This is a genomic window from Brachyspira innocens ATCC 29796 (assembly GCF_000384655.1).
GTDB lineage: Bacteria > Spirochaetota > Brachyspiria > Brachyspirales > Brachyspiraceae > Brachyspira > Brachyspira innocens.
On record NZ_ARQI01000112.1, the window covers coordinates 1 to 57,671 of the forward strand.

Consider the following 57,671-nt stretch of genomic DNA (forward strand, 5'->3'; position numbering starts at 1 on the left):
AAATATTTTTAAATTTAATAAACACTTGGGTGGGTGCCTTAATTTGTAATTAGACTATAAAAATAATAAAAATTAAAATGTGAAAATAAAACAATAAAATATAAAGGGTGGGAATGTAATTAAAGCCAAATAAAAAAGAGTACAGATTTTTAAGTCCATACTCTTTTTATGTTATTTTAATTATATATTATTTTACAACTATATTTACAAGTTTACCTTTAACATAAACTACTTTAACAATGTTTTTGCCGTCTGTAAACTGTTTTACTTTTTCGCTTGATAGTGCCTGAGTTTTAGCATCATCTTCGCTTATATTAACATCTGCTTCTACTCTGTCTCTTATCTTTCCATTTACTTGAAATACTAATTCAAATACATCATCTTTACAGTACTCTTCATTATGTTCAACCCAGCTTTCTTCAAGTATCATCTTACCAAAGTTTAATATCTGATAAATCTCTTCTGTTATATGAGGAGCTATAGGATTAAGAAGTATTAAATATCCTCTTATAACTTCTTTAAACATAGCATATTCATCATCACCATTTAATTTTATTGATGACATATCATTTAAAAGCTCCATCAAAGCAGCAATTGCAGTATTAAAATGGAATCTGTCTTTAATATCTATTGTAACTTTTTTTATAGTCTTATGATATTTTTTATAAAGACTTTTAGCTTCTTTTGATAAGTTATTATAATCAAATGATTTATTATTTTTGAACGCTTCTTCATCTTTATATTTTAGAAATAAGTTCCAAATTCTGTTCAAAAATCTAGCAGAACCTTTAACACCTTCATCAGACCATTCTTTATCTTTTTCAGGAGGAGCAACGAACATAACAAATATTCTAACAGCATCAGCACCGAAAAGCTCTATAATCTCAGCAGGGTCTACTCCATTAGCTTTTGATTTAGACATCTTTTCCATTTTTACTATTATATCTTCTTTTTTTATACCGTCTTTCTCGTAGGCTTTATTATTCATCTCTTCCTGAGTATAGAATTTTTTTAGCTCTCTTGATTCATAGCTGTTTGACAAAACCATACCTTGAGTTAAAAGTTTGTTGAAAGGTTCATCTCCTTTGATAAGTCCAATATCTCTCATAAACTTGTACCAGAATCTTGAATATAAAAGGTGCATACAAGCATGTTCAATACCTCCTATATACTGGTCAACTCCAAGCCAAGCATTAGATATAGCAGGGTCAAAAGGCATTTTATCATTATGAGCATCAGTGTATCTTGCATAATACCAAGAACTGCATGTAAATGTATCCATAGTGTCAGTTTCTCTTTTTGCTTTGCCACCGCATTTAGGACAAGTTGTATTAACAAATGATTCAGATTTTTTAAGCGGGTTATCTCCAACTGTAAACTCAATATCCATAGGAAGAGTTATAGGAAGCTCGCTTTCAGGCACAGGTACAATTCCGCATTTCTCACAATGTACAAAAGGAAGAGGATTGCCCCAATATCTTTGTCTTGATATAAGCCAATCTCTAAGTTTGTATTGTACTTTCTCGCTTCCGAAACCTTTTTCTGATGCATAGCTAATTGCTTTTTTAATAGCCTCTCTTGTAGAAAGTCCGTTTAAAATATCTGAATTAACTACAATACCATCTTCAGTATATGCTTCAGTCATGTTTTCAGCTTTCAAAGAATTATCAGCATTCTGTATAACTACTTTTACAGGGATATTATATTTTTTAGCAAATTCAAAGTCCCTTTGGTCATGAGCGGGAACCGCCATTACAGCACCGCTTCCGTATTCAGCCAAAACGAAATTGGCAGCATACAAAGGAGCTTTTTCTTTATTGAAAGGATTAATAACATATCTTCCAGTAAATACGCCTTCTTTTTCATAATCAGTTTTTTGATCTATTTTAGCAGATTTCTTGATGAACTCTTCTACAGCACTTCTTTGTTCATCTGTACACATATCTAAAAGTCCGTCATAGTTCCAAGCTATAGCCATATAAGTAACACCGTAAATAGTGTCTGGACGAGTTGTGAATATAGGAAAATCTTTACCGTCATCTAAAGTAAAATTAACATAGGCACCAACACTTCTTCCTATCCAGTTTTTCTGCATAGCTATAACATTATCAGGCCAATATCCTTCAAGTAGTTTTAAATCTGCATCTAATTGTTCTGCATAATCAGTAACTTTTATATACCATTGTTCAAGTTTCTTTTTAGTAACCTCTCCGTCACATCTCCAGCAAGTTCCTTCTGGAGTAACCTGTTCATTAGCAAGTACAGTATTACAATGGTCACACCAGTTAACATCTCCGCCTTTTCTATATAAAAGTCCTTTTTCATACATTTTTAATATAAACCATTGTCCCCATTTATAGTAATCAGGTAAACAAGTAGTAACTTCTCTATCCCAGTCATAAGAATATCCAAGCAAATTTAACTGCTCTTTCATATTAGCAATATTTTTTAAAGTCCATTCAGCAGGGTGAGTTTTATGTTCTATAGCAGCATTTTCTGCAGGCATACCAAAAGCGTCCCAGCCCATTGGATGCAATATATCATATCCTAAAAGCCTATAGTATCTAGCTATAGAGTCAGCTATAGTATAGTTAGAAACATGCCCCATATGCATTTTACCAGACGGATAAGGAAACATCTCTAGTACATAATATTTTTTGTCTGTAGGTTTAGATACTGTTTTGAAAGAATTATTATCTTTCCAGAATTTCTGCCATTTCTTTTCAATGGTAGTAAAATTATATTCCATAATATACACTCCGTAGTTTGATACTATTTATCAATAAAAAAATTAATTTATTATTTACATATTTTTATGACAAAAATTATATTGCAAAATATTATATTTTTCAAGTGATAATATTATTTTAAATATTTAGCAGTATAAGTTTTCGGACATTTTTTAACATAAAAAAGAGGTATATTTGTCATAATATTTTTTAATGAAAATAAAAGAGTTGTTGTAATTTTGTATTTCTATACGGTTAATATTACAACAATATCATTGTTTTTATTTATAATGATTTTTTATATATTATTTTGTTTTAAATTTGTAAGATAATATTATATTTGTAAGATAATATTATATAAGTTAGATATAAATATTCAGTCATTCTTGTCTTTTGGTATATCAATGGTGCAAAGCGTAACAAAAGAAGTTGGGCAGATCAATCTATGTACTTTGTAATAGCAAAGCTCCAGATATAAAAATATAATTATATTTTTGACAAAATATAATTGTCTATGTATATACTATAAAAGTTTTATAAAAATAATGGGTCTGTAAAAATCCTCTTTTTTATTTTAATTAAAATTATGATTATTGAAGATTTAAAAAATTACTAAAAATATTTTTTATACTATTGACATTATTTATATTTGTATTATATTGATTAATTAATAATAAATGATTTATGCAATAGCTTGAGTAATGGATATTCTTAAGTAAGTGTATCTGTTGACTAAGAAAGGCTGTTTATATTTTTTATTTATACAATAAATAGCTAGAACGAAAAAAACCCTATGCGGGTAAGCGACATGTTATATACATGTAAATTTTACGGAGGCTGTTGCAAATATACGCATAGGGGGTCATTTTATGAGCGATAATATTATCGTGTCTTTAAAAAATATCAATGTTTCATACGATGAAAACTCCATTTTAGAAAATCTCAGTCTCGATATAAAAGATAAAGAATTTTTAACTCTTTTAGGTCCCTCAGGCTGCGGAAAAACTACCATACTAAGAACTATAGCAGGTTTTATAAAGCCCGATTCTGGAGAGGTTCTTTTTGACGGCAAAGTTATAAATGATACTCCTCCATATAAAAGAGAAGTTAATACTGTATTTCAGCGTTATGCATTATTTCCTCATCTTAATGTATTTGAAAATATAGCATTCGGACTTAATCTTAAAAAAGTTCCTAAATCAGAAATTAAAGAGAGAGTTCATCAAATGCTTAAAATGGTAAACTTAGAAAATTACGGAAACAGAAATATAGCAAGACTTTCGGGCGGTCAGCAGCAGAGAGTGGCTATTGCAAGGGCATTAATTAATAAGCCTAGAGTTTTGCTTCTTGATGAACCTTTAGGGGCATTGGATTTAAAACTTAGAAAAGAAATGCAGATAGAGTTAAAAAAGATTCAGCAGTCATTAGAGATTACTTTTGTATATGTAACTCATGACCAAGAAGAGGCTCTCACTATGAGCGATACAGTGGCTGTTATGAAAGACGGAGAAATACTTCAGATTGGCACTCCAGAAGATATATATAATGAGCCTAAAAATGCATTTATAGCAGACTTTATAGGTGAGAGTAATATTATAGATGGTATTATGCATGATGATTATATTGTAGAGTTTGCTGGGTATGTATTTGACTGTGTAGATAAGGGTTTTGAAAAGTTAGAAAAAGTTGATGTTGTTATACGACCTGAAGATATAATAGTGGTACCTCCTGAAAGTGCTAATATATCTGGTTTGGTGGAATCTGCTATATTTAAGGGTGTGCATTTTGAAATGATACTCGATGCTCATGGTTATAAATGGATAATACATTCCACAGAAAAATGGGAGGCTGGTACTGAAATAGGAATTGATGTTGCAAAAGAAAATATTCATATAATGAAAAAGACAGTTGAAGAGGTAATAATATGAAAACAAAAATACCTGCAGTACCTTATTTAATTTGGACATTAGTTTTTGTATTAGTTCCTCTTTTTCTTGTGATATATTTTGCTTTTACAAATCAGAAAGGCGATTTTACATTAGACAATTTTGCTAGTGCTGCATCTTTTACTCCAGTTATAGTGCGTTCTGTTATACTTGCAGCTGTTTCTACTTTAATATGCTTAATACTTGCATATCCTCTATCATATTATATATCAAGACAGGAGAAAACTATTCAGCATGCACTTATAATGCTTGTAATGCTTCCTATGTGGATGAACTTTCTTCTTAGAACTTATGCTTGGATGACTATACTTGAAAATAATGGACTTATCAATAGGGCTTTGATTTTTATGGGGCTTTCTCCAGTAAAACTTATTAATACTCAGGCAGCAGTTTTAATAGGTATGGTTTATAACTATCTTCCTTTTATGATACTTCCTCTTTATTCTGTGATGACAAAGATACATAGCAGTTTGATAGAGGCTTCTCAGGATTTGGGTGCCAATTCTTTTAATGTATTTACTAAAATAATTTTTCCTTTAAGTATTCCTGGTATGGCAGCAGGCGTTACAATGGTATTTGTGGCAGCTGTTAGTACATTTGTTATTTCACGTATGCTTGGAGGAGGCTCTAATATACTTATAGGCGATTTGATAGAGATGCAGTTTTTAGGAATGTCTTATAATCCTAATTTGGGTTCGGCTGTAAGTTTGGTATTAATAGTAATATCTTTATGTGCTATTGCTCTTATGCAGCAGATAGATGAAGATGACGATGGTATGTTTTTATAAGGATATGCTGTTATGATAAAGAAAATTCTCTCAAGAGGCTATATTGCTTTTATATTTCTATTTTTATATGCTCCTATAGCAATACTCATTTTCTTTTCATTCAATAAAGCTAGAGGAAGAGGTGTATTTACTGGATTTACTTTGAATTGGTATAAAGAGCTTTTTTCTAATGACTTGATATTAAGTTCATTTGTTAATACTTTAATAGTAGCTTCTGTATCTTCTATTTTAGCTACTATACTTGGTACCATGGCAGCTATTGGAATAAACAGTTTTAATAAAAAAATGAAAAGTGCTGTTATGGGTATTACCTATATATCTATAATAAATCCTGAAATAGTAACTGGTATATCTTTAATGCTTCTATTTGTTATAATGAAGTTAAAATTTGGTTTTACAACTTTGATACTTGCTCATATAACTTTTAATGTTCCTTATGTCATACTAAATGTACTTCCAAAATTAAGACAGCAGGATAATAGTTTGTATGAGGCGGCTTTAGATTTGGGCTGTACTCCTTCTCAGGCATTTTGGAAAGTAGTGATACCAGATATACTACCCGGTATACTTGCTGGTTTTTTAATGGCTTTAACTTATTCATTAGATGATTTTGTTGTAAGCTATTTTACTTCTGGAATTACTTCGCAGACTTTGCCTATAACTATTTATTCTATGACTAGAAAACGTGTAAGTCCAGAGATTAATGCTATATCTACTGTTATATTTATAGTTGTGCTTGTAAGTTTGGTTATAATGAATCTAAAAGAGATAAAAAAAGAAAAATATTTAATTCAGCTAAAAAGAAAAAGAAATAAATAATAGAAGAAATAAATAAAAAAGATAATAAAAATTATATTTTGAAGGAGAAAATAAAAATGAAAAAAAAAGTTTTTGCTGTTTTAATGTTAATTGCCTTATCAGCAAGTGCTCAAACTGTTGACCTTAGCGTCTTTGATACTAATTATTATCATAAGTTTAAAGGACAAAATCTATCTGTTAATGTTTATAACTGGGGCGAGTATATATCCGATGGTTCTGACGGATCTCTTGATGTAAATAAAACTTTTGAGGAGCTTACTGGAATAAAAGTTAACTATTCAACTTTTGCCTCTAATGAAGAGATGTATGTAAAATTAAAAGTAGGCGGTATTCAGTATGATGTTATTATACCTTCAGACTATATGATAGAAAGACTTATCAATGAAAAATTGATTCAGAAATTAAATTATAATAATATACCAGCTCATACCAATATAGCTAACAGATTTAAAAAACTTCCTTTTGATCCTACAGGTGAGTATTCTTTAGCCTATACTTGGGGTGTAACTGGAATAGTTTATAACAGACAAATGGTAACTGAAAATGAAACTGATATAGATTGGGATATACTTTTTGATAAAAAATATAAAGGTCAGATACTTATGTATTATAATCCTAGAGATGCTTTTTCAATAGCTCAGGCTTATCTAGGTTATTCCTTAAATACTACTAATGAAACAGAATTAAGAGAATGTGCAAGACTATTAAAAGAACAAAAACCTTTAGTTCAGTCTTATGTAATGGACGAAATATACGATAAAATGGAAGCAGGTGAGGCAGCTCTCGGTGTTTATTATGCAGGAGATTCTCTTTCTATGATGGCAAGCAATCATGATTTAAATTTTGTTATACCTAAAAAAGGTGCTAATTTATTCGTAGATTCTATATGCATACCTTCAAATTCAGGTTCTCCAGAATTGGCTGAAATGTATATTAATTTCCTTTGCGAACCTCAAATAGCTTTGGCTAATATAGAATATATTAATTATGCATCTCCTAATGACGGAGCTATCGCTATAATGAGCAGCGAAACTAAAAATAATAAAATAATATATCCAAATCAGGAAACTTTAGATAACTGCGAAGTTTATATAACATTGCCTGATGAAACTAATATCTTAATGGAAGATTTATGGAATGAAATACTTTCTAATGATAATGCTTATAAAGGCTGGGTAATACCTGTTGCTTTGGGTGTTATAGTAGTTCTTTGTGCTGTTATAATAATACTTCGTAAAATGAAAAAAAGAGAAAATTAAATATTAATAAATAAATAGTTTTTATAAATCCAAGTATATTTTTATATGTGCTTGGATTTTATTATTTATAAAAAAAAACAAAATTAATTTTCTTTTTATGTTGACAAAAAATAATAATTAATTAAAATATAGTCAAGTTTAAAATAAATGAAGGTTATAAAAGTCTAATTTTTATTGGGCTTTTATTTTTGAATCAAAATGAACATTGTTCACTTTGATTTGTTTGGGGGTATAATGAATAATATTGTAACTTCAAAAGAAGATATACTAAAAGCAAGCAGAGAATTGATAAGAAAAAAAGGACTAAATTCTATTAACATGCGTTCTGTTGCTGATGAGGCTAATATTGCTGTAGGCTCTATTTATAATTATTTTAAGTCAAAAGAGGAATTAACTATTGCTGTTATTGTAAGTGTGTGGGCTGATATATTTCATTCTTCGGATATTTCTTTGGAGTCTGAAAGTTTTATTAACAGTATAGATTCTATTTTTAAAATTTTAGAAAAAGGGGATAAAAAATACCCTCATTTTTTTGCTTTGCATTCTACTATAATATTTGGAAAAAATAAGGATAAAAGTATAGATATAATGATGAATATGATAAAACATATTAAAGATAGTATGCACAAAACTCTTATTAATGATAAAAATATAAGAAAAGATGCTTTTAATGATAATCTTAATGCAGATAAATTTATAGATATAATATTTTCATTTATAATGGATTCTATGATGAAAGGAAATTATGATAGTTCTTCTATAAAAGAGATTATTAAAAGAACTATTTATTAATATATTTGATAAAATTAAATAAATAAAGGAAAAGTTTATGATTAATAAAAGGCTTATTGCTTTGATGGGATATGCCAAAAAATATATAGCTTGGCATGTTATAATACAGCTTGTTAATCTGGCACTTAATATAACAGCCGTATTTTTTATGGCTGATATTATACAAAAGGCTTCTAATGGAAATATAACAAAAGAAGATATTATAAAGTTATGCGTTGCTATTTTTGTAATAATAGTATTAAGATTCAGATTTACTGTTTTAATGTCAAAAATGTCATACTATGCTTCTGGCAGAGTGAAGCAGACTTTAAGAGAGAAAATATATTCAAAACTGCTCACACTTGGAAGCAGATATAAAGAAAAATTTTCTACAAGCGAAATAGTGCAAATTTCTATGGAGGGAGTTGATCAGTTAGAAACTTATTTCGGCAGATACTTGCCTCAATTTTTTTATAGTATGATAGCTCCTATAGTGCTTTTTGCTGTGCTTTCTACTATAAGTATAAAATCGGCTGTTATACTTTTAATATGTGTTCCTCTAATACCTATATCAATTATTGCTATAGTGAAAATTGCTAAAAGAATATTAAAAAAATATTGGGGAAGCTACAGCGATTTGGGAGAGATATTTTTAGAAGATGTACAAGGTCTTACCACTTTAAAAATATATAAAGCTGATGAAAAAAAGAATGAAGAGATGAATATAGAAGCTGAAAAGTTTAGAATTGCTACTATGAATCTTTTATTTATGCAGCTTAATTCTACAACTATAATGGATATAATAGCATACGGCGGTGCTGCTTTGGGAGTTATAATTTCTGTGCTTGAATATATGAAAGGAAATATTAATATTGCTGGCACATTTACTATAATAATGCTTTCTGCTGAGTTTTTTATTCCATTAAGACTTTTGGGTTCATTCTTTCACATTGCTATGAATGGTATATCTGCAAGCGATAAGATGTTTGAAATACTTGATATGAAAGATGATGATAAAAGAGTAAATAAAATAAATAAAAATAATGAAGAGATTACTTTTAAAGATGTTAGTTTTGCATACAATGAAGATAAAACTATATTAAAAGATATTAATATGACTATAAAGGAAAAATCATTTGTTTCTATAGTAGGTGTTTCAGGCTCTGGAAAAAGCACTATTGCTGGGCTTATATCATTAAGAAATGAAAATTATAAAGGATCTATTAAAATTGGAGATATAGAAATTTCTACGATAGATAAAGACGATTTATATAAAAAAATAGTTGTAGTTGATCATAACAGTTATTTATTTGAAGGCAGTGTGTATGATAATTTAAAAATGGCTGGAGATAATATAACAGAAAATCAGATGAATGAGGTATTAAAAAAAGTTGAGCTTTATGACTTTTTACAGTCTGAAGAAGGACTTAATACTAAGATAATGGAGAAGGCTTCCAATTTATCAGGAGGACAGAAACAGAGATTGGCATTAGCAAGGGCTATACTTCTTAAAGGAGACATATATATATTTGATGAGGCTACTTCTAATGTTTATGTCGAAAGCGAAGAGAGTATTATGAAAGTAATAAGAGATATTGCCAAAGAAAAAACTGTTATATTAATATCTCATAGGCTTTATAACTCTATGCTTTCAGATAAAATATACTTCTTAAAAGACGGAGTTATAAAAGAAGAAGGCACACATAATGAGTTAATGAATATAAACGGAGAGTATGCTAAAGTTTTTAATGAGCAGACTAATTTAGAGAGCATAACAAAAGGAGATAGTTTAAGAATAGCTATATAAAATAGATATATACTAAAAATTTTTAAATTTGTAATTTTTTTTATTGTTCTTTTTCCCGCCGCAAAAAGAACCAAAAAGTGCAAGTATAAAAATAATACTAAATAGTACTAATTTATGTTTTACATGCTGTATAAATTGTATGTTTAATCTAGAAAATGCAGTCCTTTTGCTTCTTTGGGTCACCAAAAGAAGTGGGGGTGTGGGGGCTAGTCCCCACAAATATAAATAAAATTAATTTTTAAACAAGTCTAGTAATTATAAAAATAAAAACAACTTTAAAATTTTATATAACTATATAAATAAAGGAGTTCATAATGAGAAGAAGCGGTATAAGAATTATGGCGGAATTAATCGGATTAATAACTCCGCTTATACATGTTATGATACTTGCAATAACTACAGGAGTTTTAGGTTTTTTATGTGCAATATCAATAACTATATTCGGCGGATATGCCATATTAACATATTTAGGATTAAATAATTTATTTACGATAAAAACAATATTTATAATAGTTTTAGTGCTTGCTGTTTTAAGAGGAGTACTTCACTATATAGAACAGCTTAGCAATCACTTTATAGCTTTTAAACTACTTGCTTTAATAAGAGATAAAGTTTTTAAGGCTTTAAGAAAATTATCTCCTGCTAAACTTGAAGGAAGAGATAAAGGAAATTTAATAGCATTAATCACAAGCGATATTGAGCTTCTTGAAGTGTTTTATGCACATACTATTTCACCTATAGCAATAGGAGTATTAACTTCAATTATTATGACGATTTTTATAGGAAGTTTTAATATTGTATTGGGAGTTATAGCATTGTTTGGATATATTACTATAGGTTTTATAATACCTTATTTTTCATCAAAGTTTGGTAAAAATGATGGAATGGCTTATAGAGATGATTTCGGTAAATTGAACAGTTATTTTCTTGACAGTTTATGGGGTATAAAAGAGATTCTTCAATTTGGATATGGAGAGAAAAGAGCTAAAAATATAGAAACAAAAACTGATAATTTAATGCATATTAATGAAAAGCTAAAAAATTATGAAGGTTTTATATCAGCTCTTACTACTTCTGCTGTAACATTATTTACATTTGCTGTACTTGTTGTAAGCATTATACTTTCAAAAGACATAAAAAATAATTTTGCTGATATTATAATACCTACTATAGCAATGGCTAGTTCATTCGGACCTGTTATAGCACTCAGTAATTTATCAAATAATTTGTTTATGACTTTGGCAAGCGGTGAGAGAGTATTAAACTTGCTTAAAGAAAAACCTATTATTGAAGAAGTTTATAATGGAGAGAAAGATTTAGAGTTTAAGGGATTAGAATGTAAAGATATATATTTTGACTATGAAGGCGAAGAGATATTAAATGATTACAATTTGCAAATAGAGCCTAATAAAATAATAGGTATAAGCGGAAAAAGCGGAAGCGGAAAGTCTACGCTTTTAAAACTATTTATGCGTTTTTGGGATATAAAAAAAGGAAGCCTTCAAATATCATCTAAAGATATAAAAGAAATAAATACAAATTCGCTTCGTGATATGGAAAGCTATGTAACACAGGAGACTTCTATTTTTAAAGACACAATAGAAAATAATATAAAAATAGCAAATCAAAATGCTTCAAGAGAAGATGTTATAGAAGCATGCAAAAAAGCCTCGCTTCATGATTTTATTATGACTTTGCCTAATGGATACGATACTAATGTAGGCGAACTTGGAGATACTTTATCAGGCGGAGAAAAACAGCGTATAGGAATAGCCAGAAGTTTTTTACATAATGCTCCTTTTATACTTCTTGATGAGCCTACAAGTAATTTAGACAGTTTGAATGAGGCTGTTATATTAAAATCAATAAGAGAAAACAGCGTTAACAGAACAGTTGTTTTAGTTTCACATAGGCTTTCTACGCTTAATATAGCCGACAAAGTTTATAAGATGAAGGCAGACAGAGTTAGTTAAAAAATTATAGATAATAATAGACTTGCTTCAAAAGTACTTTAAAATATTAACTTTAAAATTATTTAATCTTAAATTATAAAATACAATGTTTTATAATTTATTATTTTAGTATATACCTAAACAATTATAATTTGTCAAAAATTAATTTTTTAAATTTTGATATTTGCAGGGCTTTGCCCACCACTCTGTGTGCTATGCAGCACCACAGTTCTTTTGTGACGCTGTCCACCTTCGGTGTGGCACAGGCACAGCCCGCCTGCGGCGAGAACCAAAAAGACTGCATATTTATATACTAAAATGATAGTTTGTACAACATGTAAAACATCATATTTATAATTTTAAACATTAAATAATTTTATATTTAATGTTGTCAAGTAGTTTTGAAACAAGTATATTATAAAAATTATAATAAAAAATACTGCAGTATTTATTTATTTTAATAAATCACATATTTAAATATTTTTTTTCTGTTTCATAAGCAAGTTTATACATTTTCTCTTCATCAATAGAAGTAAGTTTTCCTTTTTCTGCTGCAACTTTTCCATTGACTATAGTATAATCAACAGTATTTTTCCAACCTATAGTACATAATATAGATTTAGGATCAAAATCAGCACCTACCATTTCTAAACGCCTCATATCTATCATAAATAAATCTCCAGCTTTTCCTACTTCCAAACTTCCTATATCATCACGTCCTAAAACTTCTGCCCCTCCTTTTGTTGCCATTTTTAATATATCATAAGCACTAGGAGCATTATTACTTGAGTTAAGTCTGTGAAGAAGATAGCATACTCTCATCTCTTCTAACATATTAGATCCGTCATTACTTGCACTACCATCAACAGCCAAACCTACAGGCACACCTAGTTTTAACATCTCTGGTATATTGCATACTCCAGAACTTAATTTCATGTTGGATATAGGGCAATGTGCTACTCCAGTTTTTGTATCAGCTAAAAATTTTAATTCCTTTTCATTAAAATGAATACCATGTGCATACCAAACATCATTACCCACCCAGCCTAGAGATTCCATATATTCCAAAGGACGCATATTAAATTTTTCTTTTACATACACTTCTTCATCTTTAGTTTCGCATAAATGAGTATGGAGCCTTACTTTCAAATCTCTTGCTAGAATTGCAGATTGTTTTAATAATTCTTCGCTTACATTAAAAGGTGCACAAGGAGCTAATGCTACCATATTCATAGAGTATTTTGAATTGTCATGATACTTTTCAACTACTCTTTGGCAGTCTTTTAAAATTACATCTAATGGCTGTACTACAGAGTCTGGCGGAAGCCCGCCGTCTTTTTTACTCAAATCCATACTTCCTCTTGAAGAATACATTCTTATACCCAAATCTTTAGCTGCTCTAAACTGAGAATCTATTATTCCTTCAGCATTATTATTTGGAAATAAGTAATGATGGTCAAAACAAGTTGTGCATCCTGTTTTTAAAAGCTCTCCCATAGCAGTAATAGAACTGTAATATACTACTTCACTATTTAAATTTTTCCAAATTTCATACAGATTGGTAAGCCATTCAAATAATTCCATATTCTGAACCTGAGGTAAATTTCTGCTGAATATTTGAAATAAATGATGATGAGTATTAATAAGCCCCGGATATACAAAATAGCCTGAAGCATCAATTACCATGTCAGCATTTTTTTCTTTTATTAATATTTCCTTTTCTCCCATTTCTCCTATATATGTTATAACTCCGTTTTCTATTAGTATATTAGCTGAGTTATAAACAGTATCATTTTCTGAACAGGTAACTATAGAAGAAGCGTTTTTGATAAAAATACTAGACATATATTATACCTCCGTTAACTAAAAAATAAGGCAAAAAACTTATAGTCAATTATTGAGGTAATTGGTAGAAACGTTCAGCCTATTATGAACTTATATAAGTAAATAAATCGCCTAAAAGAAATTATAAAGTATTTTAATTTTATGTCAATTTATATAGAAGATATTATTTATATAATAAAAAATCATTGCCTATTTATAATTTTAAATAAGCAATGATTAAATTAATTAATTATAGGAGAAATAAAACATTTTTATATAATTTGTATTAATACTTCATTAAAAATAATATTTTTAAAAATAATATCTTCCGCCCACACTTATTCTTCCAAAACCAGCCTTATTTATTTTTTCAGGATATCCTAGCTCCTTTCCATTATGCACCATATGAAGACCTCCTCCGAACTCTAAAACTATACCAACATGTTTGCTTACATTTATATTAAATCCAGCCCCTCCTCCTACCTCCCAATAGTACGGTTTGGCAAATAAAAACTTCCCGCTTCTGTCAGCATCAAAAGATAAAAATCCGAAACTTGCAAAAGCAAAACCATATCTTGCTATAGTTACTTTTCCTACATACTCATCATCATTCCCAAATGTAAATTTCTGCATAAGTCCTAATTCATACATGTGAGGACTGTCATCATATATTTTAGAGCCTGTTACAGCCGTGTAGCTTTTTATTTGAAAATTATTATATTTCATTATCTTAAATCCAAACTCTATATTAACAGTTGTCTTTATAGAATCTGCACTGCTAAATAATCCTATAGAGAAAAATCTGTTATCCAACACAGACTGAAATCCTTTTTTTTCTTCATTATTATTTTCTTCTTCATTTTCTTCTGCTTTAAGTATAGCGAATGAAGATAAAAGTATAATATTTATTATAAAAATATATTTTAATATTTTCATTGACTTTCCTTTAATAAAATATAACTACTATTTTTAAGAATGTTATTTATTTGAGATTAAAAAATTATTCTATATTATCTAAATTATCTAATGTATTTTTATTTATTTTATCTTCTTTTATAGTTTTTATCTGAGTAAAGAAGTATAAATATTTTGAAATAAAAAGTATTACAAGTGTTATTCTAGCATAAATATTGTTTACAAAAATAAATGTTATTATAAGCATTGTACTTACTGGCAAAAGTATTGTAAGTTTAGATTTTAAAGTCATAGCCCTTGATTTTACAAAACTCTCTAAATGTTTTTTATATAGTTTTGTAGACACAAACCAATTATGAAACTTTTTAGAACCTTTTGCAAAAAAGAAAGAGGCAAGCAAAAGAAAAGGCGTAGTAGGTAAAATAGGAACAACTATTCCCACAACACCAATACCTACAAAAATAAAACCTAAAATTATAAATAATACTCTCATATTATACCTTTAAAATTAATTTTCTTATTTTTATTAAAATTATGCTTTATCATAACAATAACATGTTTTAATGCTATTATAGGATTATAAAAAATCATTCTCTTACCAGAGAAACGCATTATATTTTTTACTTTTTCTTTCATATATTTATTATAGCACTGAGATTTACAAGCACTGCAGAAAGTTTTTGTCTCCATAAATCTGCATTTATCAGTTCTTATGCTGGCGTAATTATATATGTTTTCACATTCCTTGCAAATATTTTTACTGCCGAAAGTTTTATTATAAGATTTATGGTATTGTTTATGATTATTTCTGCAGTAAATTTCTATCATACAAAGTATAGTTTTTTTCTCGTTTTCTCTTTTTTTGTATATTTTGTATTCTTCATCGCTATAACATAAAAAACTGTAATAATCTTTTATCATTTTTATAAGCCTTATTTTTTGTATTGGGCATCTTTTTTATAAAGACACCCAATAAATATATTTTCCCAAAGATCTATAAATCAATAATTTAGCAAATTAAAATTTCCAAGTGATACCAGTACTTCCATTAAATGCAAGCGAACTGTCTGCACTATTCCCAATACCATTTACAGTGGTGGCTCCTCCAATCTGAGCTTCAAAATACCATTCCAAATTAGGTTTAGGAGTGATATATAATTCTCCGTATACTAAATATCCAACAGAGTAGAATAATGGAGGTATTCTTACAGGTTTAGAACTGCTTGCATAAGCATTAACTCCCCCAGTAAGCATAGAAAATGAAATAGCAGGTTCTAAATATACACTTATAAACTCACTTTCAGCAGTAAATCCTACAGGCATAGACACACCTATAAACTGAGGTTTTGTAAGATAATATTCTGTTCCTCCAATATTTATTGAAGCTCCTTCTCCAGTAAACATTATATTATGAGCTGTAAAGTCATAATACGGAGCAGCTGGTATTGTACCAGAACTTCCCAATTCAAAAGCACCTATAGGATTTGAAGCATCTATATTATAAAGTCCGAATTTAGCTCCGCCTTCTTTAGCATCCATGTTTGGAGGAGTTACTTTATATGAAGTTCCAGTAAAATCGGCTATTGAACCTTGATATACTACTCTTATTTGAGGTTCTATCAATATGGGGTCAGTTGCTGCTATAAAATATCCTCTGACATCTATACCTATGGATTGTCCTATAGTATCTTTTATAAATCCGTATTGACCATTTTCACCAACTGTTCCCATATTCATAGGTAAATTTCCGCCGCCTGTTAAAGTACCGCTTCTGCTTGAATTGGCTTTTAATCTGTACATACCATATTTAAGATTAACCCTTATTCTGCTGAAAATATCATTTCCAGTGTAGTATTCTACTCTTATATCTGTTGAAACGGCTATGTCTCCTTCATTAACGTTTCCGTTTCCAACTCCTATTGTAACAGGTATATTAATTCTCAAATTATCGTTTAAAGCAGCTGCAGTGATTATAGGAGTATGTGCCTGCCAAGAACCTGATACATATTTGAATTGATAGCCTAAACCTATACCGAAACTTTCTGTTTTATACCCAAATCCTGCTATAGCTGCGGGCTTAAAAGTATTTATTCCTCCTTTTGAACCATTATTCAAATTATCAAGTAATACTCCTGCTGTTTCTCCTTCAACACCTACCATAAATCTTAAATTCTCTGTACCTGCTAATACTCCTAATCTGTCAAGTCTTATAGTAAGCTGATTCTCATCAATTAAAAAATCATTAAAATCTTCTAAAATAGTATAACCAAATATACTATAAACACTTGTTATTAAAGCTGTTAAAATTAAACATAAACGTTTCATAATATTATCCTTGATTTTGTTTATAATTTTTAACAACTCTGTATTTTATTAATACAATATTTTTTATTATAAAACCCTATCACTATTAAATCTGTTTTTATTTTTTACTCTTATAATGGTTTGTTTTTGGTATTGTTTCTTTCTATTGCCTCCTTTAATAATTTTCCGTTTTTGTATATACGTTCACTCATTTCAATGTACTTATTATAATTTTTATCATCTTTTACTTTGAAGTAGTATTGAGAAAGCCATACATATGATAAATATTTTTGGTATTTTTCTTTTGCATTATCTAATGCCTTATTAAAATATTCAAAAGCCTTTTTATTACTTCCGCCTGCTATGGCTGGAGCATGCATATATCCTACAGCTGTACCAAGAAGTGCAAAAAAATTTGAATTATCTTTATCTAAAATCTTCTTATATATTTTTTTACTGCTTGAACCAAAAGAAATTTTTTCTGGTACTTTGCAGTAATAAACTATATAATTCATAAGTTCTGATACGCTTATTAAATAATCAATATCATCTGACTTTATATAATCTGTATTTGTTTCAATTATTTCTTTTAAGTAATTATATTTTTCTTCTTCATCTTCTATTGTTTTTGATTTTACAAGAGCGTATACATTTTGAAATGTTTTTGAATTATTATTTTCTACCACTTTTATATCATAATCTGAAGAGTAATAATCATTATAAAAATTATTAATTTCTTTTGAATTATATGAATATGCTTTATTTGTTATAGCAGTTATTATGATTAAATATATTATAGTTTTTATTTTCATTAAAAAATCCTATTTAGAATTGTTAGTATAATCATTTAATTTGTTAGTATATTCTAACATTTAAAAGAAAAAAATCAATACATCAAAATATAATTTCATTAATTTTTTTAAATATTAATTGTGTTTAAATATTAAAATTAAGTTCGTCAAAAAAATAATAAAAAGTAAAAAAAAATATACATATGATATGTATAATAATTGAAAAAAAAACTATATTAGTATATCATTACTGTAAATAAAAATTCATTGGAGGAAACATGGCTGTATCTAAAAAAAAGTCAGCAGAAAAAGCTTCGTCAAAATCTAGTAAGAAAACTGCAGCAGTAAAGAAAACTGCAGCGAGTAAAAAAGCAGTAAAAACAGCAGAGAAAAAAGTATCTGCTCCAAAATATTATGTATCAGAAGTTCCATTAAAAACAGCTGATAGAGAGATATTTGCTGCGATGAAAAATGAGTATAAAAGGGAAGTTAATGGTTTTGAGTTAATAGCTAGTGAAAATATAGTTTCACGTGCTGTTATGGAAGCTCAGGGCTCAATATTCACAAATAAATATGCTGAAGGCTATCCGTCAAAAAGATATTACGGCGGATGCAGTGAAGTTGATATTGTTGAAAACTTAGCTAGAGAAAGAGCAAAAAAGCTATTTAAAGCACCATTTATAAATGTGCAGCCTCATTCTGGCTCTCAGGCTAATATGGGAGTTTATATGGCTATACTTCAGCCGGGAGATACTTGTTTAGGTTTATCTCTTGATGCAGGCGGACATTTGACTCATGGAAAAAATGTAAACTTTTCTGGTAAGATATATAAGTTTGAACATTACAATGTAAGAAAAGATACTATGCAAATTGACTATGATGAAGTAAGAGATATAGCCAAAAGAGTTAATCCTAAATTAATAGTAGCAGGCGGAAGTGCTTATCCTAGAGTAATTGATTTCAAAAAGTTCAGAGAGATAGCTGATGAAGTTGGGGCTATGTTAATGGTAGACATGGCACATATTTCTGGATTGGTTGCTGCTGGACTTCACCCAAATCCTGTTGAATATGCACATTTTGTTACTGGTACTACTCATAAAACTTTGAGAGGACCTAGAGGCGGATATATAATTTCTACTGAAGAAGAATTGGCTAAAAAAGTTGATAAAACAATATTCCCTGGTATACAAGGCGGACCTTTAATGCATGTTATAGCTGCTAAAGCTGTGTGTTTTAAAGAGGCATTAGATCCTAAATTTGTTAAATATCAGGAACAGGTTTTGAAAAATGCTGAAGCTATGTCTAATATGTTTTTATCAAAAGGATATGAATTAGTTTCTGGAGGAACTGATACTCATTTAATATTAGTTGATGTAAAAAAATCAAAAGGTATAACTGGACAAGTTGCTGAAACAGTTTTAGATAAAGCACATATCACTACAAATAAAAACGGCATACCTTATGATACAGAATCTCCAATGGTTACAAGCGGTATAAGACTTGGTACTCCTGCCATAACTACAAGAGGTTTAAAAGAAAAAGATGTTATGGAATTAACTCAGTATATTGATGAGGTATTAAGCAATAGTGATGATGAAAAAGTGATAAACGCTGTTGCAAAAAAAGTTGCTGCTTTATGTAAAAAATTCCCAATGTATAAATATATATCTGAGATGTAATTTTTATATATTGTAGGTTTATTAATAAAAGGGAGTGCTTTTTTTAAGCCTCCCTTATTTTTTATTAAACTGTTTTTACATAATTTTTATATAATTTCTATATATTCGAGTACCTTATCTATTCTATCTACGGCAATATCCGCTCCGTTTTTTAATAACTCTTCTTTGCTGTAAGTATTTGTAATTGCAGCTGTTTTTATGCCAGTTTTTTTAGCTCCTATTACTCCTGCAATACTGTCTTCAAATATTATTACATTTTCTTTTTGTATATTATTGTTATATTTTTTTAAAATTTCAAAAGCATTAATAAATAAATCTGCTTCAGGTTTTGCCCTTAGTTTTTCATTATGACATGAATAGCCTTTTATATATTTTGCTATAGATTTTTTTTCAGCCATTCTTTTTACATAATCTATATTACTGTTTGAAGCTATAACAATATCAATACTTTTTAATCTTTCTAATGTTTCAATAACACCGTCAAATGTTTCTAAATCTGTTTCTATTATTTTGTGAAAATAAATTTCTGCTTCTTTGAAAAAATTATCAGGCACATAGTACCCATTATTTTTTAGAAAATCATATATATCATCAGTTTGATATCCAGCCAATGATTTAAAATCAAAATCTTTAAGTGCATTCATTTCGGATGCAGTATGAATTAGTGCTTTTGTATAGAGGCTCTCACTATCAACTAAGGTACCGTCAAAATCAAATATAGCTCCTCTTATTTTTATAGTATTCATAGAATTTCCTTAAGCAATTTTTATTATCAAGAATTGTATATTTATTTATATCAAAATCAATAGAAAAAATTAATAAAAAATTTGTATTGTTTGATAATAAATTACATATGTGTTATAATTTTTTTACAGGCTATTTTATGAAAAATATGATAATCCAATTTTTAAAGGAGTATTTTACTATGGGTTTAAAATTAATTATTGCAAAAGATGCTAATGGAGTAGGAAAAAAAACAGCTTTAGAGATTATTAATTTGTTAAAGGTGAAAAAAGATGCAGTTTTGGGTCTTGCCACAGGAGGTACTGCTGAGGCTGTATATCCGCACTTAATAAAGGCGTATGAAAAAAAAGAAATAGATTTTAAAAATGTTAAATCTGTTAACTTAGATGAGTATAAAGGATTAGACCCAAAAAATGAACAAAGCTACAGATATTTTATGAATAAAAATTTATTTGACCATGTAAATATCGATAAGAAAAATACTTTTGTTCCAAGCGGTATAGGTGAAAAAGAAAAAATACTAGATGATTTCAATAAAAAAATAGAAAAACTCCCTAGAGATATACAATTATTAGGAGTAGGTCCTAATGGTCATATAGCATTTAATGAGCCTGATGAAGTTTTGCATGCAAATGCTTTGTGTGTTAAACTTAATGAAAAAACTATTAAAGCCAATTCAAGATTCTTTGCCTCAGAAAAAGATGTTCCTAGAGAAGCATTCAGTATGGGTATGGGCGGAATATTAAAAGCTAAAAAAATAGTTATAGCGGCTATCGGTAAAGGAAAAGCCGCTGCTATGAAAGAGCTTTTAACTAATGATAAAATTACTACTAAATGTCCTGTTACATTCTTAAAACTTCATAATGATGTAGTTGTTGTTATAGATCAGGAGTTATATGATGCTATACCAGAACTTAAAGAGAAAAAAGCTAATAAGAAATAATTAAAAAAATAATGCTTGTAATTTAGGGCAGCTTATGAGCTGTCCTTTTTATTTTATTCTTTGAAAATGGTTATATTTAAAGACGATATAAATTTAATAAATATAGGATTTTGTATATGAAAAAGAAAGCTGTTTTAATAGTGGTAGATAGCTGCGGAGTGGGGGCATTACCTGATGCAGCTCTATTTGGTGATGAGGGAGTTAATACTCTTGCTCATTTAGCTGAAGCTGAAGGGGGAATAAGCCTTCCGAATATGGAGAAAATGGGGATTGGAAATATTATAGATATAAAGGGAGTTGCCAAAAATAATAACGCTTTAGGATATTACGGAAAAGCTATGGAAACTTCTAAGGCAAAAGATACAACTACTGGACATTGGGAAATAGCGGGGCTTGTTTCAGAAAAACCTTTTAATACATATCCTAATGGTTTTCCAGAAATTACTTTAAAAAAAATAGAAGAGTTTTCTAAAAGAAGAATAGTATGTAATAAACCTTATTCTGGTACTGAAGTAATAGATGATTATGCAGATGAACAGTTAAAAGACGGTGCTTTGATAGTATATACTTCTGCCGATTCTGTACTTCAAATTGCAGCTCATGAAGATATAATACCTATAGATGAACTTTACAGCATATGCAAAAAAGCTCTTGAAATATGTAATGAATATTCACCTGTAGCTAGAGTTATAGCCCGTCCTTATATAGGAACTAAAGGCAATTATAAAAGAACAGAAAGAAGACATGATTATTCTGTGCCTCCAAGCGGAGAAACTATGCTTGACAGATTAAAAAATCATAATTTGCCAGTTGTGGGAATAGGAAAAACAAGCGATATATTTGCAGGGGTAGGCATTACAGAAAACAGACTTACAAATAAAAACAATCTTGATGGTATAGAAAAAACTATAAAAGCTATTAAGGAAATTGATGAAGGATTAATATTTACAAATTTGGTTGATTTTGATATGCTTTATGGTCATAGAAGAGATCCTAAAGGATATAAAAATGCTTTGGAAGAGTTTGATAAATATATACCAGAGATGACTAATAATTTGAATGATGATGATTTATTCATTATAACAGCAGATCATGGATGCGATCCTACATACAAAGGAAGCGATCATACAAGAGAGTATATTCCTATATTGGCATATGGAAAAAATTTAAAAAAGAATATTAATATAGGAGTAAAGGAATCATTTGTATCAATAGCTGCTTCAATAGAAAAACATCTTCTAGGCGATACAAAATTAGAGGGCTGTTTCCTATAATTTTTTAATATCATTTAATAACTGGGGTAAACTATCTCCAGTTATTAAATATATTTTTTCTTTACTTCCAGTCATTTATATTTAATGCTTAATTTTATTTATTTTTATCGCTTTAATAATTATACCCGACACAATAGTATTATTTAAATTTAATGTGCTAATTAACGCACGATTGACCTTTTATACCTAAACAATTATAATTTGTCAAAAATTAATTTTTTAAATTTAAAATATTTGCGGGGATTCACAGTCGTGCCCGCTCTGCGTGCCTTCGGCAACCCCACTTCTTTTGTGACGCTGTCCGCCTTCAGTGTGCCACAAAGAAGTAGGCACAGCCCGCAGTCGTGAAAGGCTACATTTTATGCTGAATTTAGCAATTTATCCTACATATAAAACATAATTAGTACTATTTAATAATAATTTCAACGCTTGCACTTTTTGGTTCTTTTTGCGGCGGGAAAAAGAACAATTAAAAATTGACAAACTTAAAAATTTTTAGTATATACAAAATAAGCCTTATTAAGGAAAACAATTTTTATTATACAAAAAATCATCTTATCGTGCGTAGCTAAAAATTTTAATGTATATTTTATATTATGATAACTATTAATTGAAATTTTATTATTTTGATATAATATTATTCAATTAATCGCATTTCATAATTAAAGAGGAATATATGCAAAACAATATAGATAAGGTTTTAATATTAGATTTCGGCTCACAATTTACTCAGCTTATTACAAGAAGAATAAGGGAATTGAATGTTTATTCAGAGATACACCCTTTTCATGTTTCAATAGATTTTATAAAAGAATTTAGTCCTAAAGCAATAATACTTTCAGGAGGTCCTTCAAGCGTATATGAAGAAGATGCTCCAAAAGTTGATAAAGCATTATTTGAATTAGGCATTCCGATATTAGGTATATGCTACGGTATGCAGATAATAGTTTATTCTATGGGCGGAAAAGTTGAAAGTGCTTCAAAAAGAGAATATGGAAAAGCAGAAATTGAAATAACTAATCATGAAAGCATATTCAAATCATTTGATAAAAAAAATATAGTATGGATGAGCCATGGAGATAGTATCAAATCTATACCAGAAGGTTTTGAACTTATAGCAAAAACACCGAATACAGAACTTGCTGCTATAGAAAATAAACAAAAAAATATTTATGCTATACAGTTTCACCCTGAAGTAGTTCACACTGAAAACGGTATAAAAATTATAGAAAACTTTTTATTTAATATTTGTAAATGCGAGAAAAATTGGAATATGGGCTCTTTTATAGAGTATGAGATAAAGAGAATAAAAGAGAGAGTAGGGGATAAAAATGTAATACTTGGGCTTTCTGGAGGAGTTGATTCTTCAGTGGCTGCTGTATTAATAGAAAAAGCTATAGGAAAACAGCTAAAATGTATATTCGTTAATAACGGTCTTTTAAGAAAAGATGAAGCCAAAAAAGTAGTAGAAGTATTCAGAGATAATTTTAATATTGATTTGATATATGTTGATGCTTCAAAGAGATTTTTGGATAAGTTAGCAGGTATTACAGATCCAGAACAAAAAAGAAAAATAATAGGTCATGAATTTGTAAGTGTATTTAATGATGAAGCTAAAAAGATAGAGAATGTAGGATTTTTAGCACAGGGTACACTTTATCCTGATGTTATAGAGAGTGTATCATTAAGAGGAAGTTCTGCAGTTATAAAAAGCCATCATAATGTAGGCGGACTTCCAAAAGATATGAAATTCGAACTTTTAGAGCCTTTCAGAGAATTATTCAAAGATGAAGTTAGAGAAATTGGGCTTGAATTAAAATTACCAGAAGATATTGTATATAGACAGCCTTTCCCCGGACCTGGTCTTGCCGTTAGAATACTTGGAGACATTACAGAAGAAAGAGTAAAAATACTTCAGGAAGCTGATGATATAGTTGTAGCTGAAATAAAAAAGGCAGGGCTTTACAGAAAATTATGGCAGTCATTTGCTGTACTTCTTCCAGTAAAAAGTGTTGGCGTTATGGGAGACGGCAGAACTTATGAACAGGTTTGTGCTGTAAGGGCAGTAGAAAGTGTTGATGCTATGACTGCAGATTGGGCTAAAATCGATTATAATGTATTAGGTATAATATCAAACAGAATAATAAATGAAGTAAAAGGTATTAACCGTGTTGTTTACGATATATCTTCAAAACCGCCTGCTACAATAGAATGGGAATAAGAAATAAGATTAATATGAATGTATAGGAGCTGTTATTTTTCAATAGCTCCGTTTTTTATATAGATTTATAAAATTAATGTTAAAATAAAAATAGCTGTATTCAATTTTTATATTATAATTTTTATATATTGAAAACAGCTATTTTTCGTAATTCAGTATTTATTATTAGAATAATCCGCTTATTTTTCCGTTTTCATCTATATCTATATTGCATGCAGCTGGTATTTTAGGAAGTCCCGGCATATCTATGATACCTCCAGCCATAGCAATAATAAATCCTGCACCTGAAGCAAGTTTTACTTCATCAATATTTAGAGTATATCCTTTAGGAGCATTAAGAAGTGCTGGATTATCGGATATTGATTTTTGAGTTTTTGACATACATATAGGCAGATTTCCAAATCCTATACTCTCTATTTTTTTTATCATTTTATTTGCTTTTGCTGAGAATTTAACATCACCAGCACCATATATTTCTTTGCATATAAGTTCTATTTTTTCTTTTATGCCTTTTTCTAAATCATATAAAGGTTTATAATTAGATTCTTCAGAAGCGGCTTTTACAACTTTTTGCGCTAAATCTTTTCCGCCTTCTCCTCCTTTTTCCCATACTTCGCAGAGTGATATTTCAGCACCAATGTCTTGGCAGTGTTTTGTTATGCATTCTATTTCTTTTTGAGTATCGGAAGAGAATTTGTTAATAGCAACTACAACTGGAACATTATATTTTCTCATATTTTCTATATGTTTATCCAAATTTTCAAAACCTTTATTTAAAGCATTCAAATCTTCTTTATTAAGCTCCAAAGCTCCTCCATGATGTTTTAATGCCCTTATAGTAGCAACCAAAACTATGCAGTTTGGCTTCAAATCAGCAGCACGGCATTTAATATCAAGAAACTTTTCAGCCCCCAAATCAGCAGCAAATCCAGCCTCTGTGATAGTATAATCAGAAAGTTTTAAAGCTAATTTTGTGGCAAGTATAGAATTACAGCCATGAGCAATATTAGCAAAAGGTCCTCCATGAACTATAGCAGGAGTGTTTTCTAGTGTCTGTACCAAATTAGGTTTTATAGCATCTTTAAGTAAAGCACAGGCGGCACCTTCAACTTTCAAATCTTTTACTTTTAAAGGATTATCATTAACATCATAAGCAAATACAATATTTCCTATTCTCTCTTTCAAATCCATTAAAGAGTTTGAAAGACAAAGTATAGCCATAATCTCAGAAGCAACAGTTATTTGAAATGATGACTGTCTAGTAACTCCGTTCTCACTTCCTCCAAGACCTATAACTATATCGCGTAATGCTCTGTCATTCATATCAACAACTCTTTTAAATACTATTTTATTAGTATCTATTTTTAATTCATTTCCTTGTTTTATATGATTATCAATACATGCAGATATTAGATTATGAGCAGAACCTATAGCATGAAAATCTCCGTTGAAGTGCAAATTAATATCTTCCATAGGTACTATTTGAGCATATCCGCCTCCGCATGCTCCGCCTTTTATTCCAAATACAGGACCTAAAGATGGTTCTCTTAAAGCAGCTACTGCATTTTTACCTATTTTATTTAAGCCTTGTGTTAATCCTATTGTAACAGTGGATTTTCCTTCTCCAGCAGGGGTTGGAGTGATAGCTGTTACCAAAACCAATTTTCCGTTTTTTTTGTCTTTTAATTTATTTAATAATGATAATTCTATTTTAGCCTTATACTTACCGTACGCTTCATAATCATCATCTGTAAGATTAAGCATTTTAGCTATTTCATCTATTCTTTTTAATTTACATTCTTGTGCTATTTCTATATCTGTTTTCATAATGTCTCCAATAAATTATTTGTAATATTTTATAATTTTTATTAGTAATTCTAATATAGTAAATATATAGCATTTTTTAATTATTTGATAGTGTTTTTTTCATTAATTACTCAAATTACTTTAAAAAATACTATTGAATTTTGTATAATTATTATTATAATTTTCTAAAAGAGGTTTAAATATATTTATTTTTTATTATATAAATTATTATAGAAAATTACTTCTTAATTTTTAATAAAGGATTCGTTTAATGGATAAAGTTAATATTAGTCTTATAGGTGTAGGAAGAATGGGGCAATTTCATTTAAATGTTATAAGCCAAATAAATCATATAAATTTATCTGGAATATATGATGCCGATGAAAATCATCTTAATGAAATATCTCAAAAGTATAATATAAAAAAATTTAATAGTATCGATGAAGCTATAGATAATGCAGATGCTGTAATAATAGCAAGCCCTACAACTTTTCATTTTGAAATAGCTAAAAAAGCCGTAGAAAAAGGAAAACATGTTTTGGTAGAAAAACCTATGACAGAAACTTATGCTCAGGCTTTAGAATTGGAAGAGATTGTAAAACAAAAAAATGTTATACTTCAGGTAGGACATGTGGAGAGATTTAACGGTGCTGTTCAGGAACTTCATCATATAATAGAAAAGCCTTATTTAATAGAGGCTAGAAGATTGGCTCCTTTTACTCCGCGTATTACAGATGTAGGCGTTGTATTTGATATTATGATACATGATTTGGATATTGTAACTTCATTAGTAAAAAAGCCAGTCATAAAATTTTCTGCAAGCGGAAAGAGAATAAGAACAAAAAATGAAGATATAGCCAGTGCATTATTAGAGTTTGAAGATGAGACTATAGCTACAGTAAGTGCAAGCAGAGTTACTCAGGAAAAAATCAGAACATTGGCTATAAGTACAGAAGAAGCATACTTTTTATTAGATTATGCCACTCAGGATATAACAATACATAGACAGGCAGCAAGTCAGAGCAATATAAAAACTTCTATAGGTATAAATTATAAACAGGAATCTATTATAGAAAGAGTATTTATTCACAGAGATAATCCTTTAAAATTAGAAGATGAGCATTTTGCAAATTGTATATTAGGTAAGGATAAAAGATTTGTTTCTATAGAAGATGATGTTAATACTATAAAATTAACAGAATCTATTTTAAAAGAGATAAAAAAGACTTGGTAACAACTTTTGTATATGATAGCGGGGGCTTTTATGTTCCCGCTTTTTTATAATATATCGTATTTTGATAAACTTTAATTTTGTCAGTAACTTATTTATATTTCTCAAACTAAATAAGTTATTCAGTATATACTGCAAATTTTTAAGTTTGTCAAAAAATAAATTTTTTAATTTAAAATATCGCAGGGCTTTGCCCCACACCCCAGTTCTTTTGTTGGCACAAAGAACCAAAAAGACTGCATTTTTAGCCTAAATTTCAGGATTACTATACATTTAATACATATATGTAAAATATAAAGTTCTAGCAATTGAATTTTTTTAAACTTTTTTGTGCTGCAAAAAAGTCGATAATTATGTATAATGTCCATCAATTGACAAAATAAAATTGTTCCAGTATATATTAAAAAGGAGACATAAAAAATGCCCCCTTTAAAATTAAATTCTTAATTTATATAATTTAGATATTAAGAGTCAAGAAAATCTTTTAACTCTTTTTTCTTTGACTGAGCTCTTAAACGTCTTATAGCCTTAGCCTCTATCTGACGTATACGCTCTCTTGTAACCTTGAATACATATCCAACTTCTTCAAGAGTATGAGAATATCCGTCAACAAGTCCGAAACGCATTCTTATAACTTTTTGTTCTCTATCTGGCAAACTATCAAGTATAGAGTCAATTTGCTTTCTTAAGATTTTGAAAGTAGTAATATTTTGAGGACTTTCAAATTCTTTGTCTTCTATAAGCTCTCCTAATATAGTGTCCTCTTCATCACCTATAGGAGCATTTAAAGATACAGGGTCTTTAGCTACATTTCTTACGCTTTTTACTCTGCTTTCAGGCCAGCCTAATGCTTTTGCTATCTCCTGAATAGAAGGCTCTCTTCCATGCTGCTGCATATACTGTCTTAATACTCTTTGAACTTTATTGATCTGCTCTATCATATGAACAGGTACTCTTATAGTTCTAGCCTGATCGCTTATAGAACGCGTAATAGCCTGACGTATCCACCAAGTGGCATATGTAGAAAATTTATATCCTTTTTTGTATTCAAATTTATCTACGGCCTTTATAAGACCGATATTTCCTTCCTGAACCAAATCAAAGAAATGAAGACCTCTATTAACGTATTTTTTTGCTATAGCAATAACAAGTCTTAAATTTGCTTTAACTATATGATCTTTAGCCTGAGCTATTTTTCTTCTGGCAGAATCTATTTTACGTACCCATTCTACCAAAGTTTCTTTATCAATACGTACTTCATCATAAATATCAGCCATACGCACCTGAGCCTTATGAAAACTAGTTATAACAGCTTCTATAGCTTCCGGAGTAATATTAAACTCATCTACAAGTCTTATATATATATCCTTATTGCCAGATTCTATTTCTTTATAGTAGTTTTCAAAGTCGGATATTTCTTTATAGTATCTTTTTTTAAGTTTTTCAAAATATTCTTCTATTTGATTTATTCTATGAAGATAGAACTTTAGCTTTTCAGCTATTCTGTCTATTTCCATTCTGTTTAATCTTACTTTTGTTAGAAGTTTAACAATATTTTCTTTAACCTCTTCCTGTTCTTTGGTAAGAGCTTTAATAGTTTTCTGAGTTGTAATCTTTTTAATTCTCTTATCCAAAGCAAGATACTTTTCAGCTAATGCCGTATACTCTTTTTCAAAGTTTTTGTATTTTCTTTCTAATTTTCTTTTTTCCTGAGTAGAAACATTGTAAATTCTAGGCGGCTCTAATATTTCATGTATAGAAACCTTTCCAGTCTGCACATTTTTAATAGTTGTTAGAACTTCTCCTACAACAAGATGAGTATTAAGTATAATATTTTCAATCTCAGATTCTCCTGATTCTATTTTTTTGGAGTAATCTACTTCATCATCATGAGTAAGAAGGCTCACCTTTCCTATTTCTTTAAGATAAAGTCTGATAGGATCATCATTATTACCCACTTTATCTTCTACATGTATAAATTTAGCAGCATCGTCAATTTTATTCTGATTTTTGGAAAGGCTTTCAAATTCCCTTTTGTCTTCAACAATTACAATCTTTCTTGCATTTAATAATTGAAAAAGTATATCCATTACATCAGTATCCATATTGTCTATGGCACCATTAATCTCTTTGAAAGTAAGATATTTGTTGGCATTACCTTTTTCAAGTAATTTTCTAATCTTTTCATTATTTTTAATCAAAAGATCGCAATCTTCTTCTGTCATCATAAATCACTTCCTTGATGTAATTTTTCTTTTTGCTTATTAAGTAAATGTATTTCGCGTGCTTTTTCACAAATAGCCTCAAATCCATCATTTAATGAATGATTATTTATTATTTCCATTCTTTTAGAGTCTATGTCGCCGCTTTTAATTTTAATAATAAGCTCCTCCAATTTTTCATATATGTTTTCGCTGTATAATTTCTTCTTGCTTAAAATCTGATTGGCTATATGCTCATTTCCAAGTATATTAAGAGCATCTTCTACGCTTGCTTCTTTATTAAGAGTTAAGAGCCTTATATAAAATTCCCTTGTTATATCTTTCTTAATAAGATCTACACTAATTTCTCTTTCAGCCTCTTTAATTAAAGAAGGATTCAAAGCAAGTAAGTATATTAAACTATTTTCATAGTAAAATTTATTGTCTGTATTATTTTTTGTTATTTTTCTGCTATTATTATAGGAAACATTCTGATTTGTTTTCTGCGTACGTAAATAATCCTTGTTAAAAGCCTCCCTATCTATAGAAAGTTTAGAAGCAACATGTGAAATTATCATCTGCTTCTCTGTTTCGCTTTTTACAACGTCCAAATACCTATAAAAGCCGTTAATAATCATTAGCTTTTCTTCTATAGAAAGAGAAGAAATTTCCTTTTTTACTTCTGTTTCTATAATATAATCATACCAGTGCAATCTATTATTATATAGTATATCAAACCGCTTTTTGTCATAAACTGTAAAAAATTCATCTAAATCTTTGGTTTCTTTTATAGAAAGTATAGTCAATTTTAGATCAAACTTCAATAGTGTAAGTATAGCGGCTTTGGCCGCCTTTATACCAGCTTCATCACTGTCTAAAGCTAGTACTACATTACTAGTATATCTTTTTATTTCTTTGGCATGCTCTTCTGTTATAGCCGTTCCAAGTGTTCCAACCACATTTTTTATACCCATTTTGTGGCAGGCTATAGTATCCATATACCCTTCTACAAGTATAATTTCGTCCTGTTTCATTATATAGGATTTTGCTATATTTATACCGTACAGAGAGGATTTCTTCTTGAATATTAAACTTTCCTTTGAGTTTAGGTATTTTGGTTCTTTTCCGTCTATGCTTCTTCCTCCAAAACCTATTACTTCTTCTCTTTCATTTATAATAGGAAACATTATTCTATTAACAAATGTATCATAATAGTGATTAGGATTATTTTTGCTTACACTGGCAAGACCTAATATATGCATATTGTTAATAGTAATTTTATTTTCAGCTAATGCATCAATAAGGGCATTCCAGCTTGGAGGGGCATATCCTATTTTAAACTCTTTTATAATGCTGAATGGTATTTTTCTTTTTTTAAGATATTTTTCAGCTTCTTTATAGAAATAACCGCCGTTTTTGTCTTTTAAAAGCAGAGTTTTACCAAAGAAATTGCAGGCTATTCTATTAATTCTTCTGCTTTCTAAGTATATTTTGTCCTTTTTTGAGGATTTAGCAGAGAAGAAATCGGTAACATCTACAGAGAATCTCTTTCCAAGATATTCTATAGCCTCTTTAAAAGACATATTTTCTTTTTCTTTTAGGTATGTTATAACATTACCCTTAGCTCCGCAGGTGAAGCATTTATATACACCTTTATCATCATCAACAGACATGGAAGGATTAGTTTCCTGTCCGTCTTTATGAAATGGACATTGAACTGTATATTTGTTTCCGCCTCTTGAAACTACTTTATATTTATCTCTCAAAATATCAATAAGAGATACCCTAGACAATAGATTATTTAATTTTCCTATAAATAAATTATCCACAGCACATAAACTCAAAATATTATCTATATATTAATCGGATATAGATATCAAAAAATACATGTTATACCCATAAATAAATATAGACAAATATAAAAATATTTTAAAAAAAGTCAAGCAATTATGGTTTAAAAAAATAAAAAAAATGTAATTACAATTCAATTTATTTTACATATTTATTGCTTGACAAAATTATTTTTTTTATTATTATAATGAGAACATCTTTTTTGGGGAAATATTGTGATTAATTATTTTGAAAAGAGCGAGAGAAGAAGAAGGATCTTAAACAATATAAAATCAAAGAGGATTATTATAGATAAATTTCATATACCTCTTGGCATAGTTCCAAGTGAATATGCTTACCCCATGGAAGGGACAAAGATAGAATTAAAAAATACTAATAATGGAGATATCTATACATATAGAATATCAGTATCGGCAGAGAAAATATATTCTCTTTATTTAAAGCTTCTGAAACTTTTTCCATCATACGGAACCATTGTTATAGAACGTATAAGCGAGGATATAAACAGAAGTTTTGATGTTCTTATGAGTGATCCTGATGTTTCATTAAATGAGATAAGAAAGGTATTTAAAAAATATAATGAACTTTGGGTTGAATGCGGTTTTGTAGGGTTTGGTGTTATAGATGAGCTTACCGAATTTGAAATTTTTATAAATTTGGATAAAGAAATAGAGATTAACACTACATATAAAAATATGAGAAAAATTAACCGCATACTTGATTCTTATAAACTTCTTAATGATGATGTTTCATTTATGAGCGATTATGAGCATCTTAATTATTCATTATCTTCTATAGCAGCAGATTACGGCTGTTCTGAGACTGATGAATATATATTTGATTACTATGATATTATAAATAATCTTAAGTCAATATATGGTTTTACAACTATTAACTTAAATGAGAATGATAAAATGATTAAAGCTCCTAAATGGTGGAATGTTACTGTTAAGGGACTTGGTAAATGTCAGAAAAGAACTTTTATATCTACTTATTATATAGTTGCAGATACTATAGAAGAGATGGAAACTTTAATAGATGAAAAGATGAAAGATATGAATGTGGATTATTATTATATTTATGATTTTTATAATGTTGATCCTAATAATTATAATTATGAAAGTGTAAATGTTACAAATATACATAATATATCTTTTGAGAAAGCTCCGTTTGGAATATGGGCTCAGTCTGATGTATTTATATGTAAGGTAAAAAATATAGCGTCATATTATATTAATAAGAATTATGCAAGAACATATTGATAATGATTTTCAAAAAGCGTTAAAATTAAAAGAACATATTAAATATCAATTTAAATATTGTCCTTACTGCGGAGAAAAAGATTCTTTTATTTTTAATGATATAAAGATTTTTAAATGCTCAAAATGTAAAAGAACTTACTTTGTTAATCCTGCATCTGCTGTAGGGGTTATAATAGAAACTCCTATAGGAATAGTGTTTGTTGAAAGAGGTATTGAACCTAAAAAGGGATATATAGATATGCCGGGCGGATTCTGTGAGCCTTATGAAAGAGTGGAAGATACTGCTGTACGAGAGGTTTTGGAAGAAACGAATATAAAGATCGATAATATACATTTTCTTATAAGCGGCTCAAATGAGTATATATACGAAGGTATTATGTATGTTACATCTGATTTATTTTTTTATTCAAAATTAGATTATGTACCTGATGTTAAAGCAGATGATGATGCTGTTAATGTTATATTTATTAAGAGAGGGGATATAGATATGAAAAATATAGCATTTGAATCAGCTAAAGAGGCATTACGCTATTATATAAAAAATTATTAAATATTAAAAAATAGTTTTTATTATAAAATATTAAAATTATCTTTGTATATAAAGTTTTTTGATTATAAAAATTGATAAATATTATAAAAATATGATAAATAAGAAACAGATTTTAGAATTAATACTCGCTTCATTTACAGCTGTTTTTTTGGCAGCATTTATTAGAATATTCTTTTTTGATACTTATATAGTTACAAATAAATCTATGGAGCCTACTTTTTTTGAAGGGGATCAGATACTGCTTTTAAAAAAGAATTTTATATTTAATAAAGTGAAAAATTTTGATGTAATTGTATTTGAATATGATAACAGCAATTTAGTAAAAAGGGTTATAGGAAAAGAAGGCGATAAAGTAGAAATTAGAGACGGCGGGCTTTATTTGAACGATAATTTAATAGAGCATGAATATTATATATTTTCAGATGAAGATAATGCTGTTTATATTGTAGGAAGTAATCAGTATTTTGTTTTGGGGGATAATATAAGTTTAAGCGAAGACAGCAGATATTTCGGGCTTATAGATGAAAAAGATATAAAAGGTCAGGTTATATTAATATTCAGCCCTAAAAGCAGATTTCAATTATTCAGTAATATATTTCATAAATATAATTAGATTTATTCAAAAATATTTTGTAAATACAATATTGATAATCTTCAATATGTATTTTTAAAAATACCCGCAGTAACAGCACTTAGCCGTTTCATAGCCATGTCTTAATATTATATCAAAATATTTTCTTGTTGGGCTGAATAATGTAGTCTTATAATTTTTTACTTTCATGCAATTTTCTTTTGTATCACATGATTTTATCATTTTCTCTTTTTCTAATTTATCAATTTTTGATTTTTTTAATATTACTGAGGCATGATTTCCTATATTTATATATAATCCGTTTTTATTTCTATTAATAAAATCTATATAACTTCTTATTCTTAAAATATTAACCTGACTCATTGATATATCTAAAATTCTTTTTATATCAAATCTTTTCATTTTATAGTTAAAATTAAAAGGAAGTGCAGCATTTGCCACAATTAAAAAATTTAAATCATCTTTGCAGTATCCGCCTTTATCCATTTTATATATAGCTTCAAGCCCTAAATTATCATATACTCCTCCGTCCCATAAATGTATAGATTTTGGAATATTTTTTATAGGATTATCCTCATGATCTACCCATTCTTTACACTCTATTTTAAAATACTGATTTCCTATAAGAAAAGGAAAAGCGGCAGATATAGCTACAGCCATAGATATATCATAGTTTAAGTCTTTTATATATCCTAGTTTATAGTCGCCTATATGTTTTTGAGAAAAAGCAAATCTTTTTCCAGTTTCTATTGTAGTGGCATTTACTGACCATCTTGGTATTTTTTCCAAATCTGAAAATTTTCCTGTTATTTTCCAATATTTTTTCATTATATCTGATAAAATTTTAGGTTTATTAAAAAAATTGTGTATCTGTTTTGATAGGGTGGTATATATAAGTTTTTTTTGTATATCATTTTTTATTATGGTTTCTTTTATTTTTTCCAATACTTTATTATATTCTTTACTGCTTGGGAATTTGTTATTATTAAAAGAATAGAGTAAAGCTATGCATATACTAGCACCTGATACAGTTGATATATGCTCTATATTTTCTAAAGCATTTTCTTCTGCAAGCCATTTTAATACACCGAAATGAAATATAGCAGCTCTTATTCCGCCTCCTGATAAAGCTATACCTATTTTTTTATCGTTTAAAAGCATGAAATTACTCCTAAATTATTATATTTTCGATTTTATATTTTTTACCTTTTCTTCATCAGTATATTTTACACTAAACTCTGAAGCTCTTAAGGCAGCCCCCATAAATACATTTTCATTTCTGTATTCCATTAAACTATTAACCGTTTTATTTGCAGTCATATGATATTCATTAGCTTTTAGAGTGTCTTTTATATATTCAATATTTCTTTCATTTATTCCGCTTCCGGGCATTATTGTTATTTTATCATTATATTTTGAAACTAATTCTTTTAATTTTATTATGCCGTTCATAACATTAGCCTCGCCTCCAGAAGTGAGTATTCTCTCAAAACCTAATGATATTATGTCTTCACATGCTTTATTCAAATCACAGCTTACATCTATTGCCCTATGAAAAGTAGATTTACTGCTTCCCCATAACTCTAATAATGTAGAACATCTTTCTTTATCAACTCTGCCCTCTTTTGTAAGTATGCCGAATACTATGCCGTCTATTTTTAATTCTTTCATGAGTTTTATTTCTCTTTTCATTATTTCAAACTCTGTGTCATCATAGCAGAAATCTCCGCCCCTAGGACGCACCATTGCATATATTGGTATATTAACTTTTTCTCTTGCCAATTCCAAAACTCCATAACTAGGAGTTGTGCCACCTTCAAACATATTTCCGCAAAGCTCAAGTCTGTCAGCTCCGCCTTTTTCAGCATTTATACATGACTCTACAGAATCAACGCATATTTCAATTTTTATATTTTTATTCATATCTATAACTCTTTTATAACTATTTAAATTACAAAACTAATTAAAATATAAATTATACCTAAACAACTATACTTTGTCAAAAAATAAAGTTATATTTTGTTTTTAATATCTGGGGCTTTGCCCCCGCTCTGCGTGCCTTCGGCAACCCCAGTTCTTTTATTGGTATAAAAGAACCAAAAAAACTGCATTTTTAGTCTAAATTTAGGTTATACCATACATTTAATACATATATTTTTAATATAAAGTTCTAACAATTGCATTTTTTGCAACTTTTTTGTGCGGCAAAAAAGTTGATAATAATTATATAATGTGTAATAGTCGGCAAAATGAAATCGTTTCAGTATATACTAGAAATTTGCCAATTGTCAAAATATATTATATAATACCTGCCGCATCTATTTTATAATAAGGACTAGGTTTATGAAAAAAATTATTTATAATGTTACTGCTCAATATAATTTATATATCTGCTTTTGCTGATACTACCGATATAACAAAGCATTTATTTTTTACTCTTGAAGGAAGTATTGACAAATACCCTATTACAATAAACATACATATTACAAATCCTGATAATATTACTAGAAATAATATGTTTAACTACTAACTTATTTTATAATAAAATATATGATAGTCTTAAACTTTACTTTTATAGTTATTTTTTGTATAATAATATTATGAAAGATTTAGATAGACTAAGACATATATTAAATGAACCTGTTACAATTAATAATTTAAATAGAATTAATGATTATTTTATACGCTATTTGTTTTCACATGTGGGTAATGAAAATATAGCTTTGAACTTTATTAATGCAGTATTTAAAGATTTAAACTTTGAAACTTTCAATAAAATAGATATACTTAATCCTTTTAACATAGCAGAAAACTATGATGAAAAAGAAAGTATTGTCGATATAAAAGCTACTACAGAGACAGGTATAACTGTTTTAATAGAGATACAGTCAAGAGGAAATGAAGATTTTATAAAAAGAGCTTTATATTATTGGTCTTATAATTATAGCTCTAGTTTAAATAGAGGCTCTTTTTATGATGAATTAAAGCCAACTGTAAGTATAAATATTACAAATTTTATATTAACTGATGAAGATAATGTTCATAGCTGCTATGTATTAAAAGAGTTAAATAATAATAAGATTCTAACTGATCATTGTCAATTACATTTCCTAGAGCTTCCAAAATTTAATTCAAAAAATATTAATGAGATAGAAGGCTTTCATAAAGAGTTTATTTCTTGGGTAAAATTTTTTAAGGGGGAAGATATGTCTATTTTAATGAAAGAAAATACTATATTTGAAGAAGTAGAAAAGAAATGCCTAACTTTTGTTAATGATAGTCCAGTAATGGATAAATATAAAAAACGCGAAGTAGATACTTATTTTTTTGATAAGAGTATAGAATTAGACATGAAGAAGGCTAAAGAAGAAGGTATAAAAGAAGGTATAGAGAAAGGCATGGAACAAGGTATAGAGAAAGGCATAGAACAAGGTAAAAAAGAACAGCAAATATCTATAGCTAAAAGCTTCAAAAATGCAGGCATAGATATAAAAATTATAAGTGAAAATACAGGATTAAGTATAGAAGAAATAGAAAAATTATAATAAAAAATTTGTGAGTGCTTGATATTCGTAAGAATGTTAGTGTCTTTAACAAACAAGTTTTTTATAATTAAATAAATAATTTTTTATAAATCAAAAACTTTTAACTATTAAAAATAAAGAGAGCTTTTATATACAACAATATATAAAAGCTCTTAATTTTTATTTATTATTTTTTAAGAAGTTCGCCTACTATCTCATCAAGCTCTTCAGGCTTTACCCTAGGATCATATCGTCCTACTATATTTCCTTGTCTGTCTATCAAAAATTTACCGAAGTTCCATCTTATTTTTTCAACGCCTTCTTCTGTTGGTTTTTCTGCTTTCAAATAAACAAATAAAGGATCCGCATTTTTACTATTCACTTTTACTTTATCAAATAGTTTGAAAGTAATACCAAATTTTTCTTTTCTAAACTCGGCAATCTCTTCAATAGGTTCCTTTGCCTGACCTCCGAATTGATTGCAAGGAAAATCTAATATTTCAAAACCTTCTTTTTTATATTTTTTATATAAGTCTTGCAATGCAGGGTATTGTTTTGTAAATCCGCATTTTGTGGCAGTATTTACTATTAATAAAACTTTGCCTTCGTATTTTTTTAATTTAACGTCCTTTCCTTCAGCATCTTTTACTGTGTAATCATATATACTCATAATTCCTCCGTATTTTATAAGTATTAATTTATATTATGAAATTATAAATTAGTTTTTCTATATATGCAAATAAAAAGGCATACCCTATATAAAAATAGAATATGCCTTGAAATACTCTAATTATAAATTATAAAAGAGCTTTAGCAGCATTTAAAGCAGCATCATAATCTGGTTCATTAGTGATTTCTGGAACATATTGTACATATTTAACAACATTGTCTTTGTCAAGTACAAATACAGCACGAGTTAAAAGTTGTAATTCTTTTAATAAAGTACCGAATTTTCTTCCGAAATCTTTTTGATTGTAGTCAGAAGCTACGATATGAGAAGAAACATTAGCAGCACCGCACCATCTAGCTTGAGCAAATGGTAAGTCAACAGAAATTGTTACAACTGTTACTCCTTTAAGATTAGCAGCTTCTTTGTTGAATCTTTTAGTTTGCATATCGCATACTGGTGTATCTAAAGATGGTACAGATGAAATGATTTTTACTGTATCACCAGCATCTTTTAAAGACCATGGGCTTAAATCTGTTTTTACTACTGTAAAGTCTAATGCTTTTGCTCCAACTGATAATTGAGCACCTTCTAAAGTTTGTGTAGCACCTTGAAATGTAACTGTCATTTTTTACTCCTTCTATTATTAATTTATCTTTGATAATAAAAATCAAATATAATTATTTAAGAAACTATATAATTATTAAAAAAAAAGTCAATAAAAAAAATGAATAATTTTATTTTTTAGGCATTTCTAGGAGTTTAAGCCTAATTAAAAACTCTTTATTGTATTTTATTTTTATTTCAATGTTTTTTTTTGTGATAGGGTGAACAAAATTAATCTCTTTTGCTATCAATGCAAAGCCTTTCATTTTGTAAATACCTGCATTTTTTGAGTATATTTTATCGCCTATTATTGGGTGTCCTATGTATGAAAGATGTACACGTATTTGATGGGTTCTGCCTGTTACTGGTTTAAGCTCAAGTAAAGTGTGTTCATTAAGTTTTTTTAATACTTTATAATAAGTGATGGCACTCTCTCCGCCTTCTTTTACTGAAAGAGGTATCCTTTTATTAGGATTTTTTTTGTCAATTCCTATGGATATATCTATTACTCCGCTATTATTTTTTAAATATCCTTCTACTATAGCATGATAAACTTTACTTATAGTTTTGTTTTTAAAAGATTCTTCAAAGTATTTTTTTGTCTCTTCATCTCTTGCAAGTATTACTATTCCAGAAGTGAATTTATCTATTCTATGAACTAAATACAGATTATTAATATGATTATGTTCTTCTTTTATTTTTTTTATTAAATTATCGTCAACTTCTATTCCAGCCTCTTTATTTACAGCAATAAAATAATCATCTTCATAAATAATATTCATTTTTGTTTCGCTTATAGTTTTTATTTATTGTAGTTAGTTTATCCTAATTTATTTATTATCAAAGATATTCTAGTCAAGAAATAATTAACATTTCTTAAACTCTCCATAAGAAGAAATATTAATTTTTCTTTTTTTTCTCTTTCGCCTCTTTCACACATTATAATAGTAGTAGATAATATAGTTTTTAATATGCTTGCTTTATTTTGGTATTCTTTTATTGTATTTATAGTTTCATCGTATATACTGTCTATATTTTCTAAATTTATATTATTGTATGTATCTGTGAGAATATTTCTAAACTCTTCTAATGTATTTTTTAATTTTTCATATGCTTTTTTTATATTTTCATTACTATCTTTTTTATATATATTATTAGCTATATTTAATGCTTTTTGTCTTAAATTATTTTCAGAGAAATTATTTATATTTCCTTCTTCTATAGATTCTATTTTTACAGCTTCTTTGGTTATTCTTTTTATTTTCATTTTTTTATATTTATTTTTAAACTCATTAAAATATTCTATTTGGCTTTCAAATACAAACTCAGTAGGAGGATAATTATCTATATTGGTATTATTTTTTATAGCATTAAAATAATATGATTCATAAGTTTTTAATTTATTTGTTTTATTGACCATATATTCATAAGATAAAGCATGTTTAATATGTCTTTCATAAAAAGGATAGCTGTTGTCAAAACCTATTAAAAGCACTTCATCTAAACCTATATAATATGCAAAATCTATCATAGCAGTAGCTACAGTATTTGAAGCCTTAAGAGATGATAATTTAGTAAAGTCTTGTATATATTCAATAAGTCCTAAATTTTCTATAGAAGTAAATCTTATAAGATTAGTTTTGCAGCATGTATTTTTAGGTATAATTTTATTGCAGGACATATCCATAACTAAATATGGAAAATGTGAGTTTTCATAAACAAAATCAAGAGAATTAAAAAAACCTCCGTCAACAGTAATAACAAAATCAGGTATTACGCCATGTTTACATAATACACTATAACTTGTATCAACACATATTATAAATAGATTTTCTCTATTTTCTTTTATATATTGTATGCTATGTTTTAATGTGGGACCTGGGCATATTAATAATGCTTTTAATCCTTTAAATGAATCTTTAAAAATTGAAATGTCTGAGGAATCTTTTATATATTCGCTATTGAATATGATATTTTTTGTCCATATATTTTCAAAATACATATTAGTGAATATATTAGATACTTCTTTTTCCATTATATTAAGTATTTGAGTATATAGAGTATTGGCATTATCTTTTTCTTCTTTTGTTAGAGAAGGCAGAATCACTAGATTAACACCGTTTATACTTTTATAGTCTATAAGTTCATTAATATAATTTATAGAATCATCTTTGTGAATAAAAAATATATTTTCACTGTCTGGGCTATATATATTATAGTACGAATATTTAAATAATACAGTATCTTCAACTACAGCAATAATTTTTAAAGTTTTGATAGTATTTTTATTGAAATAGTTATCAATATTTTCCATTAAGTATTTTAATATATATCCCAAACCGTAGCCGTACATTATAAGAAGGTTTTTATTTTTATTTATATTTTCCAAAGCTCTTTTACATTCATTATTAATATTATATTTACTGTGTACTAATCTTGAATTTTTTGATGCGGTTATAATGCCGTCTTTATTTTTTTCTATTTTGTATGAAGCGTCTGGATCGCCTGATATTTCTTTCATTAAAGCATGTAGTTTTAAAGATATTTTCATTTATCTATGATAACAAAAAAAATATAAAAATCAAATACATAATAATTTTTTTCTTTTTTTACAAAAAATTATTGACATTATTCATAATTTTTATAAATTTACAATTATTAAATATTTAGGGGTATATGATTATGAGCAGTTTGCCATTAGGAGTTAATAATAAAACAGGTAAGTCCTACAAAGTTATGGTTATAGATGACTCTAGTACGATTCGCATAGCAGAGAAAAAAATTTTATTATCAGAACAGTTTGAAGTAGCAATGGAATCAGACGGGGCAATGGATGCATTAAATAAATTGAGAGATGCCGCAGATAAACCAGATATAATAATGATAGATTTTGAAATGCCGCAGATGAATGGAATAGATTTACTTAAAAGAATAAGAGCTTTAAATATAGATTCTAAAATAATTGTAGTAACATCTTATGCTAATAAGGGAGTATTAATGGAATTTTTAAAGCTTAAAGTAGATGGATATGTAGTAAAGCCTGTACAGCGTCAGACAGTTATTGAACATTTAGCCAAAGTACTAGGAAGAGAAGATTATATAAAATAAATTCATTTTATAATACATTTTGAACTAATTTTTCTATAATTTAATAATTTTCTTCTATTATTATGGTTTGATTTTTATGTATTAAAATGGTATAATATACGATATTTTTTTAAGGATAGTAATATATGGCAGTAAAAAAAAATAAAACTGATAATTCTGAAGAAAGACAATATTCCACACTGACAAAAGATATATTAAAAAGAGTAGATCATATTTCAATAGAAAATGAGCTAAGAGAATCTTATTTAACTTATGCCATGAGCGTTATAGTATCCAGAGCATTGCCTGATGTAAGAGACGGACTTAAGCCAGTTCATAGAAGAATACTATATGCTATGTATGATGCTAATCTTACTCATGACAAACCATATAAGAAGTCAGCAGCGACAGTAGGTGAAGTTTTGGCACGTTATCACCCGCATGGAGATGCTGCAGTTTACGGCACTATGGTAAGAATGGCACAGGATTTTTCTATGCGTTATTTACTTGTAGACGGACAGGGTAACTTCGGTTCTATAGATGATGACCCGCCTGCTGCTATGCGTTATACTGAAGCTAGAATGACTCGTTTTGCAGAAGAAATGCTCAATGATATAGAAAAAGAAACTGTTAAATTTGTTCCGAACTTTGATGATTCCAGAACTGAGCCTTCTGTACTTCCAGCTACAGTTCCTCAGCTTCTTGTAAATGGAAGTATGGGTATTGCTATTGGTATGGCCACTAATATGCCTACTCACAATTTAAGAGAAGTAGTTAATGCTGTTGTTTATTATATAGATCATCAGGACGCTGAAATTAAAGACCTTATGCGTTATATACAAGGTCCTGATTTCCCTACTGCTGGTATTATATACGGTAAAGAGGGTATTAAAGAGGCTTATACTACTGGTAAGGGAAGAATCAAATTAAGAGCAAGACTTGAAATAGAAGAAACAAAAAAAGACAGAGAGGCTATAGTAGTTAAAGAGCTTCCTTATGGAGTTGTAAAAACTACTCTTCATGAAAAAATAGCTGAATTAGTAAAACAAGGCAAAATTGAAGGTGTAGCAGATATTAGAGATGAGTCTAGTAACAGAGCTGGTATTCGTCTTATAATAGAACTTAAAAAAGGCGTTGCTACTCAGATAGTATTAAATCAGTTATTTAAGCATACTGATTTGGAAACTACTTTTGGTATAATAAATCTTGCTTTAGTTAATGGTGAGCCTAAAGTTTTAAACTTAAAAGAACTTATAAAATATTTTGTTGACCATAGGGTTGAAGTTATAACCAAAAGAACAGAATATGATTTGAATCAGGCTAGGGCTAAAGCTCATATATTAGAAGGTTTACTCATAGCACAGGCTAATATTGAAGAGGTTATAAGAATAATAAGAGAAAGCGAAAATACTGATGCTGCAAGAACAACTCTTATGAACAGATTCAAACTTTCAGAAAAACAAGCTCAGGCCATACTTGACATGCCGCTTAAAAGATTAACTGCTTTAGAAAAATTAAAAATAGAACAGGAATTACAGCAGTTAAGAGAGTTTATAGCTTATTGTGAGGACTTGCTTGCACATCCAGAAAAGATACTTGCAGTTATTAAAGATGAGCTTAAAAAAATAGCAGAAAAATACGGCGATGACAGAAGAAGCGAAATAATAGGAAAAACTAATGATACAGAGATAGATGAAGAAGATTTGATACATGATGAAGATGTGGCTGTATCAATCACTACTCAGGGCTTTATTAAGAGAGTACCTGCTTCAAGCTATCGTACACAGGGCAGAGGTGGAGTAGGAGTTCAAGGCGGTAAATCGCAGGGCGAGCATTATATAGAACATTTATTCGTTGCTTCTACTAAAGATTATTTATTTATATTTACAGATAGAGGTAAGGCTTTCTGGATGAAAGTTCATGAAATACCTGCCTTAACTAAAATTTCTCAGGGAAAAAGTATTAAATTTATTCTTAATTTGGCACCAGAAGAGAAAATAACAAGCTACTTTACAGTATCCGAGTTTGACCCTAAACAGTCTATTATTATGGTTACAAAAATGGGTACTATAAAGAAAATGGAGTTAAAACATCTTGAAAATGCTAAAAAAAGAGGTGTGCTTGCTTTAACATTAGAAAATAATGATGAGCTTGTGGCTGTTTCTGCTGTTCAGACTGGAGATGACTTTATTATGACTACAGCTACTGGTCTTGCTTTGAGAATAACTGAAGAGAAAATCAGAAAGATGGGAAGGTCTGCTGCTGGAGTTAAAGGTATTTCTTTAGATGATGATGACATTTGTGTATCTGGAAATGCTATACATAAAGGTGAATCATTAATAGTTATTACAGAAAATGGTATAGGTAAAAGACTTTCTTCTAAACAGTTTAATGTTAAAGGAAGAGGAGGCAAGGGTCAGATTTATATTAAACCAGATAATAAAACTGGTAAGGTTGTAAGCGTAAAAACAGTAGGCGATAAAGATGAGATAATGGTTGTTACTACTGATGATATGACTATAAAAATAAAGGCTGATTCTATACCAGAACTTGGAAGAAATGCTAAGGGTGTAAAAATTGTTAATATTTCTGACGGTGCTAAGGTTAGCGATTTAGCTGTTGTACCTTGTGATAATGAGGAGAAAAAGTAAGTAGTAAAAAATAAAGCCTGTATTCATATAAGAATGCAGGCTTTTTTATTAAAAAAATTAATTATTTTTTATGAAGTTTTGTTATATTAAACATATAAAAGATATATTGTTTAGAAATATTTGAAATAAGAGTTTTTTATTTTTTAATCTTCAATTTTATTATTATATTTTTTTCTGTATCTTTTTTCTTTTATTAGAAATGCAGAAAAATTACTTATTAAAAATATAAAAATATAGATAATGTTAATATAATATTAGAGGTTGTATTATGGATAGAAAATTAGAATTACCTTATAAGGCGGAAATATTTATAAAGAGTAAATTTCTTAAAGCAGAAATAGTAGAATTAGAAAAAACTGATAATATTTTTAAAGTAGAACTTGATAATGAAATATTTATCACATTTGATGAAGATGGCAATTGGCTTTCTATAAACAGTGAAAAAAGACTTCCAGAGCATATTATTCCAGAAGTTGTAAAAGAAAAAATTGATAAATTAAAAAGACTAGAAATAGAATATAAAAATGAAAATTTAGATATTAATGAGATAAGGCGAATCATTAATTCATATAGAGTAATACTAGATCATTATTTAGAGATGCATATATACAGCAGATAATTTTATTTTAAGCATCTTACAATTTTACCATTAGACATTTCATAAACATTATTTGCATAAGCCGCAATATTATGAGCATGGGTAACCATAATGATACTTGTTCCTTGTTTATTTATGGTTGTAAGTATTTCCATTAATGTTTTTGTAGTAGCAGGATCCAAGTCGCTTGTAGGTTCATCGGCTATTAGACATTTACATCCGTAGGCTAATGCTCTTAATATAGCTACCTTTTTCATTTCGCCGCCTGATAAATTAGCAGCTTTAGAGTTCATTTTATCTTTAAGAGAAAATAGTTCTATATTTTCTTTTGTCTGCTTAATTTTCTCTTCAGTAATTTTATGTTTAAAAGCTAGAGGCATTAATATATTATCTATAACACTTATAGTTGGTATGATAACAGGATATTGAAATATATATGAAAAATATTCTCTTCTAAAGCTGGCAAGCACATCTTCAGAAGCACCATTTAATTTGAAGGAGTCATAATATATAGTTCCGCTTGTAGGTTTGAGTATAGCACCTATAATGCTTAGTAATGTACTTTTACCGCTTCCAGTATGTCCCACAAAGCTGATAAAATCTCCCTGATTAATGTCTAAACTAATATCTTCGCATGCATTAAATTGTGTAACGCCCAAAGGAAAAACTTTTGATATACTGATTATTTTTATGTTCATAGTGTTCCTCTTAAATCCTCATAAGGATCTTTATGCAAAAGTATTGAATTTGATATAAATGCTCCTATCATAAAGGCTATTATTAAAACGGCATTGGCTAAAAGCATCATATATGCTCCGTTAATAACATCAGCAAATTCTATTAAAGTTAATATATAAGAACTGTATCTTAAATATAAAATTCCTACTTCTATTATACATATACCAAAAGATATAAGAGGGTATAATAAACTTATAAGCATTGCTAGTTTTTTTATTGCTAATTTAGTAGCTCCGAATATACGCAAAGTAGAAAACATTCTGCTGTTTTTTGCAAATATATAAGAACTTGTTATTGCCGAATAAAGCACTCCTACAATAAATATTCCTATAAATAGTGAGTATATAGAAAACTCTCTGAAAAAAGGTATATTTTCATTTAATAAAATCTCATATTTCCATACCAAACTAAATATTGAAGTTATAGTCATAATCTGTGATAATGAAATAAATATCACTATAGAAAAAACCATACTTCCTTTAATAAGTTTGGAAGCGTATCCAATAGTAGAATTATACACGGCAAACCTTCTATTAATAATAATATTTAAACTATTTACAAATACCTTTGTAAAATAAAAATATATACACTATGCTATATATAGTATCGATATTATTGTATATTACTTAAATAATAATTTTTTATTTTAATTTGAATGCTGCAATAGTAAAGTCATCATCAGGAGCCATATAAGAAAGGTATTCATAAAAATCTTTTTCAATACTTTCCATTATTTTTTCTATTTTATCATTTCTATTATCATAAAGTACTTTTTTTAATCTGTCTATGCCGTATAAATCGTATTTATTCTTTGATTTTGAAGCCTCTGTTACGCCGTCAGTATAAAAAAATAATATATCATTTGTTTCTATATCAATAGTTTCTTCCTCATATTTTGCTTTTGGAAAGAGCCCTATTATAGTGCCGCCTTTGCTGAATTCCTTTATACTATTTTCTCTTACTAAAAGCATTGGGGTATGAGAAGCATTTGAATATGTGAGCTTTTTATTTTTTAAGTCTATTTCTGCTATAATCATAGTAAGATAATAGTTGATTGGGAGTATCTGTAGTAGATAATTATTTATATCGTACAAAAAAGAACTTACAGATTTGAAAGAAGAAGCTAAATTTCTAAAAGCTGTTTTAAACATAGCTGTGATAATTGCTGCCTCTACTCCATGACCGCTTATATCAGACATAATAAAAAGTATTCTATTATTATCTATATTTACATAGTCAAAAAAATCACCGCCTATTACCTCAAAAGGTTTATACAATGATGCTGAAGTAATATAATTATTATTAGGCATTTTATTAGGAATCATATATTGCTGCAGTTTTCTCGCTTTTTTCATATCTCTTTTATATTGTTTTTTTATATTATCAAGTACATCGTATCTTCCTAAAATATAGCTGTTTTTCTCTTTTAAGTCTATTATCGCCTTTTGATAATCATTTATTGTGGAACTGTTTATTTTTGAAAATCTGTATATTTTACCGTCTGATGTTTTTTCTTCTATTTCTTTATAATCTTTAATTAGATACGTTTTTGTTAAATATTTGTAAAGTATAAATGAAGGAATGAAAAATAATATAAATAATATAAATAATAGTATAAATATAAATTTATTTTCATAATATGAAATAGAAGCTATATTAAGAAGTATAAATAGCACTAGAAATACTATAGAAATAAATTTTAAAAACATTAAAATACGTTCATCTTTCATTATTATATACAAAATTTTATATTACAATAATGAATTATAACAAAAAGATTATAGTTTGCAAATATTTTTTGCAAAATAAAGAGTATAGATATTGCAAAAATTACACTTACTTTATACAATATAGATATATTAAGCATACATAAACGCTTAATAAATTTTTTTAAGGAGAAGTAATATGAATAGATGCGAAGGTATATTATCAGCTCTAATGACTCCATTTACAAAAGAAGGTAAATTGGACGAAAACGTTTTAAGAAAATACGTAAGACATAATATAGACCGCATGAAAGTAGACGGTTTATATGTAGGAGGTTCTACTGGAGAAGGACTTCTTATGTCCAAAGAAGAAAGAATGGCAGTTTTTGAAATAACAAAAGAAGAGGTGGCTGGTAAAATTCCTCTTATTGCCCATGTAGGTACTTTAAATCTTAATGAAGCATGCGAAATGGCAAATAAAGCTGAAGAATTAGGTTATGATTTGATTTCTGCTGTTACTCCATACTATTATCCATTCTCTTTTGCTGATATTAGTAAATATTATAACACTATATTGAACTCTACAAGCAAAACACCTATTGTTATATATTTCTTGCCTACACTTTCAAATAACAGTATATCTTTAGATGATTTTGGAAAACTATTTGAAAATGACAGAGTAATGGGTATAAAATACACTTCATCTGATTTGTTCTTACTTGAAAGATTAAAACAAAAATTCCCTACAAAAATGATGTGGGCTGGTTTTGATGAATTATTAATAGCTTATGCTTCTTACGGTTTAAGATCTGGTATTGGTTCTACTTATAATATTCAAGCTCCATTGGCTAAAAAAGTTATAGAAGCTGTTGAAAAAAAAGATCTTGAAGAAGCTTTAAAAATTCAGCATGATATGAATGATGTAATATCAACTTTATTAAAAGTAGGTATATATCCAGCTCTTAAAGAATGTATTACTTTCTACGATCCTTCCGCTGTTTCTTACTGCAGAGCTCCTATGGGTTCAAAACCACTTGGCGACACTGAAAAATCTTTATTAAAAGATATGTTTGATAAATATTTATCTAAACTATAATTAAAAAGTATTATTTTTTGCTGTTATGCTTATTAAGTATAGTTGTTCACGTGTGCATAACAGCATTATAATTTATTAAAGGATTTATTTATGATATTAAAACCAATAAAAAGTGAATTTAATCAGGATTTCCATGATACTATATGGAAAGCAAAAAACTATATTAGAGATCATTATGATGAATTAAAAAAACTTCCTAACGGAAAACATTTACTAGACAAAGAAATTTGCGATGGTGCTTTTATTAATGTTACAGAATATGATAACAAAGATAATCCGCCTTGGGAATCACATTTAAAATTTGTTGATGTTCAGATTATCTTTGAAGGAGCGGAAGATTTTATAATAGCAAATACTTCTACCTTAAAACCTAAAACTTATGATGAAAAAACAGATTATCATGATTGGGAAGGTGAGGGAACAGTACGTTTAACTTTATCTCAAGGAGAAATTTTGATACTTCTTCCTTATGATGCCCATAGAGTAGGACTTCCTCCAAAAACAGGAAAAACTCATGTAAAAAAAGCTATAGTAAAAGTTCCTTATAAAGCTTAAGTAAGAATTAATAATAAAATTAAAGACTGATACTTTCTTTTAAGTGTCAGTCTTTTTTTATATATACATAAACAACTATGATATGCTTGTTTCAAAACTATTTGACAAGGTTATGTATTAAATTATCTAATTTTTTAAATTATGTTTTACATTTTGTATAATTTATCATTTTAATATATTAGGACCTTATCAACTGTGGTCTGTACCTGCTTCTTTGTGGAAACCCATACCTAACGGTACTTCCTACGGTCGCAAAAGAAGTTGGGTTTGGCACGACTGTGTGATTAGCAGCAAAGCCCAAACTATAATTAAAAAAATATTAAATTAAAAAACTATAAATATTAACAAATTGAGTTTTTAAACAAGTTAATGAAGCTATTGACAAATTTATACATTTACTTTACTTTTATTTATAATTATTAATTGAATGAGGATTTAGAATATAATGTATATAGAAAGCGATATTATAAGAGGTCATATTGATGCTGTCGTTTTGCATTTTTTAAAAGATAATGATTCTTATGGTTATGAGCTTTCTAAATTGATAACTGATAAAACTAATGGAGAATATGAGATTAATGGTCAGACTTTATACAGTGCTATAAGAAGGCTTGAAAATAAAAAACTTATAGAAGGCTATTGGGGTGATGAAAGTCAGGGCGGAAGAAGAAAATATTATAGAATTACAGAAGAAGGCAAAAAGTTTTTAAAAGAAGAGAGAGATATATGGCTTTTTACCAAAAAAATAATAGATAAACTCCTTGATATTGAATAGATATTTATACAATAGAAAATATTATGAGAAAGTATTATGATAGATGATTTTTGTAATGAATTAAAAAAGAAATACCCTAATACTCAAAAAGTTAGGGATCAGATTGAAGAGCTTAGAAATTATTTATATATGAAAACTGAAGAATATATTAATAATGGAAAAGATGAAAAAGAAGCTTTTAACAATGCTATTAAATCTTTAGGTGATATAGATTCTATACTTGAAGAATTATCAAAGGATGCAAAAATAATTAATAAATATAAATTATATCTATTTTCAGGTATTATTGATATTTTTATTATGGTTTTTTTAAGTTTATTATTATGCTTTATTTCTTTAAAAAATAATAATATACTGTTTTTTTCTTATATAAATAATTCATTAGTTCCAAGTATATTTTTTATTATTTCTGGAATAATTGCTATTTTATTAGCTACAGTTATACCATTTATTAATATGCGTAATAGATATGAAGTGGTTGAATATACTTGTAATGATTATAAGATAAACTTAAAATATTCTATAATAGGTTTTTTTATTATAGCAATATCTGTATTTATATTTAATATTATTTTTAGCCCGCATCATATTTGGTTTTTATTTGTTATTATATATGCTTCATCTTGGCCTTTGACTGTATTTTTCTTTTATAGTTTTTTTAGATATTCAAAAAGGAACTGATTTATGAATATTAATGAGTTTTATAAAAATATAAAAAAGAAATATCCAAATACTAAAGAAGTACTTGAACAGTTAGATGAAATAAAAGACATGCTAAATTCTAAAGTAAAAGATTATGTAAAAAATGGAATGAAGTATGAAGAAGCATGCACTAAAGCTATAGAGAATCTCGGAAATATTGATGAAGTTTTTGAGGATATAAGTAAAGATGCTAAAATTGTTTATAATGTTTATATAAAAATATTAACAGCTTTAATATCTTCTTTTTCTACAGCTTTTTTGGTTTTTATTTTGGGTTTGATTATAGAGAATGTAAGTATTTTTAATGAAACTACTAAAATCGGATATAAACTTACTATGCCTTATTTTTATTTGATGTTATTTATTTATATAGTTATTTATTCGCTTTGGAATTTTTCTGATAATATCAAACCTAAAATAAGAAAGTATAGTTATGATATTTATAAAATTAATTTAAAAAACTCTATTATTGCGGTTATAATTTATTCAGCAGTAATGCTTGTTATAAATATTGTTACTATTAAATATAATCATTATTTATGGTTTACTTGGGCTTTTATTGGAATATTAAATTGGACTATTTCTATAATTGCAGATTATTATTTATTTAGGAGTAAGATATTTGAATATAAAAAATAAATTTGTAATATTTTATACAAAGTATATTGACAGACATAATACTTATGTTATAATAGTAATATAAGATAAATAGTAGGTGATTTATATTTTATGAAAATATTTAGAATATTAATTTTGTTCAGCATATTATCAAGTTTCCTTTTTGCACAGAATGATTTTGTAAAATCAGGTTTTCATTATAGTTATAATTATTTTGGATTTCCATTTTCTGTTGATTTAGGATATGCATATAAAAAGAATTCACATTTTGTATATGTACCTCGTGTAGGAATAAGTTTTGATTACGGCTCTGAGTCATCATTTGGAATATTTGCTAATATTGGAATGGAGTATAGATACAGAAGATTTTTTATAGATTTGAATTACAAACAAGGAATAACGCCTCCTTTTTCTACATTTAATTATAAAGATTTGGAATATTACGGACAATTAAAATTAGGATATTCTTTTGATAATGTAATGATTTATTATGGAATGAATATAGGAAAGATACTTTCTTCTGAGAGGGAGGTTTACAGATTAAGTTCTATTTTTAAGATTAATCAAAGTGTCGGTTTAAGTTCTACATTTGTTGATGACGGAGTTAATAAATTAAAATTCAATGCTGGAGTAGGTGCAAGTATTATACCTAATGAAAATCAGTATTCATATAATGTTTCAGCTAGTATGCCTTATTCATTCTTTCATTATTGGGGAGAGCTTGGGATTATGCCTTATATAGGATACAGTGCTTATTTTGATAAAAGTAATAAAAAATATTCTATAGGGTTTAAATATTTATATTCTCTTATGATGATGCCTTTAAGTAATTTAGAAGCTCATCTTAAAAATATGGATTTTCTTACATTTGTTCATTTTGAATATAAACTTTTTATGAGATTTCTTCCATCTGGTTTTAATGATATATACTTAGTTGCTTTTGGGAATGTGGGATACGGAAAATATTTTGAAACGAGTATTGATAAAGGAAATTTATTGTACGTAGTAGGCGGAGGAATAGGATATAACCTTTACGGCTCAACACCTTTGCAATTAACTTTCGGTGTTGATAATAATAAAAGTTTGGTTATGAACTTGATAATAAGCACTATAGTGTTTTAATATTTTGGAGTTTATTATTTATGGTAAATGTTAAAAACAAAATTATATTTTCTTTTGTATGCTTAATCTTTTATACAGCATTGAGTTTATCATTTTATTTAATACCTTTTAATTCAGAAGTATTGGGTATGATTGCTATATTTTGTACTACTATATTTAGTGTATTTTTTATACTTCCTGCTTTTTTATATTTTCCTATTTATTCAATAGTGATTGGTATTTTATATTATATGTTTTTTAGATTGTTTGAAATTATAAGAGTGTTTACTACTTTGGATTCTACACCTGTAACTTTGATTTATATGATATTTCAAAGTATTTTTGGTATTATTATTAATATAGCTGGTATTATATTAACTTGCTTGACTATTTATTTTATCAAAAATTATATTAAAAATAAAGGTATTGATTTTAATATTAGTATGGCTTTAATAACTGCTTTGATAATTGCATTTATAAGATTTGTTATAAACGGATTAAATTTTTCATCATTCTTTTTTAGCTTTATTAAAAATAATATAACTATTAATAATGATATAATAATTCAGCAGATTGTTACTTATGTTGTTTCTGTTGTATGTACTTTTATAGCTGTTATGATTTCTTATTTTATTTATATTAAGATAAAAGACAAAGCATTTTTTGCTAATACGAATAATTTGAATAATGATGTTAATAATGAGTAGTTTTTATTGTATTTTGCTTTAAGGAGGATTTAATATGATAAAAAAAATTTTAACAGTTTTATTTTTATCTTTTGTTTTGACTATTTCAGCTTTTTCATACAGCAAAGAATTTAATGAACTTTATAATCTTTATTATATGATTAATACAAATAAAGAAGGGGATTTAAATGCTGTTATAGAAAAAATAAAGAATGGTAATTATGGAAAAATAGAAAAACAAACCTATGAAAATCTTATTTTGCTTATGGATATATATATGAATCCTAAAAGTAAAAGAGAGGCTTATAAATTATTAAATGATAATATTAATAAAAATACTCCGTTACTTTCAGAAAAAGATGCTGATTATATGTCTTCTGTTGCTGATGTGATGAGCGGTGCTATTAATTATTCTTCATTTAATGATGTTATAAAACTTTCAGCAAAAGCAGGAGAGATTTATGATAATGCTTTAAAAATCAATGCGAATCATTTTCCTTCACTTTTGGGCAAGGCAATACTTACAGCATACAGTCCTGAGTTTGTAGGAGGCGGAATAGATAAAGCAATTCCAATATTTAAAAAGGCTGAAAGCAATGCCAAAGAGAAATGGGAAAAACATATAGTTTATTTATGGACTTCTCAGGCATATTTTAAAAATAATGATAAAGCCAATTATGACAAGTACATGAAAATGGCAAAAGATATATTTCCAGAGGGGGCTTTTATAAAAAATGTTATTGATATGAATGCTAAAGGAAAAGGAATGTTTAATTAATATATTTAAGAATTATTAAATATAGTGATATGTATTGCAATTATATAAAGCTATGATTTGCTCTTTCGCCTCAGGCGTACTTTGTATGGTTCTTTGACGAAGTCCGCAGAGAGTATGCGACAGGAAAAATAACAACAAATTGAAAAATTTTAAGTATATACTAAAAATTCTTAAGTTTGTCAATTTTTTTTATTCAACTTTTTCCCGCCGCAAAAAGTTGCAAAAAGTGCAAGTTTTTTAACTTTATATATTTTGAATATGTATAAAATACAAGGTAACATCCATATTTTGTCTATACCTAAATGTGGGTTTATAAGATGCAGTTTTTTCGCCACAGGCGTACTTCGTATGGTTCTTTTATATTACGCCACGGGCGGACAGACGTCATAAAAGAACTAGGGTGCTGCATAGCACACAGCGTGGTGGGCAAAGCCCTGCAAATGTTAGAATAAAAAATTGTAATTACTATAATAAGGAAATTAAAATGTTTAGAGTGATTGTTTTGATTTTTATTAATACTTTCTTTTTATGCGGATTATACGCTGAAATTTCAAGCGAAGCTAATAATATATTAAAAGAGATAGATAATAAAAATAATGAATATCATTCAGGTGAGAGACTTGTAAGAACGAGCGAGGCTAAAGATATTTTAAACAGAATAAAAAACAGTAATTTAAGCGAAGAAGAGAAAATGTATTTAAGTATAGAATGCTATACTCTATGGGCTAATGTATCTATAGCAAGCGGAACTTTTGAAGAGGATTATAAAATATTAGGGGATATATATAAAAATCTTAAAAAAGATAAGGTTTTTAAAAAAGGCTCTTCTGATATTTACGGAGCTTATGCTAATTTTGCTAACTCTTTTACTTCTCTTGCTTTTTTCAATAAAAAATATCCTTACAGTGTGATTGTTGATATGTATACTTATTCTCGTTTGGCTTTATTAAAGAATAAAAATAATATAAGAGCAAAGCAGGTTTATGGAATGTGGCAGATAGCTACTTTGAGTTTTTATAATAATGCTGCATACTATTCTGTGATGACATCATTAAATGATACAAGCAGTTTACCAGATTATATGATTTACAGAGCTTATATTTACAGGTCTATGGCATATATGAAAGTAAATGAAACAGATAAGGCATTTGAAGAATTGGATAATGCTTTGAAAATGTATCCTAAAGGTTTTTACGGGTATTTATTAAAAAACTCTTACGATAAAGGTAATGACGGATTTTTAAGTGCGGAGGGTTCTGAGTTTTAATTATGATAAGATGCAAAAATATATCAAAAATATATAAGACTAAAGATTATAATATAGCTGCAAATAAAAATATTAGTTTGGAGATAAAAGACGGAGAAATTGTTTGGGTTGCTGGAGTTTCTGGAGCTGGTAAAAGTACACTTCTTCACATACTATCAAGTATAGATATTCCTACAGAGGGGGCAGTTTATTGGAATGATAAAGAGGTTTCAAGATTGAGTGATAGAGAAAGAAGCAGTTTCAGACTTTTAAACATTGGGCTTATTTTACAGTCGCTTGAGCTATTAAAAACTCAGAGCGTATTTGATAATGTGGCACTTCCTCTTAAATTTTTAAATGAAAGTTCTTCTAATATAAATAAAAAAGTTAATGAAATATTAGAAAACTTAAAAATAGATAATTTAAAAAAGAAAAAACCAGAACAGCTTTCAGGGGGACAGAAACAGAGAGTAGCCATAGCTAGAGCATTAGTAAGCGAAGCCCCTTATATATTCGGCGATGAGATAAGTGCGAATTTAGATACTGATACGAGCAAGTTTATTTATGAATATATAAGAAACACTATAAAGAGAAGAAACGGCATAGGCTTTTTTATTTCGCATGATGAATTGATAGAGAATTATGCTGATACAAAATACATTATGAGAGATGGAGAGGTAACACTTAATATATACTGAAATGATTTTAGTTTATAAACATTAATGTTTTAATTTAAAATATTTGCATGGCTTTGCCCACCACGCTGTGTGCTATGCAGCACTCCAGTTCTTTTATTGATATAAAAGAACCAAAAGAACTGCATTTTATAAAGTTGATATTTATGTTTTTATATATTCTTAATATATAAGGCTGCAGTACTTGCGTTTTTTGCAACTTTTTTGAGCGACAAAAAAGTTGATGATACTTTGTATAAACATAATAGAAATTGATAAAATATAATTATTTATGTGTATATTAAAAATTAAATATATATTTTGGATGTATAAATGAATATAATAAAATTAGCTTTTGATAATCTCTGGTATAATAAAACCAGAACAATTTTAAATATGATACTTATTATAGTGTCTTTCGTATCTCTTATGATGATAAGCGGATATAATAATTTTACTAAAGAAGGCATTATTACAAGTATAAATACAAGCGGAGGCTCCATTGTAATAGCCGATAAATCATATTGGGATAAAAAAAGCGAAAAAATTAATATGCTTAAAGATAATGATTTTGAAATAATTTATAAAAAACTTGAAACTATAAATGAAGTTAATGATTATCAGAAAAAACTAGATATAAGCGGACTTATTGGAAATGAAAGTAAAAGTAAATTCTTTTCAGGATATGCTTATGAAAAACCTTCAAAAATCATGTCATCAGTTTCTTTAAAGTCTGGCACCCCTATATTTGATGATGATATTAATACTATGGTGCTAGGTAAAGATTTAGGAGAGTTTTTTAATCTCAATTATGATGAAGAGCCTTATTTAAATTTGATGACTGATTTTGGAGAGGGTATAAGTTTAGGTTCTTTAATGGCTGTCGGTTTGATATCATTAAATAATAGTGCTTCAGATGCAATTACTATTTACTGTCCTCTTAATGCTGTATATGAAGTATTTGGTCTTGAATATGGTGATGCTCATAATTTACTTATATATTTAAAAGATTATAAAAAGGCTGAAGAAATAAAAAATAACCTTAACAAATATTTTAATGAAAACAATTTGAATTATGAGGCTAAAGATTGGAAGGATTTGAATGCATTTTTGCTTTCTGTAATTGATATGAATACTAATAATTATTTAATAGCTTTGGGAGTATTAAGCATATTAGTATTTGTTTCAGTTATGCAGATGCTTACTACAAATTTTTTGGAGCGTTTAAATGAGTTTGGTACTATGCGGGCATTGGGGATAAATATAAAAAATGTAACTTTGCTTTTATTTTTGGAAATTATCATAATGGCAGTATTAAGTTCAGTTATTTCAATAATTATTTCTTACGGTGCTTCTGGAATACTTAATGCTTCAAACTTTATAATGAAATTTCCGGGGGCTACTGACGGATATGCTTTAAGTTTATTACTAACATTTAAAGATACTGTTTTAATATTTGCATGGGTATTATCTGTATCAATTTTAGCAGGTATTTATCCAATAATAAAGGTTATAAAAATGCCTATAATAGAGGTTATAAAATATGTTTAGAATATTTTTAAAAGTTTTATTTATAATAAGTATTTTATCTTTTAATTTGTATA

Annotated in this window: 51 protein-coding genes and 1 riboswitch (1 of these 52 running past the window's edge); of the genes, 31 read left to right on the top strand and 20 right to left on the bottom strand. The window is 28.0% G+C overall.

Translation table 11 applies throughout. From position 1 onward, the window contains the following. Window positions 1–187: 187 nt before the first annotated feature. Window positions 188–2,749 (bottom strand): leucine--tRNA ligase, encoded by a 2,562-nt coding sequence (leuS, locus tag F811_RS0107955; protein ID WP_020004721.1) that lies wholly within the window; start codon window positions 2,747–2,749, stop codon window positions 188–190. Between the two features lie 849 nt (window positions 2,750–3,598). Between leuS and F811_RS0107960 the strand changes: the two genes are divergently transcribed. From F811_RS0107960 to F811_RS0107990, 7 genes are all read left to right on the top strand, one after another. After that, window positions 3,599–4,657, top strand: coding sequence for an ABC transporter ATP-binding protein (locus tag F811_RS0107960; protein ID WP_020004722.1), 1,059 nt, complete (start codon window positions 3,599–3,601; stop codon window positions 4,655–4,657). After that, entirely contained in the window at window positions 4,654–5,463 is an 810-nt protein-coding gene (locus F811_RS0107965; RefSeq protein ID WP_020004723.1) for an ABC transporter permease, read from the top strand. Before F811_RS0107960 ends, F811_RS0107965 begins: the two co-directional genes overlap by 4 nt. Window positions 5,464–5,475: 12 nt before the next feature. Next, window positions 5,476–6,282 carry an ABC transporter permease gene (locus F811_RS0107970; protein ID WP_020004724.1) on the top strand — a complete coding sequence of 269 codons (807 nt, stop codon included), beginning with the start codon at window positions 5,476–5,478 and terminating at the stop codon, window positions 6,280–6,282. Window positions 6,283–6,338: 56 nt separating this feature from the next. After that, on the top strand, window positions 6,339–7,541 hold the full coding sequence (locus F811_RS0107975) for an ABC transporter substrate-binding protein (protein WP_020004725.1): 1,203 nt from the start codon (window positions 6,339–6,341) through the stop codon (window positions 7,539–7,541). A 234-nt stretch (window positions 7,542–7,775) separates the two neighbouring features. Continuing rightward, on the top strand, window positions 7,776–8,333 hold the full coding sequence (locus F811_RS0107980; RefSeq protein ID WP_020004726.1) for a TetR/AcrR family transcriptional regulator: 558 nt from the start codon (window positions 7,776–7,778) through the stop codon (window positions 8,331–8,333). 37 nt (window positions 8,334–8,370) lie between these two features. Further along, a complete protein-coding gene (locus F811_RS0107985; RefSeq protein WP_020004727.1) occupies window positions 8,371–10,119 on the top strand; it encodes an ABC transporter ATP-binding protein/permease in 1,749 nt (582 codons plus the stop codon). Window positions 10,120–10,433: 314 nt separating this feature from the next. After that, entirely contained in the window at window positions 10,434–12,092 is a 1,659-nt protein-coding gene (locus tag F811_RS0107990; protein ID WP_020004728.1) for an amino acid ABC transporter ATP-binding/permease protein, read from the top strand. A gap of 444 nt (window positions 12,093–12,536) precedes the next feature. On the opposite strand, the gene F811_RS0107995 is transcribed toward F811_RS0107990, so the two are convergent. From F811_RS0107995 to F811_RS0108020, 6 genes are all read right to left on the bottom strand, one after another. Next, complete coding sequence (locus F811_RS0107995) at window positions 12,537–13,916, bottom strand: 8-oxoguanine deaminase (protein ID WP_020004729.1); 1,380 nt, start codon at window positions 13,914–13,916, stop codon at window positions 12,537–12,539. A gap of 22 nt (window positions 13,917–13,938) precedes the next feature. Then, window positions 13,939–14,034, bottom strand: a riboswitch (purine riboswitch). Window positions 14,035–14,207: 173 nt separating this feature from the next. Further along, window positions 14,208–14,831 (bottom strand): hypothetical protein, encoded by a 624-nt coding sequence (locus F811_RS0108000; protein ID WP_020004730.1) that lies wholly within the window; start codon window positions 14,829–14,831, stop codon window positions 14,208–14,210. Window positions 14,832–14,895: 64 nt separating this feature from the next. Next, on the bottom strand, window positions 14,896–15,303 hold the full coding sequence (locus tag F811_RS0108005) for a YbaN family protein (RefSeq protein ID WP_020004731.1): 408 nt from the start codon (window positions 15,301–15,303) through the stop codon (window positions 14,896–14,898). Beyond that, the gene (locus F811_RS0108010) at window positions 15,300–15,731 is read right to left on the bottom strand and encodes a nitrous oxide-stimulated promoter family protein (protein ID WP_020004732.1); all 432 of its coding nucleotides are present in this window, start codon (window positions 15,729–15,731) and stop codon (window positions 15,300–15,302) included. The genes F811_RS0108005 and F811_RS0108010 overlap by 4 nt, the downstream gene beginning before the upstream one ends. 96 nt (window positions 15,732–15,827) lie before the next feature. Next, the gene (locus F811_RS0108015; RefSeq protein ID WP_020004733.1) at window positions 15,828–17,135 is read right to left on the bottom strand and encodes a hypothetical protein; all 1,308 of its coding nucleotides are present in this window, start codon (window positions 17,133–17,135) and stop codon (window positions 15,828–15,830) included. 110 nt (window positions 17,136–17,245) lie between these two features. After that, a complete protein-coding gene (locus F811_RS0108020; protein ID WP_020004734.1) occupies window positions 17,246–17,926 on the bottom strand; it encodes a hypothetical protein in 681 nt (226 codons plus the stop codon). A gap of 257 nt (window positions 17,927–18,183) precedes the next feature. Here F811_RS0108020 and F811_RS0108025 point away from each other — a divergent pair, with 257 nt between their 5' ends. Then, entirely contained in the window at window positions 18,184–19,584 is a 1,401-nt protein-coding gene (locus F811_RS0108025; RefSeq protein ID WP_020004735.1) for a serine hydroxymethyltransferase, read from the top strand. Between the two features lie 86 nt (window positions 19,585–19,670). On the opposite strand, the gene F811_RS0108030 is transcribed toward F811_RS0108025, so the two are convergent. After that, entirely contained in the window at window positions 19,671–20,330 is a 660-nt protein-coding gene (locus F811_RS0108030) for an HAD family hydrolase (protein ID WP_020004736.1), read from the bottom strand. Between the two features lie 179 nt (window positions 20,331–20,509). Here F811_RS0108030 and F811_RS0108035 point away from each other — a divergent pair, with 179 nt between their 5' ends. From F811_RS0108035 to guaA, 3 genes are all read left to right on the top strand, one after another. Next, window positions 20,510–21,271 carry a glucosamine-6-phosphate deaminase gene (locus tag F811_RS0108035; protein WP_020004737.1) on the top strand — a complete coding sequence of 254 codons (762 nt, stop codon included), beginning with the start codon at window positions 20,510–20,512 and terminating at the stop codon, window positions 21,269–21,271. Window positions 21,272–21,387: 116 nt separating this feature from the next. Beyond that, window positions 21,388–22,545 (top strand): phosphopentomutase, encoded by a 1,158-nt coding sequence (locus F811_RS0108040; protein ID WP_020004738.1) that lies wholly within the window; start codon window positions 21,388–21,390, stop codon window positions 22,543–22,545. Window positions 22,546–23,221: 676 nt separating this feature from the next. Further along, window positions 23,222–24,766: a glutamine-hydrolyzing GMP synthase gene (gene guaA, locus F811_RS0108050; RefSeq protein WP_020004739.1), complete on the top strand. Its 1,545-nt coding sequence runs from the start codon at window positions 23,222–23,224 to the stop codon at window positions 24,764–24,766. 165 nt (window positions 24,767–24,931) lie between these two features. Here guaA and F811_RS0108055 read toward each other — a convergent pair whose 3' ends face one another. After that, on the bottom strand, window positions 24,932–26,593 hold the full coding sequence (locus tag F811_RS0108055) for a formate--tetrahydrofolate ligase (protein WP_020004740.1): 1,662 nt from the start codon (window positions 26,591–26,593) through the stop codon (window positions 24,932–24,934). A 250-nt stretch (window positions 26,594–26,843) separates the two neighbouring features. On the opposite strand from F811_RS0108055, the gene F811_RS0108060 reads away from it, so the two are divergent. Further along, window positions 26,844–27,806 (top strand): Gfo/Idh/MocA family protein, encoded by a 963-nt coding sequence (locus F811_RS0108060; protein ID WP_020004741.1) that lies wholly within the window; start codon window positions 26,844–26,846, stop codon window positions 27,804–27,806. 461 nt (window positions 27,807–28,267) lie between these two features. On the opposite strand, the gene rpoD is transcribed toward F811_RS0108060, so the two are convergent. Together rpoD and dnaG are read right to left on the bottom strand one after the other, a co-directional pair. Further along, window positions 28,268–30,031: an RNA polymerase sigma factor RpoD gene (gene rpoD, locus F811_RS0108065; RefSeq protein ID WP_020004742.1), complete on the bottom strand. Its 1,764-nt coding sequence runs from the start codon at window positions 30,029–30,031 to the stop codon at window positions 28,268–28,270. Beyond that, on the bottom strand, window positions 30,028–31,833 hold the full coding sequence (dnaG, locus tag F811_RS0108070) for a DNA primase (RefSeq protein WP_020004743.1): 1,806 nt from the start codon (window positions 31,831–31,833) through the stop codon (window positions 30,028–30,030). The genes rpoD and dnaG overlap by 4 nt, the downstream gene beginning before the upstream one ends. Before the next feature lie 237 nt (window positions 31,834–32,070). On the opposite strand from dnaG, the gene F811_RS0108075 reads away from it, so the two are divergent. From F811_RS0108075 to lepB, 3 genes are all read left to right on the top strand, one after another. Beyond that, window positions 32,071–33,117 (top strand): hypothetical protein, encoded by a 1,047-nt coding sequence (locus F811_RS0108075; protein WP_020004744.1) that lies wholly within the window; start codon window positions 32,071–32,073, stop codon window positions 33,115–33,117. After that, window positions 33,101–33,667 carry an NUDIX domain-containing protein gene (locus F811_RS0108080; protein WP_020004745.1) on the top strand — a complete coding sequence of 189 codons (567 nt, stop codon included), beginning with the start codon at window positions 33,101–33,103 and terminating at the stop codon, window positions 33,665–33,667. The genes F811_RS0108075 and F811_RS0108080 overlap by 17 nt, the downstream gene beginning before the upstream one ends. 91 nt (window positions 33,668–33,758) lie before the next feature. Further along, window positions 33,759–34,280, top strand: a complete 522-nt coding sequence (gene lepB, locus F811_RS0108085; protein ID WP_026364384.1) for a signal peptidase I — start codon at window positions 33,759–33,761, stop codon at window positions 34,278–34,280. A gap of 54 nt (window positions 34,281–34,334) precedes the next feature. On the opposite strand, the gene F811_RS0108090 is transcribed toward lepB, so the two are convergent. Continuing rightward, on the bottom strand, window positions 34,335–35,420 hold the full coding sequence (locus F811_RS0108090) for a patatin-like phospholipase family protein (RefSeq protein WP_020004747.1): 1,086 nt from the start codon (window positions 35,418–35,420) through the stop codon (window positions 34,335–34,337). An 18-nt stretch (window positions 35,421–35,438) separates the two neighbouring features. Next, window positions 35,439–36,182: a copper homeostasis protein CutC gene (locus tag F811_RS0108095; RefSeq protein ID WP_020004748.1), complete on the bottom strand. Its 744-nt coding sequence runs from the start codon at window positions 36,180–36,182 to the stop codon at window positions 35,439–35,441. Between the two features lie 677 nt (window positions 36,183–36,859). On the opposite strand from F811_RS0108095, the gene F811_RS0108105 reads away from it, so the two are divergent. Further along, the gene (locus F811_RS0108105) at window positions 36,860–37,804 is read left to right on the top strand and encodes an Rpn family recombination-promoting nuclease/putative transposase (protein ID WP_020004750.1); all 945 of its coding nucleotides are present in this window, start codon (window positions 36,860–36,862) and stop codon (window positions 37,802–37,804) included. 166 nt (window positions 37,805–37,970) lie between these two features. On the opposite strand, the gene F811_RS0108110 is transcribed toward F811_RS0108105, so the two are convergent. The 4 genes from F811_RS0108110 to F811_RS0108125 all read right to left on the bottom strand — a co-directional run bounded on the left by F811_RS0108110 (window position 37,971) and on the right by F811_RS0108125 (window position 41,607). Then, window positions 37,971–38,453 (bottom strand): glutathione peroxidase, encoded by a 483-nt coding sequence (locus tag F811_RS0108110; protein WP_020004751.1) that lies wholly within the window; start codon window positions 38,451–38,453, stop codon window positions 37,971–37,973. A 127-nt stretch (window positions 38,454–38,580) separates the two neighbouring features. After that, window positions 38,581–39,078: a thiol peroxidase gene (tpx, locus tag F811_RS0108115; RefSeq protein ID WP_020004752.1), complete on the bottom strand. Its 498-nt coding sequence runs from the start codon at window positions 39,076–39,078 to the stop codon at window positions 38,581–38,583. Window positions 39,079–39,187: 109 nt separating this feature from the next. Beyond that, window positions 39,188–39,838, bottom strand: a complete 651-nt coding sequence (locus F811_RS0108120) for an RluA family pseudouridine synthase (protein ID WP_020004753.1) — start codon at window positions 39,836–39,838, stop codon at window positions 39,188–39,190. Window positions 39,839–39,876: 38 nt separating this feature from the next. Then, window positions 39,877–41,607: a motility associated factor glycosyltransferase family protein gene (locus F811_RS0108125; RefSeq protein WP_020004754.1), complete on the bottom strand. Its 1,731-nt coding sequence runs from the start codon at window positions 41,605–41,607 to the stop codon at window positions 39,877–39,879. 131 nt (window positions 41,608–41,738) lie between these two features. Here F811_RS0108125 and F811_RS0108130 point away from each other — a divergent pair, with 131 nt between their 5' ends. The 3 genes from F811_RS0108130 (at window position 41,739) to F811_RS0108140 (ending at window position 45,413) form a co-directional block, all read left to right on the top strand. Then, on the top strand, window positions 41,739–42,164 hold the full coding sequence (locus F811_RS0108130) for a response regulator (protein WP_020004755.1): 426 nt from the start codon (window positions 41,739–41,741) through the stop codon (window positions 42,162–42,164). A gap of 125 nt (window positions 42,165–42,289) precedes the next feature. Next, on the top strand, window positions 42,290–44,794 hold the full coding sequence (gene gyrA, locus F811_RS0108135) for a DNA gyrase subunit A (RefSeq protein WP_020004756.1): 2,505 nt from the start codon (window positions 42,290–42,292) through the stop codon (window positions 44,792–44,794). A 268-nt stretch (window positions 44,795–45,062) separates the two neighbouring features. Beyond that, window positions 45,063–45,413, top strand: coding sequence for a PepSY-like domain-containing protein (locus F811_RS0108140; RefSeq protein ID WP_020004757.1), 351 nt, complete (start codon window positions 45,063–45,065; stop codon window positions 45,411–45,413). Between the two features lie 2 nt (window positions 45,414–45,415). On the opposite strand, the gene F811_RS0108145 is transcribed toward F811_RS0108140, so the two are convergent. The 3 genes from F811_RS0108145 to F811_RS0108155 form a co-directional block, all read right to left on the bottom strand. Further along, the gene (locus tag F811_RS0108145) at window positions 45,416–46,090 is read right to left on the bottom strand and encodes an ABC transporter ATP-binding protein (protein ID WP_020004758.1); all 675 of its coding nucleotides are present in this window, start codon (window positions 46,088–46,090) and stop codon (window positions 45,416–45,418) included. After that, the gene (locus tag F811_RS0108150) at window positions 46,087–46,650 is read right to left on the bottom strand and encodes a hypothetical protein (RefSeq protein ID WP_020004759.1); all 564 of its coding nucleotides are present in this window, start codon (window positions 46,648–46,650) and stop codon (window positions 46,087–46,089) included. Before F811_RS0108150 ends, F811_RS0108145 begins: the two co-directional genes overlap by 4 nt. Before the next feature lie 121 nt (window positions 46,651–46,771). After that, window positions 46,772–47,860, bottom strand: a complete 1,089-nt coding sequence (locus F811_RS0108155) for a PP2C family protein-serine/threonine phosphatase (protein WP_026364385.1) — start codon at window positions 47,858–47,860, stop codon at window positions 46,772–46,774. Window positions 47,861–48,035: 175 nt separating this feature from the next. On the opposite strand from F811_RS0108155, the gene F811_RS0108160 reads away from it, so the two are divergent. The 12 genes from F811_RS0108160 to F811_RS0108225 form a co-directional block, all read left to right on the top strand. Then, a complete protein-coding gene (locus tag F811_RS0108160; protein ID WP_020004761.1) occupies window positions 48,036–48,932 on the top strand; it encodes an N-acetylneuraminate lyase in 897 nt (298 codons plus the stop codon). A 90-nt stretch (window positions 48,933–49,022) separates the two neighbouring features. After that, window positions 49,023–49,487 (top strand): NanQ anomerase/TabA/YiaL family protein, encoded by a 465-nt coding sequence (locus F811_RS0108165; protein ID WP_020004762.1) that lies wholly within the window; start codon window positions 49,023–49,025, stop codon window positions 49,485–49,487. A gap of 445 nt (window positions 49,488–49,932) precedes the next feature. After that, entirely contained in the window at window positions 49,933–50,262 is a 330-nt protein-coding gene (locus tag F811_RS0108170; protein ID WP_020004763.1) for a PadR family transcriptional regulator, read from the top strand. Window positions 50,263–50,298: 36 nt separating this feature from the next. Then, on the top strand, window positions 50,299–50,943 hold the full coding sequence (locus F811_RS0108175) for a permease prefix domain 1-containing protein (protein ID WP_020004764.1): 645 nt from the start codon (window positions 50,299–50,301) through the stop codon (window positions 50,941–50,943). 3 nt (window positions 50,944–50,946) lie between these two features. Then, complete coding sequence (locus tag F811_RS0108180) at window positions 50,947–51,603, top strand: permease prefix domain 1-containing protein (RefSeq protein ID WP_020004765.1); 657 nt, start codon at window positions 50,947–50,949, stop codon at window positions 51,601–51,603. 90 nt (window positions 51,604–51,693) lie between these two features. Continuing rightward, entirely contained in the window at window positions 51,694–52,704 is a 1,011-nt protein-coding gene (locus F811_RS0108190; protein WP_020004766.1) for a hypothetical protein, read from the top strand. 20 nt (window positions 52,705–52,724) lie between these two features. Continuing rightward, entirely contained in the window at window positions 52,725–53,390 is a 666-nt protein-coding gene (locus F811_RS0108195) for a hypothetical protein (RefSeq protein WP_020004767.1), read from the top strand. 34 nt (window positions 53,391–53,424) lie between these two features. Further along, entirely contained in the window at window positions 53,425–54,147 is a 723-nt protein-coding gene (locus F811_RS0108200) for a hypothetical protein (protein WP_020004768.1), read from the top strand. Window positions 54,148–54,631: 484 nt separating this feature from the next. Continuing rightward, window positions 54,632–55,414: a hypothetical protein gene (locus F811_RS0108210; protein ID WP_020004770.1), complete on the top strand. Its 783-nt coding sequence runs from the start codon at window positions 54,632–54,634 to the stop codon at window positions 55,412–55,414. A gap of 2 nt (window positions 55,415–55,416) precedes the next feature. Further along, window positions 55,417–56,091, top strand: coding sequence for an ABC transporter ATP-binding protein (locus F811_RS0108215; RefSeq protein ID WP_020004771.1), 675 nt, complete (start codon window positions 55,417–55,419; stop codon window positions 56,089–56,091). Between the two features lie 309 nt (window positions 56,092–56,400). After that, window positions 56,401–57,618: an ABC transporter permease gene (locus F811_RS0108220; RefSeq protein WP_020004772.1), complete on the top strand. Its 1,218-nt coding sequence runs from the start codon at window positions 56,401–56,403 to the stop codon at window positions 57,616–57,618. Further along, window positions 57,611–57,671 carry the beginning of a hypothetical protein gene (locus F811_RS0108225; protein WP_020004773.1) on the top strand. It continues 620 nt past the right edge of the window, so 61 of the gene's 681 nt are visible here — the first part of the coding sequence; it begins with the start codon at window positions 57,611–57,613; its stop codon lies off the right edge, out of view. The genes F811_RS0108220 and F811_RS0108225 overlap by 8 nt, the downstream gene beginning before the upstream one ends.

What these genes read in the sequence shown, in the direction of transcription:
- F811_RS0107995 (WP_020004729.1), bottom strand. Translation starts at nt 13,916, where the DNA reads ATGTCTAGTATTTTTATCAAAAACGCTTCTTCTATAGTTACCTGTTCA.
- F811_RS0107965 (WP_020004723.1), top strand. Translation starts at nt 4,654, where the DNA reads ATGAAAACAAAAATACCTGCAGTACCTTATTTAATTTGGACATTAGTT.
- F811_RS0108130 (WP_020004755.1), top strand. Translation starts at nt 41,739, where the DNA reads ATGAGCAGTTTGCCATTAGGAGTTAATAATAAAACAGGTAAGTCCTAC.
- F811_RS0108180 (WP_020004765.1), top strand. Translation starts at nt 50,947, where the DNA reads ATGAATATTAATGAGTTTTATAAAAATATAAAAAAGAAATATCCAAAT.
- F811_RS0108080 (WP_020004745.1), top strand. Translation starts at nt 33,101, where the DNA reads ATGCAAGAACATATTGATAATGATTTTCAAAAAGCGTTAAAATTAAAA.
- tpx (WP_020004752.1), bottom strand. Translation starts at nt 39,078, where the DNA reads ATGACAGTTACATTTCAAGGTGCTACACAAACTTTAGAAGGTGCTCAA.
- F811_RS0108105 (WP_020004750.1), top strand. Translation starts at nt 36,860, where the DNA reads ATGAAAGATTTAGATAGACTAAGACATATATTAAATGAACCTGTTACA.
- F811_RS0108155 (WP_026364385.1), bottom strand. Translation starts at nt 47,860, where the DNA reads ATGAAAGATGAACGTATTTTAATGTTTTTAAAATTTATTTCTATAGTA.
- F811_RS0107990 (WP_020004728.1), top strand. Translation starts at nt 10,434, where the DNA reads ATGAGAAGAAGCGGTATAAGAATTATGGCGGAATTAATCGGATTAATA.
- F811_RS0108195 (WP_020004767.1), top strand. Translation starts at nt 52,725, where the DNA reads ATGGTAAATGTTAAAAACAAAATTATATTTTCTTTTGTATGCTTAATC.
- F811_RS0108190 (WP_020004766.1), top strand. Translation starts at nt 51,694, where the DNA reads ATGAAAATATTTAGAATATTAATTTTGTTCAGCATATTATCAAGTTTC.
- gyrA (WP_020004756.1), top strand. Translation starts at nt 42,290, where the DNA reads ATGGCAGTAAAAAAAAATAAAACTGATAATTCTGAAGAAAGACAATAT.
- F811_RS0108125 (WP_020004754.1), bottom strand. Translation starts at nt 41,607, where the DNA reads ATGAAAATATCTTTAAAACTACATGCTTTAATGAAAGAAATATCAGGC.
- F811_RS0108090 (WP_020004747.1), bottom strand. Translation starts at nt 35,420, where the DNA reads ATGCTTTTAAACGATAAAAAAATAGGTATAGCTTTATCAGGAGGCGGA.
- rpoD (WP_020004742.1), bottom strand. Translation starts at nt 30,031, where the DNA reads ATGATGACAGAAGAAGATTGCGATCTTTTGATTAAAAATAATGAAAAG.
- F811_RS0108165 (WP_020004762.1), top strand. Translation starts at nt 49,023, where the DNA reads ATGATATTAAAACCAATAAAAAGTGAATTTAATCAGGATTTCCATGAT.
- F811_RS0108010 (WP_020004732.1), bottom strand. Translation starts at nt 15,731, where the DNA reads ATGATAAAAGATTATTACAGTTTTTTATGTTATAGCGATGAAGAATAC.
- F811_RS0107980 (WP_020004726.1), top strand. Translation starts at nt 7,776, where the DNA reads ATGAATAATATTGTAACTTCAAAAGAAGATATACTAAAAGCAAGCAGA.
- F811_RS0108145 (WP_020004758.1), bottom strand. Translation starts at nt 46,090, where the DNA reads ATGAACATAAAAATAATCAGTATATCAAAAGTTTTTCCTTTGGGCGTT.
- F811_RS0107975 (WP_020004725.1), top strand. Translation starts at nt 6,339, where the DNA reads ATGAAAAAAAAAGTTTTTGCTGTTTTAATGTTAATTGCCTTATCAGCA.
- F811_RS0108200 (WP_020004768.1), top strand. Translation starts at nt 53,425, where the DNA reads ATGATAAAAAAAATTTTAACAGTTTTATTTTTATCTTTTGTTTTGACT.
- F811_RS0108210 (WP_020004770.1), top strand. Translation starts at nt 54,632, where the DNA reads ATGTTTAGAGTGATTGTTTTGATTTTTATTAATACTTTCTTTTTATGC.
- F811_RS0108170 (WP_020004763.1), top strand. Translation starts at nt 49,933, where the DNA reads ATGTATATAGAAAGCGATATTATAAGAGGTCATATTGATGCTGTCGTT.
- F811_RS0108040 (WP_020004738.1), top strand. Translation starts at nt 21,388, where the DNA reads ATGAAAAAGAAAGCTGTTTTAATAGTGGTAGATAGCTGCGGAGTGGGG.
- F811_RS0108035 (WP_020004737.1), top strand. Translation starts at nt 20,510, where the DNA reads ATGGGTTTAAAATTAATTATTGCAAAAGATGCTAATGGAGTAGGAAAA.
- guaA (WP_020004739.1), top strand. Translation starts at nt 23,222, where the DNA reads ATGCAAAACAATATAGATAAGGTTTTAATATTAGATTTCGGCTCACAA.
- F811_RS0107960 (WP_020004722.1), top strand. Translation starts at nt 3,599, where the DNA reads ATGAGCGATAATATTATCGTGTCTTTAAAAAATATCAATGTTTCATAC.
- F811_RS0108140 (WP_020004757.1), top strand. Translation starts at nt 45,063, where the DNA reads ATGGATAGAAAATTAGAATTACCTTATAAGGCGGAAATATTTATAAAG.
- F811_RS0108175 (WP_020004764.1), top strand. Translation starts at nt 50,299, where the DNA reads ATGATAGATGATTTTTGTAATGAATTAAAAAAGAAATACCCTAATACT.
- F811_RS0108095 (WP_020004748.1), bottom strand. Translation starts at nt 36,182, where the DNA reads ATGAATAAAAATATAAAAATTGAAATATGCGTTGATTCTGTAGAGTCA.
- F811_RS0108215 (WP_020004771.1), top strand. Translation starts at nt 55,417, where the DNA reads ATGATAAGATGCAAAAATATATCAAAAATATATAAGACTAAAGATTAT.
- F811_RS0108015 (WP_020004733.1), bottom strand. Translation starts at nt 17,135, where the DNA reads ATGAAACGTTTATGTTTAATTTTAACAGCTTTAATAACAAGTGTTTAT.
- F811_RS0108220 (WP_020004772.1), top strand. Translation starts at nt 56,401, where the DNA reads ATGAATATAATAAAATTAGCTTTTGATAATCTCTGGTATAATAAAACC.
- F811_RS0108120 (WP_020004753.1), bottom strand. Translation starts at nt 39,838, where the DNA reads ATGAATATTATTTATGAAGATGATTATTTTATTGCTGTAAATAAAGAG.
- F811_RS0108005 (WP_020004731.1), bottom strand. Translation starts at nt 15,303, where the DNA reads ATGAGAGTATTATTTATAATTTTAGGTTTTATTTTTGTAGGTATTGGT.
- F811_RS0108060 (WP_020004741.1), top strand. Translation starts at nt 26,844, where the DNA reads ATGGATAAAGTTAATATTAGTCTTATAGGTGTAGGAAGAATGGGGCAA.
- lepB (WP_026364384.1), top strand. Translation starts at nt 33,759, where the DNA reads ATGATAAATAAGAAACAGATTTTAGAATTAATACTCGCTTCATTTACA.
- F811_RS0108160 (WP_020004761.1), top strand. Translation starts at nt 48,036, where the DNA reads ATGAATAGATGCGAAGGTATATTATCAGCTCTAATGACTCCATTTACA.
- F811_RS0108030 (WP_020004736.1), bottom strand. Translation starts at nt 20,330, where the DNA reads ATGAATACTATAAAAATAAGAGGAGCTATATTTGATTTTGACGGTACC.
- F811_RS0107970 (WP_020004724.1), top strand. Translation starts at nt 5,476, where the DNA reads ATGATAAAGAAAATTCTCTCAAGAGGCTATATTGCTTTTATATTTCTA.
- F811_RS0108055 (WP_020004740.1), bottom strand. Translation starts at nt 26,593, where the DNA reads ATGAAAACAGATATAGAAATAGCACAAGAATGTAAATTAAAAAGAATA.
- F811_RS0108110 (WP_020004751.1), bottom strand. Translation starts at nt 38,453, where the DNA reads ATGAGTATATATGATTACACAGTAAAAGATGCTGAAGGAAAGGACGTT.
- F811_RS0107985 (WP_020004727.1), top strand. Translation starts at nt 8,371, where the DNA reads ATGATTAATAAAAGGCTTATTGCTTTGATGGGATATGCCAAAAAATAT.
- F811_RS0108000 (WP_020004730.1), bottom strand. Translation starts at nt 14,831, where the DNA reads ATGAAAATATTAAAATATATTTTTATAATAAATATTATACTTTTATCT.
- leuS (WP_020004721.1), bottom strand. Translation starts at nt 2,749, where the DNA reads ATGGAATATAATTTTACTACCATTGAAAAGAAATGGCAGAAATTCTGG.
- F811_RS0108025 (WP_020004735.1), top strand. Translation starts at nt 18,184, where the DNA reads ATGGCTGTATCTAAAAAAAAGTCAGCAGAAAAAGCTTCGTCAAAATCT.
- F811_RS0108020 (WP_020004734.1), bottom strand. Translation starts at nt 17,926, where the DNA reads ATGAAAATAAAAACTATAATATATTTAATCATAATAACTGCTATAACA.